This is a genomic window from Mesorhizobium sp. M8A.F.Ca.ET.181.01.1.1, assembly GCF_004792025.1.
Lineage (GTDB): Bacteria > Pseudomonadota > Alphaproteobacteria > Rhizobiales > Rhizobiaceae > Mesorhizobium.
Genome location: NZ_SRTV01000007.1, coordinates 339,198 through 386,520, shown reverse-complemented (window position 1 = coordinate 386,520; position 47,323 = coordinate 339,198). Strand labels below are relative to the sequence as shown.

Sequence of the window (47,323 nt, the reverse complement as noted above, 5' to 3'; positions counted from 1 at the left end):
AACGGTAAGCAACCAAAGGTCGCCATCGTCGCCGTGGCCCGAAAGATTATGACCATCCTCAGCGCCATGCTTCGACACAACCAACCCTGGTATCCAGACAAAGCCTGAAAACACAGTTGCTCATCCGTCGCCTTCGGCGACACCTTCTCCCACAAGGGGAGAAGGAAGAAGCGTCTGGGCGATCATCGATTCGACGGCAAGCGCGTTGCCCAGCGCATGGCCGGCGGCCGTGTTGTCGAAGATGCCCCAGACCTCGGCACCGAAAGCCGCCGCCGCCTCCATTTGCCGGCCAAATCTGGCGAGGCTATCGGCATCGTAGTCGGAGTAATAGGCGCGCGGCGCGCCGTGCCAGCGGAAATAGGCGAGGCCGGGCCAGCCTGCCGGCGCCGCAGCAGTTGGCACCGGAGCGGGGTCGGCGGCGACACGCGCGATCCGGCGATCGGCCAGAAGCGCTTCAGCGTCGGCTTCGAACCAGCTGGGATGGCGCGGTTCGCAAACCAGCCTTGCTTGGGTTCGCTTGCCGACCATGTCGAAGAAACCGCTCGCGACGTCCGGCTCGAAGGATAGGCTCGGAGGCAGCTGCACCAGAAGCACGCTCAGCTTTGCGCCGAGACCTTCGGCCTGCAGGAGAAAGCTCTCAAGGAGGTCGTCGCAGCCGGCGAGGCGGTGCTCATGGGTGATGGCCTTCGGCAGCTTGACGGCGAAGCGGAAGTGCTCCGGCACGGCGCGTGCCCAGCGCTCATAGGTCTCGCGGCGGTGCGGCTTGTAGAAGGATGTGTCGATCTCGACGATCGGAAAGTGCCTGGAATAGCGTTCGAGATGCGATCCGGGTTGCGGGAAGTCTTGGCTGTATCGTGTCGGAACGCCCCAACCGGCCGTGCCTATGAAACATGCCTGTTTTCCCATGCATGGGATGTGGGCCGGATGAGGTGTGGGTCAAGGCGGAGAGAGGCTGCGCAAAGCAACGGCCCGCCGCTCAGGCCGCGGCCAGTCTTCCAGCCTCGACATGTGCCTGCAGCCAGGCAAGCACCCGCGCCCAGCCCTCTGCATGTTCCGCCGCCGCTTCGTGCAGCCCGGCAAAACCGCCATGGCAGATGGTAAGGCGCGTGCCCCTGGCAGTCGGCTGCAGCAGCCAGGCTACCGTGGTTTGCCGCCGGCCAAGCGTGGGATGGTCCCATGCATAGGCCCGCGTCTGGACGATCCGGCGCGGCGCCTCGATCTCGAGGAATTCGCCGCTGGCCGGCAGGTCCGTGCCGTCGGCCGTTCGGACAATAGCGGTCCAATGGCCGCCGACTCGCAGGTCGGCCGACCAGTCGACCATCCGTTCGGTGTCGGCCGACCCCCACCATTGCCCGATTTCCTCGCCGACCAGTGCCTCGAAGATGCGTTCCGGAGGCGCTTCGATCTCGGCCGATGCCATGACGGTGTCGCCATTGGTCATGCTCCGTACCCTGGGAGCGTGGATCATGGATGCCTCCACATCAAATTTGTTTCGTTGACGAAACGAGCCTTTAGCCCTTTGATGGCGGACGCTCGAAGCCCTTGCCGGTCTCAAGCAGGCTCTTCAGGCTGGCCAGCACCAGCGGCCAGCCCTTGGCGACGTTGCCGATCAGCCTGTGCGGCCCGTCCGCTTCATGGGTTACGGCAAGCTTCATCAGCTCGCCGTCCGGCTCGATGGTGAAGGTGCAGCGCGTATAGCCGTCTTCCCTGAGCTCGGGCATCCATTCATTGCGCCATTTGATGACCAGGCGCCGCGGCGGATCGATCTCGAGGATCTCGCCGCTGTCGGCGACCCGCCCGTCGGGGAAGATCAGCTTCCAGCTGGAGCCCACCTTCCATTCGCTCTCCTGATAGGAGCAGAGGAAGAACTGCCGGTTGAACTCCGGGTCGGTCAACGCTTCCCAGAGCTTTTCGGCCGTGGTGCGAATATAGGTCACATAAACGAAGCTGTTGCTCATCAGTCTTCCCTTTCGAGGCGTTTCTTCAGGTCGCTGAGGGCGGTCAGCCGCCCCCGCTCGAATTTGCCAATCCAGCGGTCGGCGATCTCGTTGATCGGAACCGGATTGAGGTAGTGCTCCTTCTCCCGGCCCCGGCGGATGGTGGTGACGAGGTTTGCTTCCTCCAGGATCGCCAGGTGCTTGGTCACCGCCTGGCGGGTCATGGCCAACTCGGCGCACAGCGCGTTCAGCGTCTGTCCATTCCTGGCATGGAGGCTGTCCAGCAATTGCCGGCGTGTCGGGTCCGCCAGGGCGCGAAAGACTGCATCCATGCTCATAGCTCTAATATGCAACCATTTGGTTGCATGTCAAGCGGCAAGATCGCACGCCATTGACGACCGGATAAGATTGCACGAGAGAGAAAATCAGCGCTTGCGGGAGATCCAGAAGGCGTCGGGCATGCGCTTCATGCCGATGCGTTCGTAGAAGCCGACAGCGTCGGGCATCGAAATCAGGCTGATGGCGACCGACGGTCCGAGCTGCCGGGCCACCTCGTCCATCAGCCCCTTGCCGATGCCTAGTCCCTGCGCCTTGGCCGATACGGCGAGGTCAGAGATGTAGCAGACCCAGGAAAAGTCGGTCAGGCAGCGGGCAACGCCAATCAGCGGCTTGCCTTCCATGTCGAGACGAGCGGTCACGATCAGGTCGGCGCCCTCCAGCATCGCCTTCAGCCTGGCCTCGTCATCGACGGGCCTGACTTCGCCGAGGCCGGATTCGGCCAGCACGCGGCGGAACTGCGCGGTATCGAGGGATGCTTCGCGGGCGTAGAGGACGTGGGAGTTTTCTGCCATCACAGCCAGAGTGCACCATCGGGCGGTGAATTCGAAGCCGTTTCGTCGGCACCCTGGCGCCGGCGCGCACGAACAGCTGCCTTTTATTTGCCCGCGGCTTTGTGTAAACCGGGCTCCAGAAAATCCCCCGCAACGAAAACACGGGCCAAAGCCATGGAAAAATTCACCAAGCTCACCGGCGTCGCCGCCCCCATGCCGATCGTCAATGTCGACACCGACATGATCATCCCGAAGGATTATCTCAAGACGATCAAGCGCACCGGGCTTGGCACCGGCCTGTTTGCCGAGATGCGCTACAAGGACGACGGTTCGGAAAATCCGGACTTCGTGCTCAACAAGCCGGCCTACCGCAAGGCGCAGATCCTGGTCGCCGGCGACAATTTCGGCTGCGGCTCGAGCAGGGAGCACGCGCCATGGGCGCTGCTCGATTTCGGGATACGCTGCGTCATCTCGACCTCGTTCGCCGACATCTTCTACAACAACTGCTTCAAGAACGGCGTGCTGCCGATCACCGTCAGCCCCGAGGACCTGGAGAAGCTCATGGACGACGCCTCGCGCGGCTCCAACGCAACTCTGTCGGTCGATCTCGAAGCCAAGGAAATCCGTGGCCCGGACGGCGGCGTCGTGACCTTCGATCTCGACGACTTCAAGCGGCATTGCATGCTCAACGGGCTCGACGACATCGGCCTGACCATGGAAAAGGCCGGCGCCATCGCCTCGTTCGAGAAGAAGAACGCCGAACTGCGCCCCTGGGCCTGAGCGGCCGATAGGCCCGGCCTTTCCTGCCGGGACGCGACTGAGGGAGGGACAGTCATGAGACACCAGCTTCTGGCCGGCGCCTGCGGGGTGGCCTTGTTGTTGGCACCCACCGCGTTTGCGCAAACCCAGACCCAGACGCCCGCCGCGGAGCAGGCGCCGGCGGCCGAAAAGCCAGCCACCGGCCAGGACACGGGAACGAACGCTGCCGACGCTTCCGAGGACGACAAGCAGGCGCCGATCCCGTTCGAAGGCGGCCAACTCACCATCACGCAGCCGGAGCAGGACGGCGAGAAGGTGCTGTCCTATGACGGCAAACAGCTGGCCAGCAACTATGACGTCTTTTTCGATAAGATCGTCAAGATCGGCGACGTCAATGTGGCGCTGGTCGATGTCGGCGATGGCGGCAACCAGTGCGGCCCGGCCAAGGTGATCGTCTGGAAGCCGGAGGGTGGCGCCATCCAGAGCATCACGGTCGAGCAGGACGAGTGCGGCGCGCCGCCCTCGGCGGTGTCCGACAACGCCATCTATTTCGTGCCGTATCTTTTGCCCGGCGATGAAAAGCCGGCTTTGCAATGGTCGCCAGCGAGCGGACTGACCATTTCGGGCAATCTGGCCTACATGCCGGAGCCCGGCACGGACTGGAAGGATATCGACCCGTCGAAATACGACAACATCATCGACGCCTTCCACAATGAGGCCGTCTACAAGGAAGCCCAGAAACTGCTCGGCAAGGACATGCCCGACATGGCGACCAGCCTGCTGGTCGGCGGCGGCACGGAAAAGACCGCATCGGGCGCCTTCTATGCCAGCGGCTGCGTACCGCATGATTGCGGCGGCAATGACGGCTTCATGGCGGTTGACCCGGCCAAGCACCAGCTCTACTTCGCCCGTCGCGGCGACAATGGCCAACCGAACGCCTGGCCGCCGGTGGCGACATGGCCGGCCGATGTGAAGAAAGCGCTGGACAAGGCGCTGGGGTCGGCGAACTAACCGGGGCATTTCCGGCGAAAACCGGGCGCACTTTAGTGCTCTGTCCCTTTGTTTCTACGCAGCAGGCGAATCAGATGCCAAGTTGCAGCCGATCAAACAGGTCAAATTCGCACACTGTGGCCACCGCGGATGGGGACAGTCGGTCCGCGTCTATTCCTGTGACCGGCGCTATGCTGACGCTCCTACGGCTGTCGTCCGCGCGGGGCTAATTTCCTCTGCCTACGCGCGACAACCGTCCATCGTTGCCGACGCGCGCAGGACCGCAGTTTATGCGCCGTTCTTCCTTTGAGCGCCGCCGGTCGCCGGCGCGGAGATCGAGGATGGCCTTCTGCCCAACCAGACTCAACGGCGATATTTGCTGGGACAAACGGAACCAGATCGGCCGAGCGGCGTCATAGAAGCAGCTTCGCGCGGCAGTGCCTGGAGTAACATTGATGGTCAGACTCGTTCTTCTGGCGCTTGTTTTGTTCGCCTTCGCGGCTGGCGCCACAGAGGCGGCAAAGCTGGACGCAGCCACCGTCAACAATGCTCAATTCGGCGACGCTGCAACGAAGGGCGTCGATGCGACCGTGCTGAAGGCACAGATCCTTTTGGATCGCGCGCGGTTCTCGTCGGGCCTCATTGACGGCCACCAGGCGGAGAACTTCACCAAGGCGGTGCGGGCATTTCAGGCGGCCAACGCGCTGCCCGCCGATGGCAAGCTCAACCGGGAGACCTGGGACAATCTGGTCGCAACCTCGCAAGGCGCGGTTCTTGTGAACTACGAGCTGACGCGCAAGGACGTGCGTGGACCGTTTACCAAGCGCATTCCGGCCAGCATGGAAAGAATGGCTCACCTGCGCAGGCTCGGCTATCGCAGTTCGTTGGAACGGATCGCAGAGCGCTTCCACATCAGCGAACAATTGCTGCGAAGGCTCAACCCGGGCATCAGCTTCAGGACGGCCGGCGCAAAGTTGCTGGTGCCGGCTATCGCCCGAGGCGATCCCTCCTCAGCCGTTGCCAGCCTCGAAGTCGACAAGGCCGCGCGCCAAGTTCGCGTTCTCGACAATTCCGGCAAAGTGATTTCGGTCTACCCCGCCTCGATTGGAAGCGAAGAGAAGCCGGCGCCGAGCGGCGAGGCACAAGTCACGCGCGTGGTCCACAATCCCACCTATCATTATGATCCTCACTTCGCCTTCAAGGGGGTAAGAACCAAAAGGCCCTTCACCATCGCTGCCGGACCTAACAATCCTGTCGGATCGATCTGGATCGATCTGTCCATTGAAAGTTACGGGATTCACGGTACGCCCGAACCCGGCAAGATCGGGAAGACCTTCTCGCATGGTTGCATCAGGTTGACCAATTGGGATGCCGAAGACCTCGCCCTTGAGGTGCACAAAGGCACAAGGGTTGTCTTCACCGGAGAAACAGCTGAATCGGCCAAGGACCAACCCGGCTGACGCATGGCGGGCAATGCAGAACCCCTGACCGGGACCGCAGAGCACCTCACGGTAGCCGGCGCACAAGGTCTTCAACGTCAAAATCCATAGCGGCGTCTACCGCTCGGAGCCGGCCATGGGCCAGCCGGAACTGCTCGCAATCCCAACCGGACAAGCTTCAATTTGCTCCCAGGCTCAGCGCTTTCCTGCGGTCGGCCTTGGCGCGCTTGGTGTTGCCTTTTGCCTCCCAGGAACGGCCCCGGAAAGTGTAGGCATCGGCATAGTTGGGGTAGAGCTTGATGGCGTGAGTGAAGTTGGCGATCGCGCCGTCGTGATCGCCCGCGCGTGCCTGCACCAGGCCTCTGCCGAAGTAGCCGCCCGGACTGTTCCGATCGATCTGGATCGCCATGTCGAAATCCGCCAGGGCGCGCTTCGCATCGCCCTTGGCCATCCAGACGATACCGCGATCGACACGCATTTTGGCGACGCCCGGACTAAGGCCGATGGCTTCGTCATAGTCTGCTATGGCGCCGTCGTAATCGCCTATGGTCATCCGGCTGATCCCGCGAGCGTGGAAATGCAGGGCGTAGGTGGGATCGAACTCGATCGCCTTGCTGAAATCGTCGATGGCCCGTTTGTGGTCGTTCTTGGCCGTCCAGGCAAAGCCACGGGCGGAATAATAGCTGCCGTTCTTTGGCTCGAGCGCAATCGCGCTGCCGTAGTCCGTTATGGCGCGATCGTAATTGCCCTTCTGCCCCCAGGCGAGACCGCGATATCCGAAAGCCTCGGCATCGTTGGAATCGAGCGCCAATGCCTGATCGAATTTGGCGATCGCAAGGTCGTAGCGACCCTTGTTGTAGAGGGCTATGCCACTCTTCGTGATGTCGCGCGTCGTTGCCGCCGCGCCCCCTGTCGTTGGCGCCTGCTTGTTTGCCGCTCTCGCCATGGCCGCATCGTCGCGCTCCTTGCTGGCATTGGCGTGGTTTGGATCAAGGCGTAAAGCCTCATCCAGGTCGGCGATGGCGCGGTCGTATTGCTTCTCCCTGTTCCAGCAGAATCCGCGGTTGAACCATGCTTCGGCATCCGTTGGCCGCAGTCGGATCACCTCCGTGGAATCGGCGATGATGCCGTCGCAATCGTGTTTCACGGCGCGGGCCCGGCTGCGCAGCACATAAGCGTCGGCATTGGCCGGCTGCAGCGAAATGATGGTGCTCAGATCGGCGATGGCCCGGTCGATCTTGCCTCTCTGCAGCCAGATGGCGGAACGGTAGAAATAGGCGTCGGTCGACTTTGGATCGAGCTTTGTCGACTTGTCGTAGTCGGCCATGGCCCGGTCGGGGTCGCCTTTCAACGCATAGGTGAAGGCGCGCAAGGTGTGGGCGCCGGCATTGGATGGGTCGGCGGCGACCGCTATGTCGTACTGCTCGATCGCCCGGTCGAACTGATTTTGGGCGCGCCAGATCGTTCCCTGCTCGATAGCGTCCTCGACGATCTTGGTTCGCGCCTGGCCGGCGGGCTTGGTTGCCGCGGCCTTGGCTTTCGCCGCTGGCTCCCGGCCGGCGTTGGCCGCCGCCTTGCGGGCGATGGCATAGTCGGGATTGCCGGGGTCGAGCTGCAGTGCCTCGTCGAAGTCGACGACGGCGCCGGCATAGTCCTTCCGGTCGGCCCGCGCCATGCCGCGCGCATAATAGCTGGCGTCATCCTTCGCATCGATCCCGATCGCGACGGAATAGGCGGCGATCGCACGCCCGGCGTCGCCCTTGGCGTGCCAGGCCACGCCCTTGCAGTAGAAGGCGTCGCGCGCCTTCGGGTCGAGGTCGGCGGCGCGGCCGCAGTCGGCAAGCGCACCATCGGCATCACCCGAGGTGGCCTTGGCCAGACCCCGGTGCGAAAGCGCCGCGCCAAAGTCGGGACTGGTCCGTATGGCCTTGTCGTAGTCCGCGATCGCCTTGCCGTAATCGCGTTTGGCGGCCCAGGCCCGGCCGCGGCCGAAATGGGCAAAGCGGTTTTCGGGATCGAGCTCGATCGCCTTGTCGTAGGCGCCGATCGCCTGGTCATACTTGCCCATGTCGAGAAAGGCGTCGCCACCAAGGACGGCCTCCAGGGCGCGCGGATCCTTTGCGGCCAGCGCCCTCTCGGTCAGCGCCTTGCCTTGCGCGGCCGTCATCTCCGGAATGGCCGATGGCGGCTTCTCGGGCTCCGCCGCTGGTGCGTCCGGCGGTGGCGCCAATTCGACGCTGTCGCCCGTGACCTGCTTGTCGCAGATTCCAGCCCGCCGCGGATCGAGTTCGACGGCGCGCCGGCAATCCGCCGCGGCGCCGGCCTTGTCGCCACTCAATGTCCTCGCGCGGCCGCGTACGAGATAGGCCTCGGCATTGTTAGGGTCGAGGCTGATCGCCTTGGAAAGATCGAGAAGCGCGCCACCGACGCTATAATCCGCCAGCCGCGCCTCGGCGCGTTCGACCAGGACTTTTGCGGCGGCCGGGTCCCTCACATTCCCGGCTGCCGACTGGTCCGGTTCGCCGGGCGCATGCTCGTTGCACGAGCCCGCGCGCCCGGGGTCCAGTTCAACGGCGCGTCGGCAATCATTGGCGGCAGCGGCGTAGTTGCCCTGCGATGCCTCGGCGAGCGACCGATCGTAAAAGGCCTCGGCATTGTAGGGATCGAGCTGAATGGCAGAGCTGAAACTTGCGATTGCGCCGGCGACGTAGCCCTGTACCTGCTGCTCCAATCCCCGCTTCAGTTCCCAGGCAACGCGCTCGGAATGGTCCTCTTTCCTGGGGTAGAGTTGAAGCGGCTCGTATACGCGCGGCGCGGCAGGCTCTTCGGCTGCTTCATAAGCCGGACTGGCCGCGGGGTCGGGGGGCCGTCGGGTGGCTTGGAGGCTCAGCCTTTCCTCGGCGTATTTAGGGTTGGCCGGATCGAGCGCGATGGCCTTGTCCAGATCGGCGATGGCCTTGTCGGGATCGATCGTCTTCCAGACCAATGCCCGGATAAAGTAAGACCCTGGATCGGTCGGCTTCAAGGAGATGGCTTTGTCGAGATCGGCAAATGCTTCTTTTGCCTTGCCGATCCGGGCCATCGTCATGCCGCGTACCCGGTAAGCCTGGGCGTCGGCCGGGTCGAGGCGGATCGCTTCATCCAGATCGGCGAGAGTCCGGGCATAGTCGCCCTTCAAGCCCCAGCTCTTGGCGCGGTTAAAGCGGAAAGCCGAATTTGCCGGGTCCAGCCGGATCGCCTCGTCGAACGAAGCAATGGCGCGGGTGTGGTCGCCCTTGTCCTGCCAGGCAATGCCGCGCACGCCGTAAGCCTTTGCGTTGGCGGGGTCGATCTCGATCGCTTCGTCGCAGTCGACGATGGCGCGGTCGTGCTCGCCTTTCCTGCTGAAAGCCTTGGCGCGATTGACATAGAGGCCGGCGTCGTCCGGCGTTAGCGCGATCGCGCGGGTACAGGCAGCGGTCCGCTGGTCGGGGTCGACCTTGCCACGGCTGAAACAGGTTGCATGGTCGGCGCCGGCCGCGAACGCCGGCGTGGCGAGAACGATAATGGCTCCCATCCCAGCCAACGACAGCCAGACGCGCAAAGAACCAACGAATGCGCGCGCAAGCGCGTCGGTGCCGCCTGACATGGCTCTGATCCTCCCCCCGGAGCTGCCGCGACGGGTCTCGCGGCTGTTTCATATTAGTTCTGTTTTTGTTCCGGAATGCAAGCAGAAATTGCAATGGCGGCATACTTCACGGATTCCCGTCCTCGCGGAGGCCAACAGGGCGCGGAGGCGGACAGGGCGGGCCCGTCGGTGGCGCCGATTCTGCGCTGCCGATCCATTCGTATTGGCCCATGGCAGGATCGGCGTTTTCGCCACAGAATGGTTGCAATCATGGCGAGGCTCCTCATGCGCAAACTCATCTCCACCGGCTCACCCTTCGAAAAGACCGCCGGCTATTCGCGTGCCGTGGTGCAGGGCGACTGGTGTTTCGTGTCCGGGACGACCGGCTATGATTATGCGACCATGACGATGCCGGAGACGGTCGAGGCGCAGACGCGTAACTGCCTGGCGACGATCGGCAAGGCGCTCGGGGATGGCGGCTTCGAAATGGCGGATGTGGTGCGGGCGCATTACTACATCACCGATCAGGCCTTCGTGGGTGTCGTCTTCCCGATCCTCGGCGAGACGTTCGGCGACATCAGGCCGGCGGCGACGATGATCGTGTGCCAGCTGAACAAACCGGAAATGAAGATCGAGATCGAGGTGACGGCGCTGCGGCGTACCGCCTGAGAGACCAAGGCGATGAAGGTCCGGCGCATCGTGGCCAATATCGAGACACGGGACGCGGCGGCGGCCAGCCGTTTCTACCACGATGTGCTCGGCCTCGATCTGCTCATGGACCAGGGCTGGATCGCCACCTACGGCTCCGGGGAGACGATGCAGGTGCAGGTCAGCTTCATGGCGCAAGGCGGGTCCGGCACGCCGGTGCCGGACCTGTCGATCGAAGTCGACGATGTCGATGCGGCGCTCGAAGCGATGCAGGCCGCCGGTTTCGCCATCGAATATGGGCCTGCCGACGAACCCTGGGGCGTGCGGCGCTTCTATGTGCGCGATCCCCTCGGACGGCTGGTCAACATTCTCTCGCACCGGTGATGGCATCTGCCATGGGGCAGTAACTTGGGCATCCCGGCGGCCAGCGCCCCCCTCTGCCCTGCCGGGCATCTCCCCCACGAGGGGGGAGATCGGCAGCTTTGCTAACGGCGCTATCTGTAAACGCCTGACATTTGCGAAGGCCGATATGATAGCCAATGTCCCCCCTCGTGGGGGAGATGTCCGGCAGGACAGAGGGGGGCGCGAAGGATCGCCGATGGTGCCCTTGTTCGCATCGCGGCGTTCTCCCTCCCGTTACGGCTTGCGCTGCAACCACTTGGCGTTTAGCAAGGCCGCGGTTCAAATCTTTCTGGGACGGTTTTCTCCATGGCAACGAAGCATCTTTTCCTGCTCCCCGGCGACGGCATCGGCCCCGAGGCCATGGCCGAGGTAAAGAAGCTGATCGCGGCGATGAACGAAAAGCTCGGCAGCGGCTTCGTCACCGATGAGGGCCTTGTCGGCGGCTGTGCCTACGATGCGCATGGCGCGGCGATCTCCGATGCCGACATGGAAAAGGCGATGGCGGCGGACGCGGTGCTGTTCGGCGCCGTCGGCGGGCCGAAGTGGGATGCGGTGCCTTACGAGGTGCGCCCCGAGGCCGGACTCTTGCGCCTGCGCAAGGACTTGGAGCTGTTCGCCAATCTCAGGCCCGCAATCTGCTATCCGGCGCTGGCGGCATCTTCCTCGTTGAAGCAGGAAGTGGTCGAAGGCCTCGACATCCTCATCGTGCGCGAGCTGACCGGCGGCGTCTATTTCGGCGAGCCCAAGCAGATCATCGATCTCGGCAACGGCCAGAAGCGCGGCATCGACACGCAGGTCTACGACACGTTCGAGATCGAGCGCATTTCGGGCGTCGCCTTCGAGCTGGCGCGGACCCGCAAGAACCACGTCACCTCAATGGAAAAGCGCAACGTCATGAAGTCTGGCGTGCTGTGGAACGAAGTCGTCACCCAGACCCACAAGGCGCGCTATTCCGACGTCAAGCTCGACCATATGCTGGCGGACGCCGGCGGCATGCAGCTGGTGCGCTGGCCAAAGCAGTTCGACGTCATCGTCACCGACAATCTGTTCGGCGACATGCTGTCCGACATCGCCGCCATGCTGACCGGCTCGATCGGCATGCTGCCGTCGGCCTCGCTCGGCGCGCCCGACGTGAAGACCAAGAAGCGCAAGGCGCTCTATGAGCCGGTGCACGGCTCGGCGCCCGACATTGCCGGCAAGGGCATCGCCAATCCGATCGCCATGATCGCCTCCTTCGCCATGTGCCTGCGCTATTCCTTCGGCATGGTCGATGAAGCCGACAAGCTCGAAGCTTCAATCGCCGCGGTGCTCGACCAGGGCCTGCGCACCAAGGATATTTTCTGGCCGGGCATGACCGAGGTCGGTACGGTCGAGATGGGCGACGCGATCATCGCCAAATTCCTGGCGTAACGCTCGTTCGGCCTCAGCGGATCTCGCCGGCAAGCTGACGCAGCAGGCCGACGAGCCTCGCCTCGTCCACCGGTTCGAAGAAGGCCGCGTCGGCGGCCTCGACGGCGACAATGGCGCGCTGCGCCGCCGCCGCCCCGGCTGATGTGACGCGGATCACCTTGGCCCGGGAATCCCGGGGATCAGCCTCGCGTGCGATCAATCCCTTGGCTTCCAGCCGGGCGATGACATCCGAGGTCATCTTCACCTCAGTGCCGGCCTGGGCGGCGAGCTGCACCTGGTTGGGCGGCTCGCCATCGCGGCCGAGCCACATCGCCGATGCGAGCAGCACGAACTGGACATGCGTCAGGTCGAGCGGCGCCAGCGCCGCCGTCATGACGCGCTGCCAGCGCATGGTGGTTCGCCAGAGCAGCAAGCCGGGGCTCTCCGAAGGTCCGCTGAAGCGGGTGTTCAAATCCTGACCGTCAGCCATTCTTCGCCAACGCCTCCGCTTGCTCGAACAGCTTGGCCATCGAGACGTCGAAATCGCCGCTGATCTGCGGCCCGAGTTCCGGGCCGACCTCGGCGGCCGAAGGGCCCGAGATATCGAGCCGGTGCGTCACCTGCGTGCCGCCTTCGACCGGCACCAGCGTGTGCCGGAACAGCAGCGTCGTGTCGCCGAACGAGGTTTCGTCGGCATAGGTCACGTTGTCGACGAGATCGACGATGACCGATTCGAATGTGTCCTGACCGACCGGTGTCACCGAGACGCGGGTGCCCTTGGCGAACGGCCCGTGCAGCACGAAGGTGTCGGAGCCCTCATAGGTCAGGCGGCCTTCATGCAATGCCCTGAGCGCGTTCCAGATGGCTTGCGCCGGAAGCGGGGAAGTCGCGGTGTATTCATTGGTCCACATCGTCTTGCTCCATCCGTCTTGCGTGATCGATTATTCGATCCGTGCACAGACTATCTGTGCACGGATTAAATTGCAAGAGAAATCTTCAGCCATGATGACCTCCGGCCCACGGTGGATCCTGGGAGTGACCTAATCCTCCGCAATATGCACGCTGGCTAGATTCTGACCCCCGCCGGCACCGGTCCCCATTGGTTTTCCCGCGCCTGCGTCGGGATCAGCGCGAAGACCAGGATGATCAGGCTGCCGATGCTCGGAATGAGGATCAGCAGATAGAGCCAGCCCGACAGGCCGATGTCGTGCAGCCGGCGTACGGTCATGCCGAGGCCGGGCAGGAATGTCGCCAGCAGGAAGGTGCCGCACAAGCCAACGGTGACCGCCGCCGAGACGTCGGTGTCGAAATTGCCCATCTCGATATCGGTGAAGATGCCGATGCCGAAGATGATCAGCAGGCAGACCATCCAGAACAGGCAGTAGCCCCAATATTCCTTGCGGCGGGCGCGACCGGCGAAGTTGAAGTAGTTCTGCGTCAGTCCACGCCAGAAATAGCTCCAGAGATCACTGGGTTCGGTTGGCTCGCACATCCGGCCGAAATGCTGCGCGTGCGATGCGGCAGCCGCAGGCGCGGGACCAGTTTGAGCCGGTGCGGGGCTTGCGCCGGCGTCGGCGGCCGGGCTGGCCGCCCGGGCGGAGATCGAAAAAACGTCACGCGCCTGGCCGCCGCTGGCCTGGAATTCGACCAGCGTGCCAGTGGGCATCGTGGTTTGCCGGCGAAGGTTCTCCCGGGTGAAAGTGTAGCGGTTGCCATCGGCTCCGGTGATGAAACCGAAGCCCTGGACCTCGTCGTAGTGAAGCACTTCGCCGCGCATGACCCACCCGCTTGTCGCCGCGTCCCAGTGAAGGTGTGGCACAGGGCTGAGCCTGGGGGCAAGCCGTGTTCCCAGGCTACCGCTTCCCCGGCAAATGAAGCATAAGACATCGAGTGCAACCGTTTCGCCAAAGCAGACAATGACAGTCGAACGTTCCGATGCCGGCGCTGTGATCGAGGACGGTAAGACCGCGACGCCTTCGACATCGGCCTCCCCCACATTGGCCATCGACGTCACCGGGCTGATGTTGTGGCCGGCCGGCAAGGGCCTGGCGGGCATTCCGCGCGTGGAGAGCTTTCTCGTCAACGCGGCGCTGGCGGATCCCGATCCTTGCGTGGAGGTGGTGGCGTTCAGGCCGAACGAGGGCAAGTTTCGGCCGCTTGCCCCCTATGAACTGGATCACGTCGCGACGGGCCGGATTTCACCGCACCGCGCCAAACAGTGGCCGGGAAGACGCACGGCCCTGTCGCAGGCTTTGGCTGCGGTGAGGCAACAGCCATGGCACAAGCGCGAGACGGACCGCCATCTTGCCAAGACGGTGACAAGCGGCCGCAAAGGGGCTGCCTACCAGGCGACGCAGCTGCTGATCCGCGCCTATCGCCTGTACCAGCGGGCGCGGATCCGGCTGTGCGTGGAGCCCGATGCTCCGGGCCGGAGCACCGAGGCGGAGCCGGGCCTCGTGCTGATCAGCCATCACGTCCTGACCCAGCAAGACCGCTCCGCGGTTTCAAGCGCCGCCGGCAAGCTTGCCTTGCTTTGCCATGATCTCATCCCGGCGCTGCGCCCGGACCTGGTCGGTTCGGGCATCGGCGAAACCCGTTTCGGCTCTTATCTCGAACAGCTGGTGCGCAGCGGCGCGCCGGCGTTCTGCGCTTCCGACGAGGTTGGCGCGACTCTGACCGATCACATGCGCAAGGCCGGCGTCTCCGCGCCTGTGGTGTACCGCTTTCCGATGCCTTCGATCCTGCACGAAACCGCTTCGCGCATGGGCGCGACCTCGCGCATCGAGACCGGCGAACCGTTCGTCATCTATTGTTCGACCATCGAAGTGCGCAAGAACCACATATTGCTGGCGCGGATCTGGCAGCAGGCACTGGAAGAAGGCGTAAAACTGCCGCGGCTTGTCTGCGCCGGGCGCTGGGGATGGATGATCGAGCCGCTGCGCGCCTATCTCGCGGCGCATCCCGAGCTGCTCCAGTCGGTCACATTCACCGGGCTGGTCAGCGACGAGGAGCTCATCGGCTATTATCGCAGCGCCGCTTTCGGCGTCTTTCCCTCGCATATAGAGGGCTGGGGCTACGGCGCTTCGGAATGTCTCGATTTCGGCGTTCCGGTCATCGTCTCGACCGCGCCGTCACTGATCGAGGCGACCGGCGGAATGATGCCGGCGATCGACCCCGACGACCAGGCCGGCTGGTACGCTGCGATCCGCAAAATGGCGGAAGACCATGCCTGGCGATCCGCACTGGCGGGGCGCATCGCCCAAAACCACCGGCCGACGCCGGCATCGGCAAGCTGGGCCGCCATCAAGGCCGGCCTGAAGGAGAGCGCGGCCCGCCAGCATTCCGAGACGGCCTGACGCAAAATCCGCGGCCCGCTTTCGCGTCGGTCTTACGACGGACGCTTCTTCGTCTTCTTGTGCTTCGGCGCGCCGGTATTTTCGAATTTCGGCTTGTTGGGTTTTTTCGCCCACGGCTTTGCCTCATGCGCGGCGGCCGGGCGCTGGTCGACCGGAGCACGCTTGTCGAATTTGCGCTTCGGCGCGTTCGGATCGAACGGCGCCTTGCCGCGATGCGGCTTCTTGTCCGGGCTCGGCGGCTGATAGCCGGCCCGCGACAGGTCCGGCGTTCCGTCCAGCCGCTTCACCAGGATGGTGCCCTGCAATTTGCGGTCGGGGCCGATTGCCGCCACGAACCGGTCCGCCCAGTCGGCGGCGATCTGCACGAACGTCTCTTCCGGCTGCATCTTGATGGCGCCGATCTCGCGCTTCGAGATGCTGCCGGCACGGCACAGCATCGGGATCAACCAGCGCGGCTCGGCATTCTGCCGGCGTCCCACCGAGAGCGAGAACCAGACGCTGGCGCCGAAATCGTCGCGGCGGCTGGGCGTCTCGTCGCGGTGCGCGAACTTCTCGCCCGCCAGCCTTTCGCGCGAAGGTGTGAACGGCGCGACGTCCATGAGGTCCTCGGGCGCCGAGCGGCTGGAGCGGCACTGGCGCACGAAAGCGGCCGCCACCTGTTCGGCACCGTGCCTGGCGAGCAGCGCGTCGATGAATGCACGCTCGTCATCCTTCACCGGTTCGTCGAAAGCCGGATCGGCAAGGATGCGCTCGTCGTCGCGCCGCATCACGTCGTCGGCCGAGGGCGGGCTCGCCCATGTCGCCGTCAGCTTGGCGCTTTGCAGCAGCCGCTCGGTGCGCCTGCGGGCGCTGCCCGGCACAATCAGTGCGCTGACGCCCTTGCGCCCGGCACGCCCGGTGCGGCCGCTGCGGTGCAGGAGCGTTTCCGGATTGGTCGGCAGGTCGGCGTGAATCACCAGCTCGAGGTTGGGCAGGTCGATGCCGCGCGCCGCGACATCAGTGGCGATGCAGACTTTGGCGCGGCCGTCGCGCATCGCCTGCAGCGCGTGGCTGCGTTCGTTCTGGCTGAGCTCGCCCGAAAGCGCCACGACCGAAAAATTGCGGTTGTTGAAGCGCGCGGTCAGATGGTTGACGGCGGCGCGCGTGTTGCAGAACACCAGCGCGTTCTTGGCTTCATAGAAGCGCAGAACGTTGATGATGGCGTTCTCGCGGTCGGCCTGGGCGACATTCAGCGCCCGGTACTCGATGTCGAGATGCTGCTTTTCCTCGCCGGCGGCCGAGATGCGTACGGCATCGCGCTGATAGCCCTGGGCGAGCGTGGCGATGGAGCGAGGCACGGTGGCCGAGAACATCAGCGTGCGACGGTCGGCCGGCGCGGCGTCGAGGATGAATTCGAGGTCTTCGCGAAAGCCAAGATCGAGCATCTCGTCGGCCTCGTCGAGAACCACGGCCTTGAGCGTCGACATGTCGAGCGAATTGCGGGTGATGTGGTCGCGCAGCCTGCCGGGCGTACCGACGACGATATGGGCGCCGCGCTCCAGCGCGCGCCGTTCGGTGCGCATGTCCATGCCGCCGACGCAGGACGCCACCGTGGCGCCGGTCGGCTCGTAGAGCCATTCGAGCTCGCGCGTCACCTGCAGCGCCAGCTCGCGCGTCGGCGCCACCGCCAATGCCAGCGGCGCCGCGGCCGGGCCGAAACGTTCCGCGCCGTCGAGCAGCGTCGGCGCCATGGCAAGGCCGAAGGCCACGGTCTTGCCCGAGCCGGTCTGGGCCGACACCAGCGCGTCGGCCTGGCCGAGTTCCAGTACCGCCTTCTGCACCGGCGTCAGGTCGGAATAGCCGCGTTTTTCCAGCGCTTGGGCCAGCGCGGGAACAATACCATCGAAGTTGGACATCTCGTTCTTTCGGAATTCAGGGTTCTGCGCTCATCATGGAGCACATGACGGGGCTGGCGCCGCGCCAGCCGAACAATCTTGGCCGTTCGTACTTCCTGCCGCCCTTCTTGTACAGGGTGCTGCGTAGCACGGCGATTGGCGAAACCGCTGGCGGGAGCGCCCCTCTCCCCGTCACTATACGGGGAGAGGATGCCGGCAGGCAGGTGAGGGGCGGCGCGAATGCTGATAAGTAAGGCGAGGAGGCTCACTCCGGACGAGCTATCTGCCAACGTCAGCGCCGCCCCTCATCCGCCCTTCGGGCACCTTCACCCTGTATAGTGACGGGGAGAAGGAAGGGCGCGCCAATTGACTCTTTATCGAAACCGCGTAAAAGCCCGCTTCGAACGGGATCGTTTTTCGATGCGCGGCCTTTTGATGGCTCATCTTGCATTCGATGCCCCCAGCCTCAATGCGAACCATTGGGCCGGGCGTGTCGGCGCGTCCGCTCGTTCCAGCAAAACCATGGCCAAAAAAACCACCACCAAAACGGTGTGATTCCCTTGGCCTAACCACCCTCTCCCGGGTCCGGCCCGGGGGACGGAACCCGCACTTGGCCGGCGGGTTTTCTCCAAAAACCAAGCGGAGAGGGACAGGAGATTTCTATGAGTTTCAAGGTTGCAGTCGTCGGCGCCACGGGCAATGTGGGCCGGGAAATGCTCAACATACTGGAAGAGCGCGGCTTTCCGGTCAGCGAAGTCGTGGCGCTGGCCTCGCGGCGAAGCATGGGCACGGAAGTGTCGTTCGGTGACCGCACGCTGAAGGTCAGGCCGCTCGACCAGTATGATTTTTCCGACACGGACATCTGTATCATGTCGGCCGGCGGCAATGTCTCCAAGGAATGGTCGCCGAAGATCGGCAAGCAGGGCTGCGTCGTCATCGATAATTCGTCGGCCTTCCGCTACGACCAGGACGTGCCGCTGATCGTGCCGGAAGTGAATCCGGACGCGATCTCGCTGTTCACGCGCAAGAACATCATCGCCAACCCGAACTGCTCGACGGCGCAGCTCGTCGTGGCGCTGAAGCCGCTGCATGACGCCGCCACCATCAAGCGCGTCGTCGTCGCCACCTACCAGTCGGTGTCGGGCGCCGGCAAGGAAGGCATGGACGAACTGTTCACGCAGACACGCGCGGTGTTCGTCGCCGACCAGGTCGACGTCAAGAAGTTCACCAAGCGCATCGCCTTCAATGTCATTCCGCATATCGACGTCTTCCTCGACGACGGTTCCACCAAGGAAGAATGGAAGATGGTCGCCGAGACCAAGAAGATGCTCGACCCCAAGATCAAGCTGACGGCGACCTGCGTGCGCGTGCCGGTGTTCATCGGCCATTCGGAAGCGGTCAACATCGAGTTCGAAAAGCCGATCACCGCCGACGAGGCGCGCGACATCCTGCGCGAGGCGCCGGGCTGCCAGGTCTTGGACAAGCGCGAGGACGGCGGCTACATCACGCCGCTCGAATCGGCCGGCGAGGACGCCACCTTCATCTCGCGCATCCGCGAGGATTCGACCATCGACAACGGCCTGTCGATGTGGATCGTCTCCGACAATCTGCGCAAGGGCGCGGCCCTGAACGCGGTGCAGATCGCCGAGCTGCTGGTCGAGCGCGGCCTGATCCAGCCGAAGAAGAAGGCGGCATAATTTTTCGCTCACGGGCCGCACCGCCGCTGCCGCGGCTGGCCCTCCGCGGGGGCGCCGGACGACCGGCGGCCCGCGGTCGCGGGCTCAGCGTTCGGCCGTTAGCTCCCTTCTCCCCGTCACTATACGGGGAGAAGGTGCCGGCAGGCGGATGAGGGGCGGCGCCGGCCGCGAAATCCGCTTTCGTCGCGGGGCTTGGTATGATTGATAGCGCCAAAATTGCTCTGCGCCCGGCCGTCGCTTCCGATGCAGCCGCCATCGCCAGAATATTGCGGGCGGCGCTCAACTCCTTCGATTGGATGCCGGTCATTCACACCCCGGCCGAGGACCTCGCCTTCATCCGCGATATCGTGTTGCCCAACCAGCAGGTCACGGTCGCCGAGGACGGCGCCGACATTGTCGGCTTCATCGCCGTCATCGGCGATTGGGTGGAACAGCTCTATCTCGACCCGGCATCGACCGGGCAAGGCATCGGCAGCCGGCTGCTGATGGACGCGACCGCCGCGCTGCCTCAAGTCAAACTCCATTGCTTCCAGGCCAATACCGGCGCCCGGCGGTTCTATGAGCGCCATGGGTTCCAGGCGGAGGCGTTCGGCGACGGCACGACCAACGAGGAAGGGCTGCCGGACATTCTTTATGTCCGCAGGCGCTGATTTCAGGTCGCGCTGTCCTCCGCCAGCCTTAGCAACAATGCCATCGCCTCTTCCGCCCGCTCGGCCGGCACGAACAGATGGTCGTGATAAAAAGCCGAGACCGGATTGACGCCCATGCCGGCGGCGGCGAGGCGCGCGGTGATGGCGGCAAGGAAGCCGACCGCTTCCAGCGAGGAGTGGATGTCAGTGTGATCATCCGGCAGCGGAACGAGGCCGCCAGCCCCATGGTCTGCGCGGCTTCCTCGGTCACGATCAGGGTCGTGCCTTCGCGCTCGCGAAACACCATCACCGGCTCCAGGCCTTCGGGCCGCGGAACGCCGGGCTTCAGCGTGGCAAAGACATAGGTGCCATCAAGCAATTCCGGCGTCATCGACGCCAACAGAGTCCTCAGATCGGTCTCGCCGGTCATTTTTCTCGCCTGTATCGGGACGGCCGCGGGCTTCTCAATATCCGCAACCAGCACACACCGGTAGTCCGCACACCGTGTGGACGACATGGCGATGTCGTTGGCGGCTGCGCTTGCGCATCTGGCGCATCGCACAATAGAGGATCTGAGGGCCGACGCCGGCCCGTGAAAGGCTCCGAATGATCGTTCGCCCGCGCCCCACCTTCCTGCAGCTGTTCTTCATCATGCGCGGCTCGGTGGTGCCACGCATCCTGCCGCAGATTTTCGGCTTCGCGATCTATTCGGCGGTCATCCTTGTCGTGGCGCGCTGGTTCCAGCTCGATCTCGGCGTCTTCAACATCACACCCTTCGGCCTGGTCGGCGTCACTTTGTCGATCTATCTGTCGTTCCGCAACAACGCCGCCTATGACCGCTGGTGGGAGGCGCGCAAGCTGTGGGGCGCGCTGGTCTTCGAAATCCGCAATCTGGCCCGCGCCACGACCAGCCTCATCCCCGATCGGACCGAGCAACGCGCCCTGCTGATGGAGGCGTTGGCCTTCTGTCATTTCCTGCGCGGCCAGTTGCGCAGGATCGACAGCGTCAAGGACGTCCGTGCCTTCATCGAGGCAGAAGCCGAGACGGCGGCGCGTTTCGCCAATCCGGCGGACGAGATGGTCAGGCGCATGGGCCGCCGCGCCAACGCGCAGCGCCAAATTGGCGAGTTCGACACGATTGGTTTCCGCATCCTGGATGAGAGGCTGGCATCAATCACCGCCATCCAGGCCGGCTGCGAGCGGATCGCCGGCACGCCCTTGCCCTTCGCCTACACGCTGCTGGTCCACCGCACGGCCTACATCGTGTGCCTGCTGTTGCCGATCGGCCTGATCTCGACCACCGGCTGGGCGACGCCATTGTTCACCGCGCTGATCGCCTACACCTTCTTCGGCCTCGACGCGCTTTCGGAAGAACTCGAGGATCCGTTCGGCACCGAAGCCAACGACCTCGCGCTCGACGGCCTGTGCCGGGTCTGTGAAATCTCTGTGTTCGAGGCCCTGGGCGAAACGCCGCCAAAGATGCTGCCGGCCGAAAAGTTTTACTTCTCGTAGGGCCGCATCGTCAAAGAATCCGGACACTTGTCGGATCGACGCCTCACGGCACGTCCTTGGTTCGACCCCGCTGAAAAAGGGGCTGACCAACCGGAGGGAACACCTATGAGCATTTCCGAAATCGCGCCCGTCTCGTCCGGCGCCTTGTGGACCGGCCGCGTGCTCAGCGGCCTCATCGTCCTGTTCATGATCTTCGACGGCGCCATCAAGCTGCCGCCGCTCGATATCGTCACCCAGACGATGGTGCCGCTCGGCTGGCCGGCCGACGCCAACGTCGCGCGCATGCTGGGTGTTATCGGCCTGGTCTCGACCGCGCTCTACGCACTGCCGCGCACCTCCGTGCTCGGCGCCATCCTGCTCACCGCCTATATGGGCGGCGCCATCGCCACCAATGCGCGTATCGGCAATCCGCTGTTTTCGCACACGCTGTTCGGCGTTTATCTCGGCATCATCCTGTGGGGCGGCCTCTATCTGCGCGATCCCAGGGTGAGCGCTCTGATCCCGCTCAGCCGATAGCAGTTCCGCGCCACCCGCTGCTGGCTGCCGTGGCGATCTTGATTCTCTCGGGATCAAATTAGCCGCCTGAGAGTTAAGCCCTTGGCGGCGAGACGGCGACCCGCATGTGAGAGGAACGACAAATGAAGAAAATCCTGACCATTCTGGTGCTGACGACGGCGCTCGGCGCCTGTTCGCAAACGGAGAAAGGCGCGGCCGTCGGTGGTCTTGGCGGTGCCGCGGTCGGCGCAGCGGTGGCTGGTGACCCGGTGCAGGGCGCAGTCGTCGGCGGCGCTGTCGGCGCGGTGGCCGGGGCGCTGATCGGCCATGCCAGCGAAAGCGGCCAATGCCGGTACCGCGACCGCTACGGTCGCACCTATGTCGATCGCTGCCCAAGCGGCTATTGATCGGCGACCAAGATTGAACACAGCAAAACGGCGGGCACAGGCCCGCCGTTCTGTTTCCGCAAGGAATAGGAAGCGATTACTCCGCCGTGGCGGCTTCCGCTTCGGCCGGTGCGGCAGTGGCCGCGGCGACGGCGGCAGCGGCGTCTTCCTGGGCCTTCTTCAGCAGGGCGGCGCGTTCCTGCGCCTTCTTGCCGGGCTCGGCCTTCTTCGGGTTGGAGCGGGCTTCGCGCTTGGCAAGGCCGGCTTCGTCGAGGAAGCGCAGCACGCGGTCGGTCGGCTGGGCGCCGTGCGACAGCCAATGCTTGACGCGGTCGGCGTCGACCTTGATGCGCTCGCCGTCCTTCGGCAGCAGCGGGTTCCACGAGCCGAGCGACTCGATGAACCGGCCGTCGCGGGGCGAACGGGCGTCGGCGACGACGACGTGGTAGTAAGGACGCTTCTTCGAGCCCGCACGGGCCAGTCGGATCTTCAGTGCCATTTTCTTTTCTCCTAAAAGCTCTGATTTCGTTGATTAATCGAGGCTGGTCATCAGCCGGTTTTCGTCACGCCGTTGGCAGCGAGTTTTTTGACCCGCCGCTGCTCGAAGCGGCGATCTGTTCGTGGTGGCGGATCACTTCGCGGACGACGAAGTTGAGGAACTTCTCCGCGAAATCGGGGTCGAGATGCGCGTCATGCGCCAGCTGGCGGAGACGCGCGATCTGCTGCTGCTCGCGCGCCGGGTCGGCTGGCGGCAGGCCGTGCTCGGCCTTGAGCACGCCGACCGCCTTGGTGCAGCGGAAGCGCTCGGCCAGCATATGGATGAGGGCTGCATCGATGTTGTCGATCGAGGCGCGGTAGCCGGCCAGGATGATGCGGGCGTCGGCCATGTCCTTTTCTTCGTTCATCCTTGTCCTCACTTCTTCTTGCCCAGACCCGGCAGACCGCCACCGCCGCCAAGGCCGGGCAGCCCCGGAAGTTTCATGCCGCCGGGCAAGCCCGGCAGGCCAGCGCCGCCCGGGGCGGGCAAGCCCTTCATGCCGCCGAGGCCGGCGGCCTGCGCCTGCTTCTGCAAGGCTTCGAGCTGCTTGGGGTCCATCTTCGACAGATCGGGCATGCCGCCGCCCATCATGCCGCCCATGCCACCAGGCATCATGCCGCCGAGGCCCATCTTGGAGGCAAGACCGCCCATCATGCCGCGCATCAAGCCGCCGCCTTTGCCCTTGCCGCCCATCGCCTTCATCATGTCGGCCATGCCGCGATGCATCTTGAGCAGCTTGTTGATCTCGGCGGCATCGGTGCCGGAGCCGGCGGCGATGCGCTTCTTGCGCGAGTGTTTCAGCATGTCGGGATTGGCGCGCTCGGCCTTGGTCATCGAGGAGATGATGGCGAGCTGGCGGCCGAACATCTTGTCGTCGAGACCGGCGGCGGCCATCTGGTCCTTCATCTTGCCCATGCCGGGCATCATGCCCATGATGCCGCCCATGCCGCCCATTTTCGACATCTGCTGAAGCTGCTGGGCAAGGTCGTTCAGGTCGAACTTGCCCGACTGCATCTTCTTGGCCATCGCCGCCGCCTGCTCGGCGTCGATGTTTTCCGCCGCCTTCTCGACGAGCGAGACAATGTCGCCCATGCCCAGGATGCGGTCGGCGATGCGCTTGGGGTGGAATTCCTCCAGCCCGTCCATCTTCTCGCCGGTGCCGATCAGCTTGATCGGCTTGCCGGTGACGGCGCGCATCGAAAGCGCGGCGCCGCCACGGCCGTCGCCGTCCATGCGGGTCAGCACCAGGCCGGTGATGCCGACGCGCTCGTCGAAGCTTTTCGCCAGGTTGACGGCGTCCTGGCCGGTCAGGGAGTCGGCGACCAGCAGGATTTCGTGCGGGCTCGACACCTTCTTGATGTCGGCCATCTCGACCATCAGCGGCTCGTCGATATGGGTGCGGCCGGCGGTGTCGAGGATGACGACGTCATGGCCGCCGAGCTTGGCCGCCTGCACGGCGCGCTTGGCGATATCGACCGGGTTCTGGCCTGATATAACGGGCAGCGTCGCGACCTTGACCTGCTCGCCGAGCTGGCGCAGCTGCTCCTGCGCGGCCGGGCGCCGCGTGTCGAGCGAGGCCATCAGGACCTTCTTGTTCTGCCGCTCGGTCAGGCGCTTGGCGATCTTGGCCGAAGTCGTCGTCTTGCCGGAGCCCTGCAGGCCGACCATCATGACGACGACCGGCGCCGGCGCGTTGAGATCGACGGCGACGCCCTCGGCGCCGAGCATGTCGACCAGCTCGTCATGGACGATCTTGACGACCATCTGTCCCGGCTTGATCGACTTGAGCACCGCCGCGCCGACGGCCTTCTCGCGCACCTTGTCGGTGAAGGAGCGGACCACTTCCAGCGCCACGTCGGCCTCGAGCAGCGCACGGCGCACCTCGCGCAACGCCGCCGAGACATCAGCCTCCGACAGCGCGCCGCGGCCAGTCAGGCCGTTCAGGATGGAGCCAAGGCGCTCCTGCAGCGATTCAAACATCTTGCTTCCTTCGATCCCGGTTCATTCGACCCGAGACGTAATGCGTTCGCGCCCAGTCTCCAAGCAAAAGCCAGTCCAAGCAAAAGCCCAAAACCAAAAAGCACCCGGGGGCGCACAGCGCTGCCGGGTGTTGGCCTCCAGGATCTGTTTACAGCACTTGGCCTCAAAGAGGCTTCGGCGTCCTGGTCGGCTTGCTCGGAGGGATACTCGTCGCGGAATTCGGGGGCTGTAGACAGGAAATCGGCGCGAGAGTCAAGGCAAGGCCCGCGTCACGCCGTTTCCCGGGCCGCGATCAGGCCGCACGCGCGCCGTCCGTAACCTCGGCCGTAACCCTCAGCGGCGAGCGCGGATGCAGCAGCAAGACAATCGTCAGCAGGCTGCAGGCGATGCCGATGAGGGCAATGAGAATGGCATCCGACATCATCCAGCCCGGCCCTTCGAGCGGCTTGGCGGTGAACAAGGCGAAGGAATTGTAGCTCTCCTGATGCGAGATCAGCAGGAAGCCGGTCAGGTTGTTGCCGAGATGAACGCCAAGTGCCGCGCCGAGATTGCCGGTGGCATAGACCACGAGCGTCAGAAGCAGCGCGAAAGCGGCGATCGAGACCAGGACGCAGGCGTTGATGGCGGCCGAGGAGCCGCCGCTCCAGTGCAGCGAGGTGAACAGCAGGCCGGGCAGCAGCCCCCAGATGAAAGGGTTGCGGAACCGGTTGGCCAGGCCGCGCAGCAGGTAGCCACGAAACAGCACCTCTTCCGACGAGGTCTGCAGCAAGACGAGCGCGACGATCGGGATCGCGAACAACAGCCAGGACGACAGGCTGATCGTGCCGCGAGCGATCCCCGGCTCCAGCAAATAGAGCAGGATTTCGGACAAAGCCGAGGTGATCAGCACCGCGATCAGCCCCTTGAGGAAGTCCGGCCGCGATGCGCGGCGGCCGGCGCCGAGGAGGGCCGACAGCGGCTCGCCATGCACCCAGCGCATGGCGATCGACAGGCCGATCCAGATCCCGCCGAAAGAGGTGAGCGCGCTGAGGATGCCGATGGGCGAGGCAAGGAAACCCTCGATGCCGTATGGCGAAGCCGCCGCCTGCCAGGCGAAGTAAACATGGCTGCCGCCGAACAGCACCGCCGCGGTCGTGGCGCCCCAGAACAGGACGACGATCAGCGTTCCCAGCAACAGGCGTGGCAAGGTCGTCCTGGCGTTCGGGGTGTTGCGATAGCGCTCGAAGGCGGTGTCGTCGATTGTCACGCTTGTCCTCGATCCCAATCCATCGTTCCTGGATCTAGCCGATGGCCTCGGGAATCGAAATCAATATCAGCAGGGATAGGCGCAAACCGGCGGCCGCGGCACCCGGCGCTGGCCAGCCTGCCGCGATCGCCAACCCAGGTGTCGTCAGCGGCCGCGACGGCGACCGCCGGCGTCTATCAACGCACCACGTACATGATGCGCCGTGTCTGTGGATCGATCAGCGCGCGCTGGCCGTTCACATAGACATAACGGTAGTTGTAGTCAGGAATTTCGCGCAGCTCGACCGTGTCTGGCAGGGTCGCGCCGGTGACCACCTCGCCGTCGAGATAGACGGGGTCCAGCCGGTGGGTGTCGACATAGGTCCGCACCGCGGCCGGCGGCGCGGGGAACTCGCCTACGACAGGATCACTGGAAATGATCGCGCCGGTATAGTCGGTGGAGTAGTTGCCGATGTCCTCCGGCGGCGAGACGACGGCGACAGCGGAGCGGCGCTGCGTTAGCACCACACGGCTGCCGCCGAAATCGGCGGTGACGTAGTCGGAATAAACCCAGCCCTGGCCGCCGGCTTCGGCGATGGTGCACCATTTGCTGTTTTCGATGCAGCCGTTGAGCGTCGCCGACTGGCCCGCGGCGAGCACGCCGATCACCGGATATTGCGGACCCGGACCGGCGCGCACATTGAGATCGGTGACCGCCGAGACAGCGGTATCGGCCAATGCGGCGCCAGACATTGCGGTCAGCATCCCGGCTATTGCGGGAAACAATAAGGATTTCATGGGTACTCTCCGTTTTCGTGACCCCTCGGCTGTGAAAACGGGGCAGCGGCGCATGCGTTCCGGCTAAAGTGCGCGAGCCAACTCACGATTTGTTCCCGCGCCTTTCGGCAAATCGGTCACAAGGTCGTGAACAAAGGCCAGTTTTTGCGCCGTCACGTCCGAAATGACGAAGGGGTAGAGATCGGGCAGGCCCATGCAGCGGTTGATCGAATTGGAGGCTTCCGACAGCACCAGCCAACGGACAAGGATCCTGTCGAAAGGCTCGGGCGTGTTTGCAGGCTCCGAAGGCGCTGGCTGCAGTTCACCGCCGGTGTCGCCCCGTGACAGTTCGTTCGCCTCCACCGTTTCCAGCCGGCCGAGCGGGAAGTTCAGGGCATGGACCATCTCCAGCGTGTCGGTGATATGCAGGTGGTGGGCCCAGGTCTCGGCCCAGTCCTCCCATGGGTGCGAGGTGGCGTAGGCCGAGATGTGGTTTTGCTGCCAGTCGGGCGCGGCGCCGTTGGCGTAGTAAGCCTTCAGCGCCTGTTCGTAGTCGGCGCGTTCGTCGCCGAACAAAGCGCGAAAGGCCTCCAGCCCTTGCGGATCGTCGCGGATCAGGCGGTCCCAGTAATAATGGCCGAGCTCGTGGCGGAAATGGCCGAGCAGGGTGCGGTAGTTCTCGCCCATCTCGATGCGACGTTTTTCACGCTCGGCTGAATCGGCCTCCGCGACGTTCAGCGTGATCAGGCCGTTGTCGTGGCCGGTGAGAATCCGTTCGCCGCCCGGGCCGCCACCGATCGGATCGGCGAGGAAGTCGAAGGCCAGCCCGATTTCGTCCGTCGGGCTCTGCTTGGGCGCGACCGGCAGGCCGAAGGCGAGCAGCGAATAGATGGCGCGCTTCTTCGCCGCCTCGACACGGATCCAGCGGCGGCGGTTGCCGTCGACGGAGAGGTCGGGGATCAGCTGGTTCAGCACGCAGGCACGGCAGAAGACCTGCCCCGGCTCGGCCATCCAGTTGCAGGCGCATTCGTCGGCGTTGGTGCACTGGATGGCGCCATCGACGCCGGACAAGACAAAGTGCGCGCCCTCGGGATCGTAGAGCACGAGACTGCGGCAGTTCAGGCATTGGGCGTTCTCGAAATAGAGACGGTGGCCGCAATGCGGGCAGTCGAAAAGTTTCATGTCGGTCTCAATTCATCAGGAAGGCATAGGATGCATGGCGGCCCGTGCCCAAACGCGAACCACCGGCCGGCGTTCCGCACTCCATCGAGACTATTTCGCTTCGCCGGTCCGGCCGCCCCGCCGATGCTGTCCACGGCCGGCATCAACGTCTCTCATGCCTGGCCTCGCCATAATAATCACTTGATCGTAGGCAAATTCCCCGGCATTCGCCAGCATCGCGCCACAGACGGTGACAAATGCGCGTTTCGCTGGCAAATTCGCAATCGGGACGTGAATCAGGCAATCAGGAGAACAACATGGCATTTCTTGCCAAGGGTAGGATTTTAGCGGCCGCAATGGTGGCGGTGCTGGGGCTGGCAACGGGCGCGCAGGCGGCGGCCAGTTGCGGCAAGACCGGCGCCGGCTTCGACGCCTGGAAGCAGGATTTCGCCGCCGAGGCCAAGTCCGAGGGTGTCGGGTCGAGGGGCCTGGCCGCTCTGGCGGGCGCGACCTACGCAACGAGGACGATCTCCGCGGACCGCGCCATCCACAAGGCTTTCAGCGGCTCGGTGGACGATTTCATGAAACGCCGTGGCGGGTCGGCGATCATTTCCAAGGGCCGTTCGCTGAAGAAGTCGAACGCGGCGCTGTTCAACCAGATCGAAGCCAGTTACGGCGTGTCGCCGGGCGTGTTGCTCGCCATCTGGGGCATGGAAACCGGCTTCGGTGCCTCGATGGGCAACCAGAACACGGTCTCAGCGATTTTGACGCTTGCCTATGATTGCCGCCGTCCGGACTATTTCCACCCGCATGCCATCGCGGCCCTGAAGCTGGTTGACCGCGGCGCGTTGACCTCGTCGTCGGTCGGCGCCATGCATGGCGAGGTCGGCCACACGCAGTTCCTGCCCGGAAATGTCTTGAAATATGCGGTCGGCAACGGAAACCTGCGCGACAAGGCCACCGCGCTGGCTTCCACCGCCAACTACCTCAAGGGTCATGGCTGGCGGGCCGGCGCGAGCGCGAGCGCCAATATGGGCGCGATTGCCGGCTGGAATTCGGCAAACGTCTATCAGCAAGCCATCGCCCGCATCGCCGACGCGATCGATGCCAACTGATCGAACATACGGTATTGAACGAAGAACCCGGCCTCCGCGCCGGGTTTTTCATTTCACGTCGAGCGCATAGGAGCAGCCGGCCAGCGCCTTGCCGGGATGGGACTCGACCGTCGAGACGTTGAGCGTGACGCGCGTGACAAGGCTCACGCCGCCGGCTTGCTCGGTGTTTTCGGCCACGACCTTCTCGCCGAGGAATTTGCCCGGCGTCGAGACCGTCGCCGGGACGTCGAGCTGGCGGGCGAGGTCCGGTGCGGCGATGCCGTCAAGCACCGCCATCGGGCCCGTCGCGGTAAAGACGATCGCTCCGGTCTCGCGCCCGAAGACGTGGACCGGGGCGGGCAAGCTGTATTGGCGCAGGAACGGATTGCCTGACGGAACTTCTTTCCAGCCGAGCGTGTCCGCCACGCTGGGCTCGCCTGCCAGCCAGAGGGCAAAGCCGTTGTAGCTGGGCACGTCGACCCGGCACTCGATCAGCGCGGCAAGGTCGAGCGGGCCAGGGTCGAAATCCCCGGCCATGGCTGGGGCCGCCAGAAGGACCAGCGGCACCAGGCATCGGCCGGGACAGCGCATTCCGTCTAGCTGTTGCGGTTGCGCGCGGCCAAAGTCCGCAGCCTCAGCGCGTTGAGGCGGATGAAGCCGGCGGCGTCCTTCTGGTCGTAGGCGCCACGGTCGTCCTCGAAGGTGACCAGCGCGTCGGAATAGAGCGTCTTCTTCGACTTGCGGCCGGTGACCATGACGTTGCCCTTGTAGAGCTTCAGCCGCACCGTGCCTTCGACGTCTTCCTGGCTCTTGTCGATCATCGCCTGCAGCATCAGACGCTCGGGCGAGAACCAGAAGCCGTTGTAGATGAGTTCCGCGTAGCGCGGCATGAACTCGTCCTTGAGGTGCGCCGCACCCCGGTCGAGCGTAATCGATTCGATGGCGCGATGGGCCACGATCAGGATGGCGCCGCCGGGCGTTTCATACACGCCCCGCGATTTCATGCCGACGAAACGGTTCTCGACCAGGTCGAGCCGGCCGATGCCATTGTCGCGGCCGAGATCGTTGAGGGCGGCCAGCATGGTGGCCGGCGACAGCTTCTTGCCGTTGAGCGCGACCGGATCGCCCTTGAGGAACTCGATTTCGATCTCGGTGACGGCGTCAGGGGCGTCCATCGGCGACACGGTGCGCTGGTGGACGAATTCCGGCGGCTCGCTCCATGGATCTTCCAGCACCTTGCCTTCGGAAGAGGAGTGCAGAAGATTGGCGTCGACCGAGAACGGCGCGTCGCCGCGCTTGTCCTTGGCCACGGGAATCTGATGCTGTTCGGCGAAGTTGATCAGGTCGGTGCGCGACTTGAACGACCAGTCGCGCCATGGCGCGATCACCTTGATGTCGGGGTTGAGCGCATAGGCCGAAAGCTCGAAGCGGACCTGGTCGTTGCCCTTGCCGGTGGCGCCATGCGCGATGGCGTCGGCGCCGGTCTCCCTGGCGATGTCGACCAGGTGCTTGGAGATCAGCGGCCGCGCGATCGAGGTTCCCAAGAGATAGGTGCCTTCGTAGACGGTGTTGGCGCGGAACATCGGGAAGACGAAGTCGGCGACGAATTCCTCGCGCACGTCGACGATGCGGATGTCCTTGATGCCCATCATCTCGGCCTTCTTGCGCGCCGGCTCCAATTCGCCGCCCTGGCCGAGATCGGCGGTGAAGGTGACGACTTCGGCGCCGAGTTCGGTCTGCAGCCATTTCAGGATGATGGATGTGTCGAGGCCGCCGGAATAGGCGAGCACGACCTTCTTGACGTCTTTGGTCTTGGACATTTCTGCTCCGTCGAAAAGCGGACGCTTGAGGCAATGGCGTCACGGATTGTCGGAGCGCCTTTTAGCAGGAACCGCAAAGCGAGCAAGCGCAGGCGGCGCCAGCCTTCTGATCCAGCCAATGGCGGGGCAGCCGAACGGGTTGGGGAAACAACCTGCTACAATCAGTGGCTGCATTTATATGCCGTATTTAATCAAGTTTTCACCCCCAGCCGCTAAACAACCAAGACAGAGCCGCCTGGCCGCATGTTGGCGCCGAAGCGGCTTTTGCCCGTTCGTCGCGGGTATCCTCGGGCTTGGGTCATCCTCGATGCGCGTTATATCCTGCATCGTCACGGAGCATAATCTGTGGCTTGTCCTGCTGGCCGCGCTGATGTGCGTCACCGGCTGCTGGGTGACGATCGGTCTCCTGGATCGCGCCAGGAAGACCGTCGGCATGCAGATGCGGGGCTGGCTGTTCCTGACCGCGGTCGCGGCCGGCTCTTCGATCTGGTGTACGCATTTCATCGCCATGCTGGCCTATCAGCCCGGCGCGCCGATCACCTTCGATCCGGCGCTCACCATGATATCCCTGGTCATCGCCATGGTTGGAACCGGGGCGGGTTTCGGTCTTGCCCTCGACAAAAGCCGCGGCCTGGCGCCGGAATGGGGCGGATGCCTTGTTGGGCTGGCAATCTGTGCCATGCATTATACCGGAATGATCGCCTATCACGTGGCCGGCATCGTCGAATGGGACGCCCGCTATGTGGTCGCTTCGCTGCTGATCGCGATGGCGTTCTCCGCCGTGGCGATCGGCCAGGCGGAGCGCCGGCCATATCGCTGGTCGCACTATCTCGGCATCGGATTGCTGGTGCTGGCGATCGTCGGCCTGCATTTCACGGCCATGGCCGCGGTGGCGGTGACGCCGCTCTCCTTCATCACCACGGGCACCAATCCCGATATCCTCGAAGCGATGGCCGTCGCCGTCGCCGTGGTCGGCCTGATCGTCGCGGCCACAGGCTTTGCCAGCTACCTGATCGACGAACGCGGCCGGCTCGAGAGCTTCGAGCGACTGCAGCACCTTGCCCTCAACGATGCGCTGACAGGTCTCGCCAACCGGGTCTCCTTCAACGACCGCCTCGACCATGAGATCGAGCGGGCACGCGAGGGAGGCGCGATGACGGCCGTCATCGTCATCGATCTCGACCGCTTCAAGGAGATCAACGACCTCAGGGGCCATGCGGCCGGCGATCAGGCACTCAAGATCATCGCCCGCAGGCTGGCGAAACTGACCGGCGACGGCGAGTTCGTCGCCAGGCTCGGCGGCGACGAATTCGCCGCCATCAAGCAATTCAAGGACCAGAACGAGCTGCTCGGCCTGGTTTCACGCCTGGAGAAGTCCCTGTTCGAGCCGCTGCTGCTCGACGATTTCGAGACCGTTACCGGCGCCAGCATCGGCGTCGCCGTCTATCCGCGTGACGGGGCCGACCGGGAGAGGCTGGTCAGCAATGCGGATCTGGCCATGTACCGGGCCAAGAACGACGTGGCGCGGGCCGTCTGTTTCTACGAATCGGCCATGGACGAGACGGCGCGGGCACGGCGCGCCCTGGCCACCGACCTTCGCCAGGCCATCGAACGTGGCGAACTCACGCTCCACTACCAGGTGCAGACTTCGGTCTCGACCGGCGCCACCTGCGGCTACGAGGCGTTGCTGCGCTGGACCCATCCGGTGCATGGCATGATCCCGCCCGCCGAATTCATTCCGATCGCCGAGGAGAATGGCTCGATCCTGGCGATCGGCGAATGGGTGCTGCGCACCGCGTGCCGCCAGGCAGCGTCCTGGGACAAGGGTCACAAGATCGCGGTCAACCTGTCGCCGGTGCAGCTCGCCCATGCCGATCTCGCCAAGCTCGTCCACCAGATCCTGGTCGAAACCGGCCTGTCGCCGAGGCGCCTCGAACTGGAGCTGACCGAATCGACGATCGTCGCCGACAAGGTCCGCACGCTGCACGTGCTGCGCCAGATCAAGGCGCTGGGCGTGACGATCGCGATCGACGATTTCGGCACCGGCTATTCGTCGCTCGACACGCTGCGCTCGTTTCCGTTCGACAAGATCAAGCTCGACCGTTCCTTCATGGCCGATGTCGAGCGCAGCCCGCAGGCCAAGGCGATCATCCGCGCGGTGCTGACACTGGGGCGCAGCCTCGACATTCCGGTGCTTGCCGAAGGTGTCGAGACGCATGTCCAGCTCACCATCCTGCAAGTGGAAGGCTGCAACGAGGCGCAAGGCTATTTCCTCGGCCGCCCCAAGCCGATCGACCAGATTTTGCTGAACGGAGCGGCCGCCCATTCGCTGGCGGAGATCGATCTGTCGGCGGCTTAGAAAACCCCGCCGCGGGAGGATACTCCCGCCTGCGCATCTGGCGTCGGCGCGGCGTATCTTGTATAGGCTCGGGACCTTCCCGAGGCCTTGCATGTCCTTCATTCCCGATACGACCACGCTGATCCAGTTCGCGATCGCCACCGTGATCCTGGCGATCACGCCGGGCCCCGACATGACGCTGTTCGTCTCGCGCACGCTGAGCCAGGGCCGCGCCACCGGCTTTGCCTCGATGGCCGGCGCGTTGTGCGGCACGCTGATCCACACCACGCTGGTGGTGGTCGGCGTCTCGGCGCTGATCGTCGCCTCGCCGATGGCTTTCTTCGTGCTGAAGATCTTTGGCGCCGGCTATCTCGTCTTCCTGGCCTGGCAGGCGATCGCCAAGGGCTCGGCCTTCTCGCCGGAGAAGAAGACAGGCCCGCGGATTTCGCTGCTGCGCAGCTGGGCGGCGGGGATCGGCGTCAACCTGCTCAACCCGAAGGTCATTCTGTTCTTCATGACCTTCCTGCCGCAATTCGTCTCCGCGCACGATCCGAACGCGCCCGGGAAGCTGTTCTTCCTCGGCGCCATGTTCATCGTGCTGTCGATCCCGGTGACGGTGCCGATGGTGCTGGCGGCGGAAAAATTCTCGGCGGCGATGAAGGCCAGCCCGCGCGTGACGCGGGTGGTCGACTATCTCTTCGCCGGCGTGTTCTCGGCCTTCGCGCTCAAGATCCTGACTGCCCAGGCGAAGTAGGGGCTTTCTCGACCCACCAGCTTCCCGCCCAGCGCCCGGCGCTGAGCCAGTAGAAGATGCCGCCGACCATGCCGCCGCCAATGACGGCCATGATGGCGCTGGTCTCGGTGACCGCGAAAGCGGATTCGCGGACATTGTCGACGAGGCCGAGGAAAACCCCCGCCACCAGCGCGCCCGCCAGCGCGTAGAACAGCCAGTCGCGCCGGCCCAGGATTTCGGCAATCAGGATGACGACGGCGGCCGGCATGAAGCCAAAATAAGCGACGAACAGGGCGACGAAAGGAATGGAAAAATAGAGCGATGCCGTCGCCGCCGGATGGGCTTGCGCCGGCGCGTAGCCGAGCGAGGCCAGGAACAGGACGTTGAGGAAGGCGCTCGCCGCCAGCGCGGCGACGGCGTAGCCGAACAGGATGACGGCGAAGCGCACGATATAGGCGACGAGACGGGTCATGGGGGGTCGCGTCCCGTGAGATGCCCGGACTTGTGTCCAGCCAGAAGCCAGTAGACCCAGCCGGCGGCAACACCGGCCGCGGCCAGAAAACCGAGGAAGCCCGGGTTGAAAACGAAGCCTCCTGCCGAGCCAGGGACAAAAACACCGAAGGCGATCGACGTGACCGCACCCGTGACGGCGAAGTAGAACCATCCTCGCAGCGCCAGCCGTTCGGCGAGGAAGATCGCGGGACCGACGATCAGCAGCGCGCAGATCGCCACGGTCAGCACGGCGAGCGGGAAGGAGGCCAGCCAGTCGAATGTGAAAATGATCGACCAGTTGCCGTCCTCGATCCCGGCCAGAAGAACGATCAGCAGCACAGGCACCAGGATAGAGGTCAGCACGGCGGCGACGTAGCCGACTGCTATTATGGCGAGGCGCGTGAGGCCGGCGACGAGACGGCTCACACCTCGCCGTGCCCCGCGATCATCATGGCCTCCAGCGCCAGCCGGTCGACCTTGCGCATGCGCTCCGATTCCGATTTCAGCTGGCCGCAGGCGGCCAGGATGTCGCGGCCGCGCGGCGTGCGGATCGGCGAGGCATAGCCGGCATTGTTGATGTAGTCGGCGAATTTCTCGATCGTCTCCCAGTCCGAGCACTGGTAATTGGTGCCCGGCCACGGGTTGAAGGGGATCAGGTTGATCTTGGCCGGAATGCCCTTGAGCAGCTTGATCAGGCCCTTGGCGTCCTCGATGGAATCGTTGACGTCCTTCAGCATCACATATTCGAAAGTGATGCGCCTGGCATTGGAGAGGCCGGGATAGGCGCGGCAGGCGGCGATCAGCTCCTTCAGCGGATACTTCTTGTTGATCGGCACCAGCAAGTCGCGCAGATCGTCATTGGTGGCATGCAGCGAGATCGCCAGCATGACGCCGATCTCCTCGCCGGTGCGGAAAATCTCGGGCACGACGCCGGAGGTCGACAGCGTGATGCGGCGCTTCGACAGGGACAGGCCGTCGCCGTCGGAGGCGATCAGCAGCGCCTTCTTCACCGCCTCGAAATTGTAGAGCGGTTCGCCCATGCCCATCATGACGATGTTGGAGACCTTGCGGCCCTCGGCCGGCACGATGGCGCCGTCTGGCGTGTCGCGGTCGGGGAAGTCGCCGAGCCGATCGCGCGCGGTGAGCAACTGCGCCAGGATTTCTTCCGTGGTCAGGTTGCGCACCAGCTTCTGCGTGCCGGTGTGGCAGAACGAGCAGGTCAAGGTACAGCCGACCTGCGAGGAGATGCAGAGCGTGCCTCGGCCTTCCTCGGGGATATAGACGGTTTCGATCTCGACCGGCCGCCCGGCGCCGCGCGGCGGGAAGCGGAACAGCCACTTTCTGGTGCCGTCGGCGGAAATCTGCTCCTCGACGATTTCTGGCCGGGCGACGGTGAAATGCCTGTCGAGCTCGGCGCGCAGGTCCTTGGAGATGTTGAACATGCCGGCAAAGTCTGAAACGCCGCGCACATACATCCAGTGCCAGAGCTGCTGGGCGCGCATTTTTGCCTGACGCTCCGGCACGATGCCTGAAGCGACGAGAGCCTCGCCGAGTTCGGCTCGTGTCAGGCCAATCAGCGAGGGCTTTTCTGTCTGCACGGGGCGGGCGCGCAAGGCGTCGCGGGCGCCTTCGGCGGTAAGGTCGAGTGAAAGGGTCATGGTTCCACTGATATAAGCGGTTTACGGCCGATTTCATCCATCGGCCCGATGTCAAGCGCGGCGCATAGCACAGCTTGGCGGCAGAGTCATGCCGCGGGCGATCGGGCGGCCTGTCCCGCCGCCGGGTGGCGGTGGACAAGCCGCGCCTGCCTGGTGCTGTTTGCCGGCGCGCGATCGATCACATATTCGTGTCGGCGTAACGGCTGGCGAGCCATCGGCGAACCCTGAAATGGGGCAACTGTGCCCCCGCACAATGGGAGTATGCAGAATGAAATCGATCAAACTCGCCGTCATTGCCGGCGTCGCCGCTCTTTGCGCCTCGCAGGCGTTTGCCGAGGATACGATGGGCACCATGACCATGATGAAAGGTGGCCAGGTGACGGCGATCATGCCGGACGGGCACATGGGCACCATGATGCCGGACGCGAAGATGAGCGCCGACATGATGAAAATGGCCAAGCCCATCAAGCACTGCATGATGATGATGACCGACGCCAAGGGTAAGGCCTACATGATCGATACGTCGACCAAGAAGGCCCAGGCCGAATGTGAAAAGATGGCCATGTGACGATCTCGCGAGCACTTGCCCGCCGGCTTGGAGGCCGGCGGGACGGGCAGTTCTCACTTCGATGGAACGGGGGCTTATGCGCTTTGTGAACCATGCCCGCGAGCGGACGCCCAACATCGCGGCCCTTTGGTCCCGGTCCGATCATCAGACTATTGCTTGATTGGCATCGTGCCTGTGTTACGGCTGGGGTTTCCCCACGAGGACAGACATGGCCGGCCAATCGCGAAGACATCCCATGCTGCGGCGTTCGCGCGCCATGTGGGCATCGCGGCGTGTCTGGCAGCCGCGCCTGGTGTTCTGGGCGGGTGCGATCTCGATCGGCCTGATCAGCGTGTTGTTTGCCGTGCTGGCCGACAAGGCACAGGCGCTGTTCCATGCGGTGATCGGCAATGATGGCGGCTGGCGTTTCTATCTGCCGCTGGCGATCACGCCGCTCGGCTTTGTCCTGTGCGCATGGCTGGCGCACGCCTTCTTTCCGGGCTCGCAAGGCAGCGGCATTCCGCAAGCGATCGCCGCCCGGCATCTGCGCGACGATGATGACCGCAGCCATATCCTGTCGCTGCGGCTGGTGGCGGGCAAGATAGCCCTCACGCTGGTCGGCCTGTTCTGCGGCGCTTCCATCGGCCGCGAAGGGCCGACCGTGCAGGTCGGCGCGTCGCTGATGCTGCAGGCGGCACGCTGGGGCGGCATGGCGCAGGCGCGCGGCCTGATCCTGGCCGGATCGGCCGCCGGCATCGCCGCCGCGTTCAACACGCCGCTTGCCGGCATCGTCTTCGCCATCGAGGAGATGGGCCGCACCTATGAGGCGCGCACCAACGGGCTGGTGCTGACGGCGGTCATCCTGGCCGGCCTCGCCTCGCTTGGCGTGCTCGGCAACTACACCTATTTCGGCGTGTCCAAGGACACGATCTCGTTTGCCGCCGACTGGCCGCTGGTGATCGTCTGCGGCGTCATCGGCGGCGGCTTTGGCGCCCTGTTCTCGTTGCTGGCGCTGAAGGCGACGCGGCGCATCCGGCGCTGGAACGCGCTGCAGCCGATGTGGCGCGCGCTGCTGGTGGCGGCCGTCTGCGGGCTGGCCGTGGCGGTGATCGGCATCGTCTCGGGCGGGCTGACCTTCGGCACCGGCTACGTGCAGGCGCGCAGCGCCGTCGAAGGCACGCCCCTGCCCTGGTTCTTCTTTGCCGGGAAATTCGCTGCCGGCCTGCTATCGATGATTTCAGGAATTCCTGGCGGTATCTTCGCGCCCTCGCTGGCGGTCGGCGCCGGCATCGGCAGTTCGCTCGGCCTGGTGTTCGGCAGCAGCGCCGGCGTCGCGGCGCTGCTCGGCATGGCCGGCTATTTCGCCGGGGTCGTGCAGGCGCCGATGACGGCCTTCGTCATCATCCTCGAAATGACCGGCAATCACGACAATGTCATCGGCCTGATGCTGGCCTCGATGCTGGGCTACGGCACGGCGCGCCTGATTTCGCACGAGCCGCTCTATCACGCGCTGTCGCGGGTCTTCATCGCCGAGGCAATCCGGCGGCGGCGGGCGGAGGCCGCACCGGAATCAGGCCTGGGCTGAAAAAGCAAAAAGCCGGGCGTTGCGGCCCGGCCTTGGTTCAAAAACGAAGATAGCCTATTTGCACTTGGCGATCGAGGACAGCGCCGCCGAAATACCCTTCAGCGAGAAGACATAGTTCGTGGGATTGCCGCGGCCCGATTTCGCCGACACCTTCATGTCGGTGCCGGTCTTCATCGCCGCGATCAGCACCGGCTCCTCGGCGGCGTTCTCGACCCAGGCCGATTTTCCGCGCGTGAACATCGAGAAGGTCTTCTTGTCGATGGTGACGGTGGCCTTGGAGCCTTCCTGGAAATTGTAGCCGGCGATGAACTGCGGCTCATAGGATACCTGCTGGCCGGGCCGCTGGCTGACGAAGAAGAACATGTCGCCATGGTCGAGCGTCGGCGGCTGCTTGTCGGTCGGCACGGTCAGCACGTAGCAGACCTTGCCGCCCGACGCCTGGTAACTGTAGGTGCCCCAGGCATTGTGCTGGCCGATCTTGGTCGCCTGCTGCGCCAGCGCCGGCGCTGCCGAGGCGGCCAGGACCAGGCTCGAAACTAGTGCAATCAATCCGCGCATCGTTTTTCCCGTATTCCAAATGGTGCGGAGGCGGGCCGCATGGCGTCCTGCCGTCGGTTCATTTTGATTTAATCTGGGTTACCAAACGGTGAAGTTCCCAAGAGAAAAGGACCCTCACCCCAGGAAACCGCCGCCATTTCCGCGCCGCCGCCTTGTCAGCGGCCGGCACGGCGTCCCTTTGGTGACTTGGAGGCCACGAAAACGGCAAGAGTTTGACTTTTGACGCGCCGCTGAACGCCCGATCCAGTAGCCGGGCCGACGCGGCGGGACTTTAGCCCTTGTCGGCGATGGCGTCCTTGGCGGCCTGCCGGTGCGCGGGCGTGATATGGGCGCTGACGGCGGTGATCGCGGCGGTCAGCACGGCGATGTCGTCGGTGAAGCCGAGACCGAAGATGAAGTCGGGGATGAGGTCGACCGGCAGGACGAAATAGCCGAGCGCGGCCACCAATATGCCCTTGGCGCGAAGCGGCGTGTTCTTGTCCATGGCGCAGTAATAGGCGGCGACGACGTCTTCCATGAACGGAATCTGCCGCGCGGCCTTCTTGGCCGTGCGCCAGAACTTTTCGCGCACTTCGCCCTCGCCGCCCAGCCTGTCGCCAAAGCCGAAAAAGTCAAAACCGGGTTGTTGCGCCATCAATCTCTCCTTGCGGGTCCCATGCGCGGACTGGCGCATGCTCGCGGATCAAAATGTGGTGAAAGCCGGACCCGGCTGCAAGATGCCGGTGCCGATTTGGCGGGTCCGCGCCCGGCCCAGAGCATGGACAGCCGGTGTTCAGCCGCCGAAATAGCGGTTCATCTTCTTGGCCAGCTCGATATCGAGCGCCGTCACGCCGCCAGCGTCATGCGTGTTCAAGGTCACGTCGACCGTCTTGTAGACATTCGACCAGTCGGGATGATGGTCCATCTTCTCGGCGGCGAGCGCGACGCGGGTCATGAAGGCGAAGGCCTCGGAGAAATTATTGAAGGTAAAGGTGCGGCCGATCGAGGCGCCGTCCTGTGCCAGCGCCCAGCCGTCAAGTCCAGTCAGCGCTGCTTCGGCGGCTTCCCTGCCCAGTTTCTCTCTCGTCATGTCCGCTTCCCGTGCTATTGCGCATGCGCTGAAGTCGCCACCATAGCGCCGGATCCATGATCGCGAAGCCCATAAATTCCATTCTTTTCGTCTGCCTCGGCAACATCTGCCGGTCGCCTCTGGCCGAAGGCGTCCTTCGCGCCGTGCTGGCGGAGCGCGGATACGGCAGGGATATGGTGCTCGACTCGGCCGCCACCAGCGGCTGGGAGGTCGGCTCCGCCCCGGATCCGCGCTCGATCGCGGTCGCGGTGCGCCAGGGTATCGACATCTCGCGGCAGCGGGCGCGCAGGATCACACCGGCGGATTTTCACCGCTTCGACCTGATCCTCGGCATGGACCGGTCCAACGTCGCCGATCTGAAGGCGCTGGCGCCGGCGGCGGTGCGCGACCGCGTCCACCTGTTTCTGGAATTCGCCGAGGGAGAGCCGCGCGATGTGCCGGATCCCTATTATGAGGACCAGGAAGCGTTTGCTTCGGTCTACCGCATGATCCGCGAGGCGTCCGAGGCGCTGGCGACACGGCTGGCGGCGCGGGTATCGACGCCTGACAGCGGCCAGGCTTCCTCGACGATATAGGGGCCGCCGCCGACCGAATCGCGCGACGACATCAGCACGAAGCGGCCGATGCGGAAGGGCAGCGTCGAGAAATTGCCGCGCGCCGACAGATATTGGGCGACGTCGAGCGGGCTCGAATTGCGCAGCCTCGCCAGGGTGATGTGCGGCGTGAACTTGCGCGGATCGGCGGCCAAGCCGAGCCGCTGGCAGATGCGGTCGATCTCGCCCTGCAGGGCGCTCAGATCCGGTGATGGGGCGACGCCGGCCCACACGGCGTGCGGCTTCTTCTGGCCGAAAGCGCCGACACCCGACAGCGTCAGCGAGAAGGACGGGCGGTGCACCCGGTCCAGCGCGTTGGCGATCTCGTCGGCGACATGACCCTCGACATCGCCGATGAAGCGCAGCGTCAGATGGTAGTTTTCGACATCGATCCAGCGGGCCCCGGGCAGGCCGCCCCGGAGCAGGGACAGCGAAAGGGCAGCGTCACGCGGAATTTCGAGGGCGGTGAAAAGACGCGGCATGAAGAGCCTCCCTTCCTCGAATCGAACTGTCACCTGTAGCGAATCATCGATAGCCTGATCGAGCAAGAGGTTTATTGGTCACAGTCATTGCTAAAAACTTCCCTAACGGAAAGCGATTCCTGGCGGCCTCACGACCCTCCCGGGGCCGCGGCGATGGCCTTCTCGACCGTCGGCAGGATGCGCTCGACCATCAGGTCGACACCCCCGGCGTTCGGATGCAGCCCATCCTCGAGCTGCAGGGTGGGCTGGCCGGCGACGCCCTCGAGGAAGAACGGGTAGAGCGGCACAGCGTATTTGCCGGCCAGGTCCGGAAAGATGGCGTCGAAGGCGTTCTGGTAGTCGGCGCCGAGATTGGGCGCGGCGCGCATGCCGGCCAGGAGCACGGCGATCTTGCGCTCCTTGAGCTTGCCCAGCATGGCGTCAAGGTTCTTCCGGGTGATGTCGGGCGAAACGCCGCGCAGCATGTCGTTGGCACCGAGTTCGAGGATCACCAGTTGCGTGCCGTCGGGCACCGACCAGTCGAGCCGCGCCAGGCCGCCGCTGGAGGTGTCGCCGGAGACGCCGGCATCGGCGACGGTGACGTCGTGGCCCCTGGCGCGAAGGGCGGCCTGCAATTTGTCTGTAAAACCCTGGCCCGGGCCAAGACCGAACCCCGCCATCAGGCTGTCACCGAAGCCGACGATCTTGAATGGCTCGGCGCGCGCCGACGAAATGGCGCCGCAAATGGCGAGGAAAACGATCAGGCCTGCGGCAAAGCGGCGTTTGAAAGACATGCGGCAAGCCCCATATGACAGAGAATTCTTCCGGCGATGGCTTGCGACAGGCAGAGCCTCCCTCCCCATATAGGACGCTTTCATTTTGACAGAAGCCGTCATCGCGCTGAAAGATGTATCCCTGACACTCGGCGAAGGCGCTTCGTCCGTCCATGTGCTGAAGGGCGTCAGCCTCGAGGTGGCGCGCGGCGAGGCGACTGGTATCGTCGGCCCGTCGGGGTCCGGCAAGTCCACATTGCTGATGGTTCTGGCAGGGCTGGAGCGGGTCGATTCGGGTACGGTACGAATCGCCGGCGAACTGCTCAACGGCAAGACCGAGGATCAAATCGCTTCGTTTCGTGGCCGAAACATTGGCATCGTGTTTCAGTCCTTCCACCTTATCCCCAACATGACGGCGCTCGAAAATGTCGCGGTGCCGCTGGAATTGGCCGGCCACGCGGATCCGTTTTCGGTGGCGGAGCGGGAACTGGCGGCCGTGGGCCTCAGCGACCGCGTCACCCACTACCCCGGCGAGCTCTCCGGTGGCGAGCAGCAGCGCGTGGCGATCGCGCGGGCGCTGGCGCCATCGCCGCGCATCCTGATCGCCGACGAGCCGACCGGCAATCTCGACCAGGCGACGGGGCGGCAGGTCGCCGACCTGCTGTTTGCCAAGGCGGCCGAGCGCGGCATGACGCTGGTGTTGGTCACCCATGATCCGGCGCTCGCGGCGCGCTGTTCGCGCCAGGTGTCGATGCGCTCCGGCAGGATCGAAGCGCCGGCGCCGATCAAGGTCATTGCCTGATGCCGCTGGCGCGGACATTGAAGCTCGCCATCCGTTTCTCGCTGCGCGAGATGCGCGGCGGCCTGTCCGGGTTTCTCATCTTCCTCGCCTGCATAGCACTCGGCGTCGCGGCCATCGGCGGCGTCAATTCGGTGGCCCGCTCCATCACCGCCGGTGTCGCCGATCAGGGCCAGACGCTGCTTGGCGGCGACCTTCGCTTCCAGATCAACCAGCGCGACGCCAGCCAGGCCGAACTTGGCTTTCTCGACGGGCTGGGCGTCGTTTCGCACACCGCCGGCATGCGCTCGATGGCGCGCCTGGCCGACGGATCCGACCAGGCGCTGGTCGAGGCCAAGGCGGTCGACGATGCCTATCCGCTCTATGGCGCGCTGGAAACCGAACCGGCGCTGACGAAGCAGGAACTGTTCGGCGGGCAGTTCGGCGTTTTCGGCGCTGCGGCACCCGACCTTCTGTTCGAACGGCTGCATCTCAAGATCGGCGACCGGCTGAAGCTCGGCACCGCCATCTTCGAACTGCGCGCCAGGCTGGTGACCGAGCCCGACGCGGTCTCCGACGGCTTCGGCTTCGCGCCAAGGCTGATGATCTCGACAGAGGGCCTGACCGACACAGGGCTGATCCAGCCGGGCAGCCTGGTCGAGAATGCCTACAAGGTCCGGCTGCCCGCCGATGCCGACGAGGCGCGGCTCAAGGCCATCCAGGACCAGGCGGCCAGGGATTTTCCGGAGGCCGGCTGGTCGATCCGCACGCGCGGCAATGCCGCCCCGGCGTTGTCTTCCAACATCGAACGCTTCTCGCAGTTCCTGACGCTGGTAGGGCTCACCGCGCTGGTGGTCGGCGGCGTCGGCGTCGCCAACGCGGTGCGTGCCTATCTCGACGGCAAGCGCGGCGTCATCGCCACTTTCAAGAGCCTGGGGGCATCCGGCGGCTTCGTCTTTGCCGTCTACCTCGTGCAGATCCTGATCATCGCCCTGATCGGCATCGGCGCCGGCCTGGTGCTGGGTGCGCTGATGCCCTTTGCCGCAAGTGCGGCCCTGCAGTCCGTCATTCCGGTGCCGGCGCGAGGCGGCTTCTATCCCGGCGCGCTCGCCATGGCGGCCCTGTTCGGCCTGCTGGTGACGCTCGCTTTCGCGCTGCTGCCGCTCGGCCGCGCCCGTGATGTGCCGGCGACCGCGCTGTTCCGGGAGATGGGGCTGGAAGGCCGCGGCCTGCCGCGCGCCGTCTATGTCGTCTGCGCGCTCGGCATCGCGCTTTTCCTGGCGGCGCTGGCGATCCTGTTTTCGGGCGACCAGCGCATCGCCTCGATCTTCGTCGGCGCCACGCTCTTTGCTTTCCTGGTGCTGCGTCTCGTCGGCGCGCTGGTGCAATGGGCAGCCAGGAAAAGTCCGCGCGTGCGCTTTGTCGCGCTCAGGCTCGCCATCGGCAACATCCACCGGCCCGGTGCGCTGACGCCGTCCGTGGTGCTGTCGCTGGGGCTTGGACTGACACTCCTGGTGACGCTGGCGCTGATCGACGGGAATCTCAGGCGCCAGATCTCCGGCAACCTGCCGGCGCGGGCGCCCAACTTCTTCTTCGTCGACATCCAGGGCAGCGAGGTCGATGCCTTCTCCGCGCTGATCGCAAAGGAGGCGCCGCGGGGAGCGCTGGCCAGGGTGCCGATGCTGCGTGGCCGGGTGATGGCGCTCAACGGCGTCGATGTCGACAGGGTCAAGGTGCCGGCCGAGGGCGCCTGGGTGCTGAAGGGCGATCGCGGCTTGACCTATGACGCCAGGCAGCCGGAAAACACGACGCTGACCGAGGGCAAATGGTGGCCGGACAATTATGCCGGCGAGCCGCTGGTTTCGTTTTCCGACAAGGAAGGCAAGGAAATCGGGCTGAAGCTCGGCGACACCGTCACCGTCAATGTGCTTGGCCGCAACGTCACGGCCCGGATCGCCAATTTCCGCCAGGTCGAATGGGAGACGATGGGCATCAACTTCGTCATGGTGTTTTCGCCCAACACATTCGCGGGCGCCCCACATGGCTGGATAGCGACGCTCACAGAAAAGAGCGCGTCGACGGCCGATGACGCGCGCGTCCTCAACGCCGTCACCCGCGCTTTTCCGGCCGTGACGACGGTGCGGGTCAAGGACGCGCTCGAGATCGTCAACCGGCTGGTCGGCCAGCTCGGCACGGCGATCCGGGCGGCGGCCGGCGTGGCGCTGATCGCCTCGGTTCTGGTGCTTGCCGGCGCGCTTGCCGCCGGCAACCGGGCGCGCATCCACGACGCAGTGGTGCTGAAAACGCTCGGCGCGACGCGCACGACGCTGATATCGGCCTTCTCGCTGGAATACATGCTGATCGGGCTCGCCACCGCCATCTTCGCGCTCGCCGCCGGCGGTGCAGCCGCCTGGTACATCGTCGCGCGCATCATGGCCTTGCCGTCGCATTTCATGCCGGAGGTCGCGGTCGCCACGATCGCCTTTTCGCTGGTGATCACGGTCGGCATCGGCCTTGCCGGCACCTGGCGGGTGCTCGGCCACAAGGCGGCGCCCGTGCTGCGCAACCTCTGATTCGCCGGTCCGGCGCGCCTGCCCCGGGTTAAATCTTGGTAAGAATACCGTCCGAAACGGCCGGCGAAGCGGCATTTTAGCCTGTCACGAACCGTTACAACAGGTTACGGACTTGTTCTTGACGCCAAGAACCATCATATTCCGCGCAGGCATGCTGGAGCCCCGCCAGCGGCGCCTGGGTCCGCAAGAGGCCCGACACCGGACGGGGCAGAAGCAACAGAGGATTTCCAATGGCTGATCCCATTCGCAATTATCAGACGTCGGCGGTGCCCGGCATCCGTGCCGACATCGACCAGGGTCTGCGCGCGTATATGATCAAGGTCTACAATCTGATGGGGCTCGGTCTGCTCATCACCGGCCTCGCCGCCATCGGCACGATCATGCTGGCCACCACCACCGACCCGGCCTCGGCCGTCGCGACGCTGCCGAGCGGCGAGATGCTGACCTCGTTCGGCTACGCGATCTTCGGTTCGCCGCTGCGCTGGGTTGTCATGCTGGCCCCGCTGGCCGCCGTGTTCTTCCTGTCGTTCAGGATCCGGTCGATGAGCGTCGCCGCCGCGCAGACGACCTTCTGGGTCTATGCCGGCTTGGTCGGCCTGTCGCTGTCTTCGATCTTCCTGGTATACACCACGGCAAGCATCTCGCAGACCTTCTTCGCCACCGCCGCCGCTTTCGGGGCGCTGTCGCTGTTCGGCTACACCACCAAGCGCGACCTGTCGGCGATGGGCTCGTTCCTGATCATGGGCGTGTTCGGCATCATCATCGCCTCGGTGATCAACATCTTCCTGCAGTCGTCGGCGCTCACCTTCGCCGTATCGGCGATCGGCGTGCTGGTGTTCGCCGGCCTCACCGCCTACGACACGCAGAAGATCAAGGAAATGTATTTCGAAGGCGACGCGTCCGATGTCGCCGGCCGCAAGGCGATCATGGGCGCGCTGTCGCTCTACCTCGACTTCATCAACCTGTTCATGTTCCTGCTCCAGTTCATGGGCGACCGTCGCTAAGGGTATTGGACCATCACTTTCGCAAGGGCGGTCCAATGGCCGCCCTTTTCTTTTGTGCGGGCCTCTGCTGTTGTTGAAGGCACAAAAGAGGTTTGCATAAAGAATGAGCAACATCGTGATCAGGCCGGCGACCCCGGCCGACCTCGACGCCATCACCGAAATCTATGCCGACGCGGTCGCCAACGGCACGGCGAGCTATGAACTGGAGCCGCCCAGCCGTGCCGAGATGGGGACGCGATTCGCCACGCTCGCGGCCGGCGGCTTTCCCTATCTGGTGGCGGAGAAGGACGGCGCCGTGCTCGGCTATGCCTATGCCGGCCCCTTCCGGCCGCGCCCGGCCTATCGCTTCATCGTCGAGGATTCGGTCTATGTCGCGCCTGACGCCAAGGGCCAGGGCGTCGGTCTCAAGCTGATGCAAAGCCTGGTCGCCGCGGTCGAGGCGGCGGGCTTTCGCCAGATCGTCGCGGTGATCGGCGACGGCCGCGCCGACAGCGCCTCGGTCAGGTTGCACGAGAAGCTCGGCTTTCGCCATTCCGGCCGCCTCGAAGGCTCCGGCTATAAGCATGGGCGCTGGCTGGACACGGTGTTCATGCAGCTATCGCTGAACGGCGGGGCATTGGTCGCGCCCGATCCGGATTCGCTGCCGGAGCGGAGGTTCAGGCTCGGAGGGAAATGAGAAGAATGGGAATTGAAGAATTGAGGAATTGAAGAACTGGAGAAATGTCAGGCGCTTAGCGCTCTTTTCTCCAATTCCTCATTTCTTCAATTCCTCAGTTCCCCTTCACGCCTCGACCACCTTCAGCTTCGGATCGAAGACGCCAAGCACGCGGCCAAGCTCCTGGCCGCGTTTGAGGATACGGCCGCCCGCCGCGATGACGGCGAAGGCGCCCTGTTTGCGTGCCAGTTTCGGATCCTTGACGATCTGGAACAGCGGCACTTCGCTGGCGCGGCGAAAGACGGAAAAGACGGCGCGGTCGGTGAGATGATCGATGGCGTAGTCGCGCCATTCATTGGCGGCGACCATGCGTCCGTAGAGCCTCAGGATCAGATCCAGTTCACGCCGGTCGAAGCGGACCGGCTGGTCGAGGCGTTCACGTCGCGCCTCGTGTAGCGGGATCAATATTGCGGATGCGTCTCCATCCCCCATCCCGCCGCCGTCATCAGTCATGCCTCGATCCCTCAAAATGAATCTTTGCCAACCAAAGTTGGCCCCTTCGCACCGCAATTGCAAGAGCCGGCGAAGCGGAGGCGGCGGTGCGCCGTTTCCGTCGCGTCCAGTCACGTTTGTGAAACGCATGTTGGAATTGGTGATGCTTCGCCACATTTCTGCCTTTTTTTATCCGCGCTCATGCCCCAATGTCCGACGAATTTACCGGCGTTGCCTGAGACGGTTCGGTCCGGCACCGGCTCGTAAACCCCAAGCCCCCCGCCCACGGGTCTGCGTCGGATCGAACCAACCTCGGTCTTTTCCTCGGAAAAACCAGGTGCGACGATCCCAAAACCTAAATGACCGGCGTCAGAGCAAGCTGACGTCGGTTTTTTCGTTTTTGGACCTTTTTTCAACCCGGACCGTGGCGAGCGTGGGAAGCCGGCGCAGGCTCGAAGCAGCCAGCCCTC

Annotated in this window: 50 protein-coding genes and 2 pseudogenes; 24 read left to right on the top strand and 28 right to left on the bottom strand. The window is 64.5% G+C overall.

The window, feature by feature from the left end; translation table 11 throughout:
* Nucleotides 1-108 (top strand): annotated as a pseudogene (locus EN824_RS36160) (IS110 family transposase); the annotation flags it as partial.
* 12 nt (nt 109-120) lie between these two features.
* Here the strand turns inward: EN824_RS36160 and EN824_RS25115 are convergent.
* The 5 genes from EN824_RS25115 to EN824_RS25095 form a co-directional block, all read right to left on the bottom strand.
* Nucleotides 121-906 carry a DUF72 domain-containing protein gene (locus EN824_RS25115; RefSeq protein WP_135932810.1) on the bottom strand — a complete coding sequence of 262 codons (786 nt, stop codon included), beginning with the start codon at nt 904-906 and terminating at the stop codon, nt 121-123.
* 70 nt (nt 907-976) lie between these two features.
* Entirely contained in the window at nt 977-1,468 is a 492-nt protein-coding gene (locus EN824_RS25110; protein ID WP_135932809.1) for an SRPBCC domain-containing protein, read from the bottom strand.
* Between the two features lie 43 nt (nt 1,469-1,511).
* Nucleotides 1,512-1,958: an SRPBCC family protein gene (locus tag EN824_RS25105; RefSeq protein ID WP_135930019.1), complete on the bottom strand. Its 447-nt coding sequence runs from the start codon at nt 1,956-1,958 to the stop codon at nt 1,512-1,514.
* Complete coding sequence (locus tag EN824_RS25100) at nt 1,958-2,275, bottom strand: metalloregulator ArsR/SmtB family transcription factor (RefSeq protein ID WP_135932808.1); 318 nt, start codon at nt 2,273-2,275, stop codon at nt 1,958-1,960. The genes EN824_RS25105 and EN824_RS25100 overlap by 1 nt, the downstream gene beginning before the upstream one ends.
* 87 nt (nt 2,276-2,362) lie before the next feature.
* Nucleotides 2,363-2,788 (bottom strand): GNAT family N-acetyltransferase, encoded by a 426-nt coding sequence (locus tag EN824_RS25095; RefSeq protein ID WP_127276565.1) that lies wholly within the window; start codon nt 2,786-2,788, stop codon nt 2,363-2,365.
* A 153-nt stretch (nt 2,789-2,941) separates the two neighbouring features.
* On the opposite strand from EN824_RS25095, the gene leuD reads away from it, so the two are divergent.
* The 3 genes from leuD to EN824_RS25080 all read left to right on the top strand — a co-directional run bounded on the left by leuD (nt 2,942) and on the right by EN824_RS25080 (nt 5,976).
* Complete coding sequence (leuD, locus tag EN824_RS25090; RefSeq protein WP_127276567.1) at nt 2,942-3,547, top strand: 3-isopropylmalate dehydratase small subunit; 606 nt, start codon at nt 2,942-2,944, stop codon at nt 3,545-3,547.
* 54 nt (nt 3,548-3,601) lie between these two features.
* On the top strand, nt 3,602-4,537 hold the full coding sequence (locus EN824_RS25085) for a hypothetical protein (protein WP_135932807.1): 936 nt from the start codon (nt 3,602-3,604) through the stop codon (nt 4,535-4,537).
* 434 nt (nt 4,538-4,971) lie between these two features.
* A complete protein-coding gene (locus EN824_RS25080) occupies nt 4,972-5,976 on the top strand; it encodes a L,D-transpeptidase (protein ID WP_135932806.1) in 1,005 nt (334 codons plus the stop codon).
* A gap of 157 nt (nt 5,977-6,133) precedes the next feature.
* On the opposite strand, the gene EN824_RS25075 is transcribed toward EN824_RS25080, so the two are convergent.
* Nucleotides 6,134-9,583 carry a tetratricopeptide repeat protein gene (locus tag EN824_RS25075; protein WP_127276573.1) on the bottom strand — a complete coding sequence of 1,150 codons (3,450 nt, stop codon included), beginning with the start codon at nt 9,581-9,583 and terminating at the stop codon, nt 6,134-6,136.
* Between the two features lie 264 nt (nt 9,584-9,847).
* Here EN824_RS25075 and EN824_RS25070 point away from each other — a divergent pair, with 264 nt between their 5' ends.
* The 3 genes from EN824_RS25070 (at nt 9,848) to leuB (ending at nt 12,022) form a co-directional block, all read left to right on the top strand.
* Nucleotides 9,848-10,231 (top strand): RidA family protein, encoded by a 384-nt coding sequence (locus EN824_RS25070; RefSeq protein WP_135932805.1) that lies wholly within the window; start codon nt 9,848-9,850, stop codon nt 10,229-10,231.
* 12 nt (nt 10,232-10,243) lie between these two features.
* Nucleotides 10,244-10,594, top strand: a complete 351-nt coding sequence (locus EN824_RS25065) for a VOC family protein (RefSeq protein WP_127276575.1) — start codon at nt 10,244-10,246, stop codon at nt 10,592-10,594.
* A gap of 324 nt (nt 10,595-10,918) precedes the next feature.
* On the top strand, nt 10,919-12,022 hold the full coding sequence (gene leuB / locus EN824_RS25055) for a 3-isopropylmalate dehydrogenase (protein ID WP_127872771.1): 1,104 nt from the start codon (nt 10,919-10,921) through the stop codon (nt 12,020-12,022).
* Between the two features lie 13 nt (nt 12,023-12,035).
* Here the strand turns inward: leuB and EN824_RS25050 are convergent, their stop codons facing one another.
* From EN824_RS25050 to EN824_RS25040, 3 genes are all read right to left on the bottom strand, one after another.
* Nucleotides 12,036-12,491: a MarR family winged helix-turn-helix transcriptional regulator gene (locus EN824_RS25050; RefSeq protein ID WP_127872772.1), complete on the bottom strand. Its 456-nt coding sequence runs from the start codon at nt 12,489-12,491 to the stop codon at nt 12,036-12,038.
* Nucleotides 12,484-12,912 carry a polyketide cyclase gene (locus EN824_RS25045; protein ID WP_127872773.1) on the bottom strand — a complete coding sequence of 143 codons (429 nt, stop codon included), beginning with the start codon at nt 12,910-12,912 and terminating at the stop codon, nt 12,484-12,486. The genes EN824_RS25050 and EN824_RS25045 overlap by 8 nt, the downstream gene beginning before the upstream one ends.
* A 155-nt stretch (nt 12,913-13,067) precedes the next feature.
* The gene (locus EN824_RS25040) at nt 13,068-13,778 is read right to left on the bottom strand and encodes a DUF805 domain-containing protein (protein ID WP_127872774.1); all 711 of its coding nucleotides are present in this window, start codon (nt 13,776-13,778) and stop codon (nt 13,068-13,070) included.
* A gap of 139 nt (nt 13,779-13,917) precedes the next feature.
* Here EN824_RS25040 and EN824_RS25035 point away from each other — a divergent pair, with 139 nt between their 5' ends.
* Nucleotides 13,918-15,357 carry a glycosyltransferase gene (locus EN824_RS25035; RefSeq protein ID WP_135863485.1) on the top strand — a complete coding sequence of 480 codons (1,440 nt, stop codon included), beginning with the start codon at nt 13,918-13,920 and terminating at the stop codon, nt 15,355-15,357.
* Between the two features lie 32 nt (nt 15,358-15,389).
* Here the strand turns inward: EN824_RS25035 and EN824_RS25030 are convergent, their stop codons facing one another.
* On the bottom strand, nt 15,390-17,252 hold the full coding sequence (locus tag EN824_RS25030) for a DEAD/DEAH box helicase (protein WP_135863483.1): 1,863 nt from the start codon (nt 17,250-17,252) through the stop codon (nt 15,390-15,392).
* A 345-nt stretch (nt 17,253-17,597) separates the two neighbouring features.
* On the opposite strand from EN824_RS25030, the gene EN824_RS25020 reads away from it, so the two are divergent.
* The 3 genes from EN824_RS25020 to EN824_RS25010 all read left to right on the top strand — a co-directional run bounded on the left by EN824_RS25020 (nt 17,598) and on the right by EN824_RS25010 (nt 19,578).
* Entirely contained in the window at nt 17,598-17,786 is a 189-nt protein-coding gene (locus EN824_RS25020) for a hypothetical protein (protein WP_127279021.1), read from the top strand.
* Nucleotides 17,787-17,893: 107 nt separating this feature from the next.
* Nucleotides 17,894-18,928, top strand: a complete 1,035-nt coding sequence (locus tag EN824_RS25015) for an aspartate-semialdehyde dehydrogenase (RefSeq protein WP_127279020.1) — start codon at nt 17,894-17,896, stop codon at nt 18,926-18,928.
* Nucleotides 18,929-19,125: 197 nt separating this feature from the next.
* Nucleotides 19,126-19,578 carry a GNAT family N-acetyltransferase gene (locus EN824_RS25010; RefSeq protein ID WP_135932803.1) on the top strand — a complete coding sequence of 151 codons (453 nt, stop codon included), beginning with the start codon at nt 19,126-19,128 and terminating at the stop codon, nt 19,576-19,578.
* Nucleotides 19,579-19,580: 2 nt separating this feature from the next.
* Here the strand turns inward: EN824_RS25010 and EN824_RS25005 are convergent.
* Nucleotides 19,581-19,987 (bottom strand): annotated as a pseudogene (locus tag EN824_RS25005) (ACT domain-containing protein).
* A gap of 176 nt (nt 19,988-20,163) precedes the next feature.
* Here EN824_RS25005 and EN824_RS25000 point away from each other — a divergent pair.
* The 3 genes from EN824_RS25000 to EN824_RS24990 all read left to right on the top strand — a co-directional run bounded on the left by EN824_RS25000 (nt 20,164) and on the right by EN824_RS24990 (nt 21,971).
* Nucleotides 20,164-21,069, top strand: coding sequence for a bestrophin family ion channel (locus tag EN824_RS25000; protein ID WP_135932802.1), 906 nt, complete (start codon nt 20,164-20,166; stop codon nt 21,067-21,069).
* Between the two features lie 105 nt (nt 21,070-21,174).
* Nucleotides 21,175-21,585 (top strand): DoxX family protein, encoded by a 411-nt coding sequence (locus EN824_RS24995; protein WP_135932801.1) that lies wholly within the window; start codon nt 21,175-21,177, stop codon nt 21,583-21,585.
* A 122-nt stretch (nt 21,586-21,707) separates the two neighbouring features.
* A complete protein-coding gene (locus EN824_RS24990) occupies nt 21,708-21,971 on the top strand; it encodes a YMGG-like glycine zipper-containing protein (protein ID WP_127279015.1) in 264 nt (87 codons plus the stop codon).
* Nucleotides 21,972-22,047: 76 nt separating this feature from the next.
* Here EN824_RS24990 and rpsP read toward each other — a convergent pair whose 3' ends face one another.
* The 6 genes from rpsP to EN824_RS24960 all read right to left on the bottom strand — a co-directional run bounded on the left by rpsP (nt 22,048) and on the right by EN824_RS24960 (nt 27,651).
* Entirely contained in the window at nt 22,048-22,449 is a 402-nt protein-coding gene (gene rpsP / locus EN824_RS24985) for a 30S ribosomal protein S16 (protein WP_127279014.1), read from the bottom strand.
* A gap of 64 nt (nt 22,450-22,513) precedes the next feature.
* Nucleotides 22,514-22,855: a chorismate mutase gene (locus tag EN824_RS24980; RefSeq protein WP_127279013.1), complete on the bottom strand. Its 342-nt coding sequence runs from the start codon at nt 22,853-22,855 to the stop codon at nt 22,514-22,516.
* A gap of 8 nt (nt 22,856-22,863) precedes the next feature.
* Nucleotides 22,864-24,468, bottom strand: coding sequence for a signal recognition particle protein (gene ffh, locus EN824_RS24975; protein ID WP_135883771.1), 1,605 nt, complete (start codon nt 24,466-24,468; stop codon nt 22,864-22,866).
* Nucleotides 24,469-24,760: 292 nt separating this feature from the next.
* Nucleotides 24,761-25,714, bottom strand: coding sequence for a type II CAAX endopeptidase family protein (locus EN824_RS24970; protein WP_135932800.1), 954 nt, complete (start codon nt 25,712-25,714; stop codon nt 24,761-24,763).
* A 176-nt stretch (nt 25,715-25,890) separates the two neighbouring features.
* Nucleotides 25,891-26,490, bottom strand: coding sequence for a DUF1236 domain-containing protein (locus tag EN824_RS24965; protein WP_127280417.1), 600 nt, complete (start codon nt 26,488-26,490; stop codon nt 25,891-25,893).
* A gap of 63 nt (nt 26,491-26,553) precedes the next feature.
* On the bottom strand, nt 26,554-27,651 hold the full coding sequence (locus EN824_RS24960; RefSeq protein ID WP_135863469.1) for a putative zinc-binding metallopeptidase: 1,098 nt from the start codon (nt 27,649-27,651) through the stop codon (nt 26,554-26,556).
* 296 nt (nt 27,652-27,947) lie between these two features.
* On the opposite strand from EN824_RS24960, the gene EN824_RS24955 reads away from it, so the two are divergent.
* Nucleotides 27,948-28,745: a lytic transglycosylase domain-containing protein gene (locus EN824_RS24955; protein ID WP_127280415.1), complete on the top strand. Its 798-nt coding sequence runs from the start codon at nt 27,948-27,950 to the stop codon at nt 28,743-28,745.
* Between the two features lie 48 nt (nt 28,746-28,793).
* Here EN824_RS24955 and EN824_RS24950 read toward each other — a convergent pair whose 3' ends face one another.
* Together EN824_RS24950 and EN824_RS24945 are read right to left on the bottom strand one after the other, a co-directional pair.
* Entirely contained in the window at nt 28,794-29,315 is a 522-nt protein-coding gene (locus tag EN824_RS24950) for a hypothetical protein (protein WP_127280414.1), read from the bottom strand.
* Nucleotides 29,316-29,320: 5 nt separating this feature from the next.
* On the bottom strand, nt 29,321-30,544 hold the full coding sequence (locus tag EN824_RS24945; protein WP_127872787.1) for an argininosuccinate synthase: 1,224 nt from the start codon (nt 30,542-30,544) through the stop codon (nt 29,321-29,323).
* A 307-nt stretch (nt 30,545-30,851) separates the two neighbouring features.
* On the opposite strand from EN824_RS24945, the gene EN824_RS24940 reads away from it, so the two are divergent.
* A complete protein-coding gene (locus tag EN824_RS24940; protein WP_127280597.1) occupies nt 30,852-32,903 on the top strand; it encodes a bifunctional diguanylate cyclase/phosphodiesterase in 2,052 nt (683 codons plus the stop codon).
* Between the two features lie 91 nt (nt 32,904-32,994).
* Nucleotides 32,995-33,636 carry a LysE family translocator gene (locus tag EN824_RS24935; protein ID WP_127280596.1) on the top strand — a complete coding sequence of 214 codons (642 nt, stop codon included), beginning with the start codon at nt 32,995-32,997 and terminating at the stop codon, nt 33,634-33,636.
* Here EN824_RS24935 and EN824_RS24930 read toward each other — a convergent pair.
* Genes EN824_RS24930 through rlmN form a run of 3 tightly spaced genes read right to left on the bottom strand, consistent with a single transcriptional unit; the run spans nt 33,608 to nt 35,765 of the window.
* Nucleotides 33,608-34,087: a hypothetical protein gene (locus EN824_RS24930; protein WP_135863467.1), complete on the bottom strand. Its 480-nt coding sequence runs from the start codon at nt 34,085-34,087 to the stop codon at nt 33,608-33,610. The genes EN824_RS24935 and EN824_RS24930 overlap by 29 nt on opposite strands.
* Nucleotides 34,084-34,533 carry a hypothetical protein gene (locus tag EN824_RS24925; RefSeq protein ID WP_135863465.1) on the bottom strand — a complete coding sequence of 150 codons (450 nt, stop codon included), beginning with the start codon at nt 34,531-34,533 and terminating at the stop codon, nt 34,084-34,086. The genes EN824_RS24930 and EN824_RS24925 overlap by 4 nt, the downstream gene beginning before the upstream one ends.
* On the bottom strand, nt 34,530-35,765 hold the full coding sequence (gene rlmN, locus EN824_RS24920; RefSeq protein ID WP_135863463.1) for a 23S rRNA (adenine(2503)-C(2))-methyltransferase RlmN: 1,236 nt from the start codon (nt 35,763-35,765) through the stop codon (nt 34,530-34,532). Before rlmN ends, EN824_RS24925 begins: the two co-directional genes overlap by 4 nt.
* 268 nt (nt 35,766-36,033) lie before the next feature.
* Between rlmN and EN824_RS24915 the strand changes: the two genes are divergently transcribed.
* Both EN824_RS24915 and EN824_RS24910 read left to right on the top strand, forming a co-directional pair.
* Nucleotides 36,034-36,333: a hypothetical protein gene (locus EN824_RS24915; protein ID WP_135863461.1), complete on the top strand. Its 300-nt coding sequence runs from the start codon at nt 36,034-36,036 to the stop codon at nt 36,331-36,333.
* 208 nt (nt 36,334-36,541) lie between these two features.
* On the top strand, nt 36,542-37,897 hold the full coding sequence (locus EN824_RS24910; RefSeq protein ID WP_135932799.1) for a chloride channel protein: 1,356 nt from the start codon (nt 36,542-36,544) through the stop codon (nt 37,895-37,897).
* Between the two features lie 54 nt (nt 37,898-37,951).
* Here the strand turns inward: EN824_RS24910 and EN824_RS24905 are convergent, their stop codons facing one another.
* From EN824_RS24905 to EN824_RS24895, 3 genes are all read right to left on the bottom strand, one after another.
* Nucleotides 37,952-38,455: an invasion associated locus B family protein gene (locus tag EN824_RS24905; RefSeq protein WP_127278701.1), complete on the bottom strand. Its 504-nt coding sequence runs from the start codon at nt 38,453-38,455 to the stop codon at nt 37,952-37,954.
* A 271-nt stretch (nt 38,456-38,726) separates the two neighbouring features.
* Nucleotides 38,727-39,089, bottom strand: a complete 363-nt coding sequence (locus tag EN824_RS24900) for a YkvA family protein (protein ID WP_127278702.1) — start codon at nt 39,087-39,089, stop codon at nt 38,727-38,729.
* 138 nt (nt 39,090-39,227) lie between these two features.
* Complete coding sequence (locus tag EN824_RS24895; RefSeq protein ID WP_127278703.1) at nt 39,228-39,524, bottom strand: 4a-hydroxytetrahydrobiopterin dehydratase; 297 nt, start codon at nt 39,522-39,524, stop codon at nt 39,228-39,230.
* A gap of 56 nt (nt 39,525-39,580) precedes the next feature.
* Between EN824_RS24895 and EN824_RS24890 the strand changes: the two genes are divergently transcribed.
* A complete protein-coding gene (locus EN824_RS24890) occupies nt 39,581-40,099 on the top strand; it encodes a low molecular weight protein-tyrosine-phosphatase (protein WP_135932798.1) in 519 nt (172 codons plus the stop codon).
* Here the strand turns inward: EN824_RS24890 and thpR are convergent.
* Together thpR and EN824_RS24880 are read right to left on the bottom strand one after the other, a co-directional pair.
* Nucleotides 40,003-40,599, bottom strand: a complete 597-nt coding sequence (gene thpR, locus EN824_RS24885) for an RNA 2',3'-cyclic phosphodiesterase (RefSeq protein ID WP_135883779.1) — start codon at nt 40,597-40,599, stop codon at nt 40,003-40,005. The two genes, EN824_RS24890 and thpR, sit on opposite strands and share 97 nt — an antisense overlap.
* Before the next feature lie 128 nt (nt 40,600-40,727).
* Nucleotides 40,728-41,372, bottom strand: a complete 645-nt coding sequence (locus EN824_RS24880) for an arylesterase (protein ID WP_135930002.1) — start codon at nt 41,370-41,372, stop codon at nt 40,728-40,730.
* Nucleotides 41,373-41,457: 85 nt separating this feature from the next.
* On the opposite strand from EN824_RS24880, the gene EN824_RS24875 reads away from it, so the two are divergent.
* The 4 genes from EN824_RS24875 (at nt 41,458) to EN824_RS24860 (ending at nt 46,382) form a co-directional block, all read left to right on the top strand.
* Nucleotides 41,458-42,153, top strand: coding sequence for an ABC transporter ATP-binding protein (locus EN824_RS24875; protein WP_135883781.1), 696 nt, complete (start codon nt 41,458-41,460; stop codon nt 42,151-42,153).
* Nucleotides 42,153-44,702 (top strand): ABC transporter permease, encoded by a 2,550-nt coding sequence (locus EN824_RS24870; RefSeq protein WP_135932797.1) that lies wholly within the window; start codon nt 42,153-42,155, stop codon nt 44,700-44,702. Before EN824_RS24875 ends, EN824_RS24870 begins: the two co-directional genes overlap by 1 nt.
* A 230-nt stretch (nt 44,703-44,932) precedes the next feature.
* Nucleotides 44,933-45,706: a Bax inhibitor-1/YccA family protein gene (locus tag EN824_RS24865; protein ID WP_135932796.1), complete on the top strand. Its 774-nt coding sequence runs from the start codon at nt 44,933-44,935 to the stop codon at nt 45,704-45,706.
* 103 nt (nt 45,707-45,809) lie between these two features.
* Nucleotides 45,810-46,382 carry a GNAT family N-acetyltransferase gene (locus EN824_RS24860; protein ID WP_127872800.1) on the top strand — a complete coding sequence of 191 codons (573 nt, stop codon included), beginning with the start codon at nt 45,810-45,812 and terminating at the stop codon, nt 46,380-46,382.
* A 105-nt stretch (nt 46,383-46,487) separates the two neighbouring features.
* On the opposite strand, the gene EN824_RS24855 is transcribed toward EN824_RS24860, so the two are convergent.
* Nucleotides 46,488-46,874: a DUF2794 domain-containing protein gene (locus EN824_RS24855; protein ID WP_127279199.1), complete on the bottom strand. Its 387-nt coding sequence runs from the start codon at nt 46,872-46,874 to the stop codon at nt 46,488-46,490.
* Nucleotides 46,875-47,323 lie beyond the last annotated feature (449 nt).

What these genes read in the sequence shown, in the direction of transcription:
- EN824_RS25115 (WP_135932810.1), bottom strand. Translation starts at nt 906, where the DNA reads ATGGGAAAACAGGCATGTTTCATAGGCACGGCCGGTTGGGGCGTTCCG.
- EN824_RS25110 (WP_135932809.1), bottom strand. Translation starts at nt 1,468, where the DNA reads ATGATCCACGCTCCCAGGGTACGGAGCATGACCAATGGCGACACCGTC.
- EN824_RS25105 (WP_135930019.1), bottom strand. Translation starts at nt 1,958, where the DNA reads ATGAGCAACAGCTTCGTTTATGTGACCTATATTCGCACCACGGCCGAA.
- EN824_RS25100 (WP_135932808.1), bottom strand. Translation starts at nt 2,275, where the DNA reads ATGAGCATGGATGCAGTCTTTCGCGCCCTGGCGGACCCGACACGCCGG.
- EN824_RS25095 (WP_127276565.1), bottom strand. Translation starts at nt 2,788, where the DNA reads ATGGCAGAAAACTCCCACGTCCTCTACGCCCGCGAAGCATCCCTCGAT.
- leuD (WP_127276567.1), top strand. Translation starts at nt 2,942, where the DNA reads ATGGAAAAATTCACCAAGCTCACCGGCGTCGCCGCCCCCATGCCGATC.
- EN824_RS25085 (WP_135932807.1), top strand. Translation starts at nt 3,602, where the DNA reads ATGAGACACCAGCTTCTGGCCGGCGCCTGCGGGGTGGCCTTGTTGTTG.
- EN824_RS25080 (WP_135932806.1), top strand. Translation starts at nt 4,972, where the DNA reads ATGGTCAGACTCGTTCTTCTGGCGCTTGTTTTGTTCGCCTTCGCGGCT.
- EN824_RS25075 (WP_127276573.1), bottom strand. Translation starts at nt 9,583, where the DNA reads ATGTCAGGCGGCACCGACGCGCTTGCGCGCGCATTCGTTGGTTCTTTG.
- EN824_RS25070 (WP_135932805.1), top strand. Translation starts at nt 9,848, where the DNA reads ATGCGCAAACTCATCTCCACCGGCTCACCCTTCGAAAAGACCGCCGGC.
- EN824_RS25065 (WP_127276575.1), top strand. Translation starts at nt 10,244, where the DNA reads ATGAAGGTCCGGCGCATCGTGGCCAATATCGAGACACGGGACGCGGCG.
- leuB (WP_127872771.1), top strand. Translation starts at nt 10,919, where the DNA reads ATGGCAACGAAGCATCTTTTCCTGCTCCCCGGCGACGGCATCGGCCCC.
- EN824_RS25050 (WP_127872772.1), bottom strand. Translation starts at nt 12,491, where the DNA reads ATGGCTGACGGTCAGGATTTGAACACCCGCTTCAGCGGACCTTCGGAG.
- EN824_RS25045 (WP_127872773.1), bottom strand. Translation starts at nt 12,912, where the DNA reads ATGTGGACCAATGAATACACCGCGACTTCCCCGCTTCCGGCGCAAGCC.
- EN824_RS25040 (WP_127872774.1), bottom strand. Translation starts at nt 13,778, where the DNA reads ATGCGCGGCGAAGTGCTTCACTACGACGAGGTCCAGGGCTTCGGTTTC.
- EN824_RS25035 (WP_135863485.1), top strand. Translation starts at nt 13,918, where the DNA reads ATGACAGTCGAACGTTCCGATGCCGGCGCTGTGATCGAGGACGGTAAG.
- EN824_RS25030 (WP_135863483.1), bottom strand. Translation starts at nt 17,252, where the DNA reads ATGTCCAACTTCGATGGTATTGTTCCCGCGCTGGCCCAAGCGCTGGAA.
- EN824_RS25015 (WP_127279020.1), top strand. Translation starts at nt 17,894, where the DNA reads ATGAGTTTCAAGGTTGCAGTCGTCGGCGCCACGGGCAATGTGGGCCGG.
- EN824_RS25010 (WP_135932803.1), top strand. Translation starts at nt 19,126, where the DNA reads ATGATTGATAGCGCCAAAATTGCTCTGCGCCCGGCCGTCGCTTCCGAT.
- EN824_RS25000 (WP_135932802.1), top strand. Translation starts at nt 20,164, where the DNA reads ATGATCGTTCGCCCGCGCCCCACCTTCCTGCAGCTGTTCTTCATCATG.
- EN824_RS24995 (WP_135932801.1), top strand. Translation starts at nt 21,175, where the DNA reads ATGAGCATTTCCGAAATCGCGCCCGTCTCGTCCGGCGCCTTGTGGACC.
- EN824_RS24990 (WP_127279015.1), top strand. Translation starts at nt 21,708, where the DNA reads ATGAAGAAAATCCTGACCATTCTGGTGCTGACGACGGCGCTCGGCGCC.
- rpsP (WP_127279014.1), bottom strand. Translation starts at nt 22,449, where the DNA reads ATGGCACTGAAGATCCGACTGGCCCGTGCGGGCTCGAAGAAGCGTCCT.
- EN824_RS24980 (WP_127279013.1), bottom strand. Translation starts at nt 22,855, where the DNA reads ATGAACGAAGAAAAGGACATGGCCGACGCCCGCATCATCCTGGCCGGC.
- ffh (WP_135883771.1), bottom strand. Translation starts at nt 24,468, where the DNA reads ATGTTTGAATCGCTGCAGGAGCGCCTTGGCTCCATCCTGAACGGCCTG.
- EN824_RS24965 (WP_127280417.1), bottom strand. Translation starts at nt 26,490, where the DNA reads ATGAAATCCTTATTGTTTCCCGCAATAGCCGGGATGCTGACCGCAATG.
- EN824_RS24960 (WP_135863469.1), bottom strand. Translation starts at nt 27,651, where the DNA reads ATGAAACTTTTCGACTGCCCGCATTGCGGCCACCGTCTCTATTTCGAG.
- EN824_RS24955 (WP_127280415.1), top strand. Translation starts at nt 27,948, where the DNA reads ATGGCATTTCTTGCCAAGGGTAGGATTTTAGCGGCCGCAATGGTGGCG.
- EN824_RS24950 (WP_127280414.1), bottom strand. Translation starts at nt 29,315, where the DNA reads ATGCGCTGTCCCGGCCGATGCCTGGTGCCGCTGGTCCTTCTGGCGGCC.
- EN824_RS24945 (WP_127872787.1), bottom strand. Translation starts at nt 30,544, where the DNA reads ATGTCCAAGACCAAAGACGTCAAGAAGGTCGTGCTCGCCTATTCCGGC.
- EN824_RS24940 (WP_127280597.1), top strand. Translation starts at nt 30,852, where the DNA reads ATGCGCGTTATATCCTGCATCGTCACGGAGCATAATCTGTGGCTTGTC.
- EN824_RS24935 (WP_127280596.1), top strand. Translation starts at nt 32,995, where the DNA reads ATGTCCTTCATTCCCGATACGACCACGCTGATCCAGTTCGCGATCGCC.
- EN824_RS24930 (WP_135863467.1), bottom strand. Translation starts at nt 34,087, where the DNA reads ATGACCCGTCTCGTCGCCTATATCGTGCGCTTCGCCGTCATCCTGTTC.
- rlmN (WP_135863463.1), bottom strand. Translation starts at nt 35,765, where the DNA reads ATGACCCTTTCACTCGACCTTACCGCCGAAGGCGCCCGCGACGCCTTG.
- EN824_RS24915 (WP_135863461.1), top strand. Translation starts at nt 36,034, where the DNA reads ATGAAATCGATCAAACTCGCCGTCATTGCCGGCGTCGCCGCTCTTTGC.
- EN824_RS24910 (WP_135932799.1), top strand. Translation starts at nt 36,542, where the DNA reads ATGGCCGGCCAATCGCGAAGACATCCCATGCTGCGGCGTTCGCGCGCC.
- EN824_RS24905 (WP_127278701.1), bottom strand. Translation starts at nt 38,455, where the DNA reads ATGCGCGGATTGATTGCACTAGTTTCGAGCCTGGTCCTGGCCGCCTCG.
- EN824_RS24900 (WP_127278702.1), bottom strand. Translation starts at nt 39,089, where the DNA reads ATGGCGCAACAACCCGGTTTTGACTTTTTCGGCTTTGGCGACAGGCTG.
- EN824_RS24895 (WP_127278703.1), bottom strand. Translation starts at nt 39,524, where the DNA reads ATGACGAGAGAGAAACTGGGCAGGGAAGCCGCCGAAGCAGCGCTGACT.
- EN824_RS24890 (WP_135932798.1), top strand. Translation starts at nt 39,581, where the DNA reads ATGATCGCGAAGCCCATAAATTCCATTCTTTTCGTCTGCCTCGGCAAC.
- thpR (WP_135883779.1), bottom strand. Translation starts at nt 40,599, where the DNA reads ATGCCGCGTCTTTTCACCGCCCTCGAAATTCCGCGTGACGCTGCCCTT.
- EN824_RS24880 (WP_135930002.1), bottom strand. Translation starts at nt 41,372, where the DNA reads ATGTCTTTCAAACGCCGCTTTGCCGCAGGCCTGATCGTTTTCCTCGCC.
- EN824_RS24870 (WP_135932797.1), top strand. Translation starts at nt 42,153, where the DNA reads ATGCCGCTGGCGCGGACATTGAAGCTCGCCATCCGTTTCTCGCTGCGC.
- EN824_RS24865 (WP_135932796.1), top strand. Translation starts at nt 44,933, where the DNA reads ATGGCTGATCCCATTCGCAATTATCAGACGTCGGCGGTGCCCGGCATC.
- EN824_RS24860 (WP_127872800.1), top strand. Translation starts at nt 45,810, where the DNA reads ATGAGCAACATCGTGATCAGGCCGGCGACCCCGGCCGACCTCGACGCC.
- EN824_RS24855 (WP_127279199.1), bottom strand. Translation starts at nt 46,874, where the DNA reads ATGACTGATGACGGCGGCGGGATGGGGGATGGAGACGCATCCGCAATA.